This is a genomic window from Agarivorans sp. DSG3-1, from assembly GCF_046774965.1.
Taxonomy (GTDB): Bacteria; Pseudomonadota; Gammaproteobacteria; order Enterobacterales; family Celerinatantimonadaceae; genus Agarivorans.
The window spans coordinates 2,648,182-2,705,367 of record NZ_CP177241.1; the positions used below are offsets into that span (position 1 = coordinate 2,648,182).

Here is a 57,186-nt window from a genome sequence, read left to right on the forward strand (position 1 = left end):
ATTTGAAAACTTGGCTTATGGTCGCAGCCAAACCGCCTTCTCCGAAGGTGGTTTACCGGTGGGCGCTGGCCTAGACGATTTAGGCAAAGGTTTACGCTCGCAAGTGGGCACTGCTTACGGCACAAAAGCCAAAGGCGCGCGTTACCTAGAGCTAGCCGAAGGCTACGTAACCCGCATGGCCCTAGACGAAGACAATGAAATTATCGGTTACGAAATCGTGCAAATGGGCAAAATGATGAGTGCCATTGCCGACGGAACCGATGCAAACAAAGCCTTAGACGACAGTAAAACCCATTACGGTCGGTTTGAAGATGGTGTTCAATTTGTTGATCCAAGAAAAGTATAGGGAGCAAAATAATGGTCGAATTTGAAGGCATTGAGCGCCGTATCGAGCGGATTAATCAAGTATTAGCCCAGTACCAGATCGAATCTTTAGAAGCCGCTCATGCACTGTGTCAGGCTCGAGGTTTTGATCCACACGCCATTGTATTAGAAACCCAACCTATTGCCTTTGAGAACGCGGCCTGGGCCTATGTATTAGGTGCAGCGATTGCGATTAAGAAACAAGATAAAACTGCCGAGCAAGCCGCATTGTCGATTGGCGAAGGCCTGCAGGGTTTTTGTGTACCGGGTTCAGTGGCCGACCAACGAAAAGTGGGCTTAGGGCATGGGCAATTGGCCTCGCGGCTACTGTCCACTCAGTCTGATTGTTTTTGTTTTTTAGCCGGGCATGAATCTTACGCAGCAGCCGAAGGCGCAATTAAAATTTCGGAATACGCCAACCAAGTAAGAAGCAAACCGCTGCGCCTGATTCTAAATGGCTTAGGGAAAGACGCCGCCTACATGATTGCCCGTATGAACGGTTTTACCTATGTGCAAACTCAGTTTGACTACCAAACGGGTGAGCTGAATATCACCCGAGAAAAAGTGTTTGGTAAAGGCCACCGAGCCACTATCCGCTGCTATGGCACTGACGACGTGGTTGAAGGTGTGGCAGTAATGCATCACGAAGGCGTGGATATATCTATTACTGGTAACTCTACCAATGCAGCGCGTTTTCAGCACCCTGTAGCGGGCACTTATAAGAAAGAGCGTTTGTTATTAGGTAAAGAGTATTTCTCGGTAGCGTCGGGCGGCGGCACCGGCCGCACTATGCACCCCGACAACGTAGGCGCTGGCCCAGCCTCTTATGGCTTAACCGACACCATGGGGAGAATGCATTGTGATGCACAATTTGCGGGCTCTTCTTCAGTACCGGCGCATGTAGAGATGATGGGCTTAGTAGGCATGGGCAACAACCCTATGGTGGGTGCCAGTGTTGCGGTGAGTGTAGCGATTGAGCAAGCTCAATAGCGTTCAGTAATAGCTCTTTAACTCAAAAGCCGCTATATAGCGGCTTTTGTTGTTTTAAGAACGCTTGAATTACACGATAAGCTTAATAATGAAAGTGTACTTAGCGCTTGATGCCCCTAGTAGCTGCTAACAAGTTTTTGGACAAAACCTAGCCAGAACAACTGCTAATCAGAATTATAGGCAATAGGGCTCCTTTTCGACTAATTGTTGAAAAACTGTGATGATCTCTTTGTTGTTTTGGTCATCACGATTGTAGTTAGAAGGAAATTTACACCAACTGATTTCTAAGATAATGAAGCAACAAGTTTTTTCTACCGTTGTATAAAAAGATTATTTATGGGCAATAAACTCACAATAGTGTTCTCTGAATTTACAGCCTTCAATTTTTTCGATTTTTTTAAATCCTATATCTATTAGAATATTTTTGAAATCCTGTTCCAATATTAGGTGAGAGTATTTAGTGAAACTATATTTATCACCAGCAATAGTCATTTCCACTTCCCATTTTCTCTTATTGGTTTCCTTGTTGTGAGTTATTTTTTCATCAACACGTACAGGAAGACAATTGACTTGCTTTTCATTATGGTTGAGAACCATAGGAGCTTCAAAATCGAAGAACTTATCAGAAGGTATGTCGACATATAAGCAACCGCCATCTTTAATTGACCTATATATACCTTCTAAGGAGTTTATGATTTCATTAATGTCATCATCAGCTCTTGTGTTATCCCACATGTCAGAGTATATAATTGAATTCCCACGGCATAGAACTAAATCAAACAACTCAGGTAATTTACAGCCTAACTCCTGCCACTTTATTTTAAGAGGTGAAGTAGTTGTGTTCATGCTCTGGGAGTTCTTTGTAAACCTGTTCAGCATATTTTCGCATGCATCAGAACAAATAATGTTATATCCAGACTTTATTAACTCAATAACTCCAAATCCTGTTCCTACTGAGCAGTCTAAGATACTGCCATTCTTATATGGTTCTATTATCGGCTTAAGTGACTCTGTTAGTGAGCTCCTGCAAGATACAGCATCTAAATAGTAATCAATTTGAGCAGGAAAACTTAACGGTTGCATAGTGTATCCTCGCAATTGAACACATTACTCTTGGAACTAACCCACTGCTTCAGTATATTTCTATTAATTTTGCTGTTATGGCGGTTGTCGCTTGGTAACAGTGATGGATAAAAATACACTTGGCTTTTCATATAGCCAACTTCTTTTAATTTTTCTTTAAGTGATAATTCATTTGTGTGTTCACGCTCAGTTTCAGGTATAACGACACAAACTGAGTCAGTATCTTCCATGTATATGACCGCACTGGAAATGAGATCCCCATGTATATTTAAACATTGCTCTAAAGCGTCGGGATAAAATATTTTGTTTGGTGTATTAAAAACATACTTCTTCCTTGTCATAAACCAAGCCATACCATTTTCATCTATGTATCCTAAGTCTCCCATTTTATGCCAAGTGAAATCACTGCCATAAAGCTTGGTTTTTGATTTTAGTGTTATATCGGAACGACGAAAGTACTCAGTAGTTATGCGAGATCCAGAAACAACCAGTTCACCCACAGTGTTAGCTGGTAACGGTTTTGGGAGTGCTGACTCGTCATCTCTTCCTATTACTTGAATGTTTATGCCACTACATGACTTACCTAATGGAACACCAGCGTTAATGCTTGTTCTGTTTCTAGATAACTCTTTAAAATCTGTAAATTGGATTTGAGTTATTGGCAGCAATGCTTCAGTGCTGGCATAGGGAATATAGATTTCGCCGTTAGGTAAAAGGTCATCAAGCTTTTGCAGCATAATTAGGTTAAGGGATGCGCCGGCAGTTGAAATGATTTTGATGAACTCAAGTTTTTCTTGAGTTCTATTCAAGTGACTGATGACTCTGGCCCAAAAAGCAGGTGAAGCAAATATGTAATCACAGCCATGTGTTTTCATTTGAGAGAGAATGCTCTCTATAGGCATAAGATTGGGCTGAGTAGTGCGTGTGTGCGGGATTATGGCTGTCCGATTGTTGTATATACACGCAAGAGCCAAATATGGAAAAATAACAAATTCAGTATTAATTTGTTTATGAAACGCATTCAGTTCAATAGCCTGGGATTCAAGCTGCCCAACAGTCCATGGAACCCCTTTAGGCACCCCCGTGGTTCCAGTGGTGTAAAGCAACATGCAAGTAGTGTCACTTGATATTTCAATCTTGGGGATCTTTACTGATGATTGTTGCAATAAATTTTCAGGTGTAATTGTTGAAAAATCGGGGATATCTTTGGTGCTAATCCATAATGAAGGTTTTAGTTCATCTATACAGGTTACAAGGTTTTCCTTTTTTTGCTTTACGTCTACCAAGCTAGGAATTGCACCTAACGCGAAACAACCGTATAAAACACTGTAATACTCAAGTGAAGGAGGCAGTGATAAGACTATGTAGTCGTTCCTTCTAATACCTAATGAGTATAGCTTCTCAGCCATGTTGTAGGCTGAATCTAGTAGCTCTTCAGCTGATATTTCTTTTCCTGATTTTGAATCGATTAATACAATATCATTTACTGACTTAGCTCTTTTCTCTAACAATCTTAAAAAAATGTTCATATGTCACCTTGGGAAAGTAGTTTCAGATACCCTTATATAGATCTTATGTTGATAATAAAAGGATATTTAATGATTGATTTATTATTAACGGAGTTGCAAACTAGTTTGTTAGTTTGTTTTTAGTGGGTTGTTTATAGTTTAATTTCAAGTTTTCTTAGGATTTAAGTCATTACAACTAATAAATTAATCATTATTGAGGTATCAAACCAAAGTAGTTTTAGAGGGGACACGGTGGAAAGTGAGAAAAGGTAACAAGAACTAGTATGTGTTTCTCGATAGTCAGACTTAAACTTCCTTTATTCAAGGTTCTTAACTTATAGGCGGGTCATAACTCACAAGCGCCTAAATGACAGTTTTATAGATAAAGTTTCCGCAAAATGAACTTTGCTTCAGTCTATATGATAAAGCCTGAAGTATTCGGATACTGTTGATGACAAACATGATTAAAGCATTTATTACTCATCCTTGTATTTTGGCCTTTTGGTAAGCCTTAAAACCCAAGCCGATAACTCACATTGGGGCACAAACGAGTTAGAAGTCTTAGTTGAATACCTAATAAATTCATCCAATAAGCAGTTTCATTGCCGCGAATAAAATTAGCATTCTAATCGCCCAGGTCATTTGTTTGAGGTTTATCTTTTTAAGGATAAGAAAGCCTAAGGCGCAACCAACTAGCAGACTAGGCAGAGCACTTAAACTGGTTTTTGCTGTTTCTATGTTGAGCAAGCCAATGCTGATTAGCATAGGAACTTTGGCTACGTTAACTAAGCCTGCTACCCAGGCGCGGGTGCTTACGTAACTGGTTTTGCCTAGTTGTTGCTGCATCATATACAGGCTAATGATTGGACCGGCTGAATTGGCTGTCATGCTAATAAAACCGGCAAATATGCCTGCACCAGCCGCTACGTTTGGGTGTTTCATGCATTGTGATTTTCCCCTCTCCAAATATACGCTTAAGAAAAGCATTCCCAGTACTATGCCACCAATAGCGGTGGTAAATTTGCTGGGGTCTAGTTGAGATAACAAGGCGGCGCCCGCTGCGCAACCCACCACCATAAACGCTAATAAACGGAGCAGTATTCGCCATTTTATTTGAGTTCGATACACCGCCATGGTGAGCAAGTCGGTAAGTAAAAACATGGGAATAAGTATCGCTAAGGCTTGCCCGTCGGGGTAAGCAATTAACAGCAGGGGCAAAATTAAGGCGCCCATACCGCCGATAGAAAATTTAGATATGCCGGTCAGTAAGGCAACAATATGAAGAATAATTAGTGAGCTATCCACACAACCTCTACTACTTGTGAATGTGGGCGTAGGGTAACAAAATAGATGAACGTAAAATAATGACTTATTTATATTAACTTGATTGTTTTTATCTATCTAGATTAAGCTTGGATAAAGCGGTTTGTTAATAGGCTTACTAGATGAATCATGAACAGTTACGGGCATTTGTGGCAGTAGCCAGGTTAGGTAGTTTTAGGGCGGCGGCGTTGCACTTAAACAAAACCCAGCCCACGGTGAGTGCCTCGGTAAAAACCTTAGAGCAGCAGTTCTCTATTTTGCTGTTTAATCGCGACGCGTATCGGCCTAGCTTAACTGCAGAGGGCGAAGCTTTTCTTAGCAAAGCTAAAAGCTTACTTAAGCAGGCTAATGAGCTTGAGCTATTAGGGCATGAGTTAGCACAAGGTGCGGATCCTGTGCTTACCCTCACGTTAAGCCCTATGTGTTACTTGCCGCCCCTAGTGAGCCAAATTCAAGGCTTTGGGCAAAGCCACCGCAATATGCAGCTTACCTTGGGTACCGGGCATTTATCCGGCATTTTGGAGCCTTTATTAAAGCAACAATCTGATTTGGCGCTGGCGCCTAATATTGGATTAGATGGCCGTTTTGATTTTATTGAGGTGAGCCAAATCACCATGATAACGGTGGCGGCTAAGGGTTACATTGAGCAGGCTGGCGGCAGTATTAAACACAGTGAGTTACGGACTAAGCCACATATTTTGTTGGCCGATTCGGGCTCAGAACAGCCCTTGGATAACGTAAACGTTATTGCTGGTGGCCAGCGCTGGTTTGTGAATGATTATCACCTTAAAAAAGAGCTATTGCTGGCAGGGATGGGCTGGGCGCGTATTCCTGAACATATGATTAAACAAGAGTTGCAGCAAGGCTTGCTGGTGCCGCTTAAGGTTGAGCAGTTTGCCTCAAGCAGCCAAGTGCCTATTTACCTGATTAAGTTACGCGAGCGAGCGGATAAAGAGATTGTACGGGCTTTTTGGCAATCATTTAGCCAATAAAAAAGGGAGCGTTTGCTCCCTTTTGAAATTGTAGTGGTGTCTGCTTAGAGAACCATAGACAGAAACTGTTTTAGCCTTGGGTGGCTTGGGTTATCGAAGAAGTTCTCTGGAGACTCTTCTACCAATAGTTCACCGTCTTCCATAAACAATACGCGGTCGGCCACTTCACGGGCAAAGCCCATTTCGTGTGTTACCACTACCATGGTCATGCCGTCGGCGGCTAACCCTTTCATTACGTCTAGCACCTCGCCAACCATTTCAGGGTCAAGCGCCGATGTAGGCTCGTCAAACAACATAATGTTAGGTTGCATTGCCAATGCACGGGCAATCGCTACACGTTGCTGTTGGCCACCAGACAAGTGAGAAGGGTAGTTGGCCATTCGGTCAGCCAAGCCAACTTTTAGCATTAAGGCTTTGGCTTCATCTTCTACCTGCTGCTTGGGTCGTTTTGCCACTTTTAAAGGGGCAAGCATTACATTGCCCAAAGCTGTTTTGTGCGGGAACAGGTTAAAGTTTTGGAACACCATGCCTACTTCTTCGCGCAAGCTATTAATGTTGGTGTCTTTGGCGTACATATCGGTTCCGTCGATATGTACCGAACCACTGCTTACGGTTTCTAGCTGGTTAAGGGTGCGTAAAAAGGTTGATTTGCCAGAGCCTGATGGCCCAACAATCACCACCACTTCACCGCGGTTTACCGTGGCTGACACATCTTTAAGTGCGTGGCAGCCATTGGGGTAAATTTTGTTAACCTTTTTTGCAACGATCATGTCGTCGCCTTGATAATCTTTAGTCACTGGCAGCTAACCTCTTTTCTAAGCGTTGAATAGCCCAAGACAGGCTGCTGGTAAGTACTAGGTAAAGCAGGGCTACGGTAAACCACACTTCAAAGGGGGCAAAACTACCGCTAACTACCTCTCGACCAGCTTTGGTTAAGTCGGTGATTGAGATAACCGATACCAATGACGAGTCTTTAATCAAGTTAATAAACTGGCCAGCCATAGGCGGCAAGGTGCGCTTAAAGGCCTGCGGTAAAATCACGTTTACCATGGCTTGCGGGTAGTTCATGCCCAATGAGCGGGCGGCTTCCATTTGTCCTTTCGGAATTGACTGAATACCGGCTCGAATAATTTCTGCTACATAAGCGGCAGTGAATACCGACAAGGCAATAACACCTGCGGTAAAGCGCTCTAAATCGAATACCGTTCCAATGAAGAAATAAACAATGAAAATTTGCACCAGCAAGGGGGTGCCGCGAATAATTTCAATGTAGGTAATGGCTAGCTTACGCAGGGCTGGGTTGTCGGCGATGCGCATCAAACCAATCACTAAGCCAAGTAAAATGGCAAAAACCAATGAGAACAGTGAGATTTTTATAGTAACAATAAGACCTTGGGTAAGCGGGCCAATGCGCCATTGTTCTGAAGACGCAAGCTGGTCGCCCTCAAACACCAAGTCACCTTCGTACACTGTGATGTTTTCATAGTCGGTTAGATCGACCAGTAGGTCACCGGCGTCTGATACTAGCTGTAAGTGTCCGGCGGCATTGCTCACTATGCTGCCGTCTTGCGGGGCCGCCACGCTGGCTGCTTCGTTATTTACAATATAAGGAACCACACGTTGCCAGTTCCAGTTGTAGTCGATTTTTTCACCCGACAGGTAAATAAGGCCACACAGGCTAAGTAAAATGGCCACAAAAACGCCATTCCACAATATTTTGCTTGCTTGAGTTTGCATCTAAAGCTCTTTATCTATTATTGGTTTTTACTTTATGGGCGTGGTTAAGCACACCCATAAAGAAAAGTGGCTGTTAAGGCAGCCACTTGAGTCTTACTATTGAACTTGTTTTAACCAAGCATCATCTTTAAACCACTTGTCGTAAATGCGGTCGTAGGTGCCATCACCTTTAATTTGACGCAAGTAACCGTTCAAGAAGTTTAAGAAATCAGGATCGCCTTGGCGTACCGCCCAACCAAGAGGTTCAAAAGTGAACGGTTGGTCTAGGTGAGTAAGCTGACCTTGGTTTTCTGCTGCGTAAATAGCATTAAACGGTAAATCGTAGATGAAGGCATCGGCTTTGCCGTTGGTGACTTCAAGTACTGCTTCAGATTGGGTTTCAAACAAGTTTACTTTGGCTTTAGGAATGTAACGCTTAATTGCGCCTTCACCGGTAGTACCTAGTTTAGTTACCACAGTGTATTGGTCGCTGTTTAAGTCACGGTAGCTAGTGACTTTGCCTTCTAATTTAGGGCTAAGTAGGATTGATTGGCCAATAACTACGTATGGGTCGGCAAAGTTAACTTGCATGTTACGTTGTGGCGTAATGGTCATGCCGCCCATAATAAGGTGACATTTACCGGTTAGCAGAGTAGGGATGATACCGTCCCAAGCGGTGTTTACAGGTACGTATTTAACACCCATAGCACGCGCCATTTGCTTGCCTAGGTCGATATCAAAACCAATAAACTGGCCGTTTTTGGCTTTCATTTCGAACGGCATGTAGCCAGCATCAAAACAGGCACGTAACTCACCTGATTCAGAAATTTCTTGTAGCAATGTTTGCTGAGCAAATGCTGCACTTGATAATAGTGCAACTGCGGCAATTGCAGATTGAATGACACGTTTCATAATGGTCCTTGTTGTGTTTTTAATTAATTATTTTTATTGAGTTCATGTTCTGATCTATCCGTGTAAAACAGCCTGAACTCTCAGTGTTTCAGGGAAGTTATAGCAGAATACGCTAATGATGAATAGCGAGGTTTTAACTCCAAGTTGCTGTAAATACTTTACAGTTTCACTAGTTACTTGGCCGCTTAGCCGTCTAAACGCCCGTATTTTAAGGCTTTGCGAAGATTTTGTTCGGTAAGCAAGTAACGACAAAAGGCGAAAAAGAAACATGTAACTTTTTCTAGAATGTTTTCTGTTTGCTTAAATTAAAGCCAGTTTGGTTAAAAGCTATGCTATTGGCTGAACACGATAAGCTCGTTCGGCTACGTCATTTTTTGACCCGCTAGCACCGAATAACGCCCTTAGTGGCTAAACTTTTTGCTTTGTTATCTTGCGGTTTTTAAAGCCAGCCTCCATGCTGTGAGAAAATATAAACTCTTGTACGGAAACAGGAATGGCCGATAGTTTTTTATTGTTTGAGCCCGACGCCACGGAACTGGTGAGCCAAAAGATACAGCCCTTGTTTGAGTCTGTAGTGCTACCCAAATCTTGGGATTGTAATGAACCGCCGGAGTGGGAAGCGGGCAGCTTTGTATATTGCTATTTAAGCGATAAAGACTTAAGCCAAGTGATTGATTTAGCCAGCCGCCGCCAATGGGTGGTGGCAATTCTGCCTCATCCTAAAGCGAGTCACGCCAAGCGTGCGTTTAGTTTAGCCAATAGCCTAGATAAAGCGGTTCAGCATGCTCAGCAGGCAGAGGTGGTGCAAATAGACCTACTGCGCTGTAATCAAGAGGTGGTGCTTAACCATCTTGTGGTGGGACATAGCTTTAACCTGCGACCTGGCGGCCACAACGCGTCTTGGCGTCAGCGAATGTTGCAAACTTGGCAAAACATTAGAAAAATAGGCCAAATAAAACCGCAGAAACTGACCATTACAACCGCAAGCGAAACGTGTTTAGAAACCTCGTTGGTTGGCTTAGTGCTTATAGAGCACGCCCATGGCTCTATGTTATCCAAGCAAATACTCACCGATACCCACTGCAACGACGGCATGTTAGAAAGCATGTTAATTGCGCCGCGCAGTATTATGGAAATGTTTCGGTTTTTACTGCTGGCCATGTTTGGCCGAGTGATTAGGAAACCACGCTTTCTTAGCTTGATTAAATCCAAGGCCATTACCATTAGCAAAGAGCAAGAAATGGTGTATTGGCATGACGGCATAGAAAAAACTGCCAAAGCGCTAACCGTAGAATGCGAGCATAAAGCCTTAAGCGTTTTGCCAGCTGCAGATATGGTGTGCCAAGAGAATGTAGTCGCGGTAAAAGAAAGCCGCAAGATAAGCCACTTGCCAGAGGGCGAGGCGATTAATGCTTTAGCAGCAAGGCCTTTACCATGGATAGCCCACGCCGCCACCGACGAATTTAGGGAGCTGTATCAATTGTTGCGTGATAACGCCACTACCTCGCCGGCGTTTGTTACCTTAATGGTGTTATCAACCTTACTTGCCACCATTGGTTTGTATGCCAGCTCTGCACCTGTGATTATTGGCGCGATGATACTCGCGCCACTAATGGCGCCAATTATTTCTTTATCAATGGGCCTAACTCGGCAAGACCCCAGTTTAACCACCGCTAGCTTGGGCACTTTAATTACTGGTTTATGTGTCGCCTTGGGTTTTGCTGCTAGTGCCAGTTTTATTATTCCCATGGAAGTGGTGACTCCTGAAATTGCGGCGCGCCTTAGCCCTAATTTGCTGGATTTAGGAGTGGCAATTATCTCCGGTATCGCTGGCGCTTATGCCCATGCGCGTATCGACGCGGCCAAAAGCTTGGCTGGTGTGGCGATTGCCGTAGCGCTGGTACCGCCACTTGCGGTTGCTGGTATTGGTTTGGGTTGGTTAGATGCATCGGTAGCCTCTGGCGCATTATTACTGTTTCTTACCAACTTGGCGGGCATTGTATTTTCGGCGGCTTTAACCTTTTTAGCCTTAGGTTATGCACCGTTTACTCGGGCTAAGAAGGGCCTTACCATTGCGTTGGCTGCAGTGGTGTTGGTGAGTGTGCCATTGGTGTTTAGTTTTAATCGGCTGTCAGAAGAAGCCCAAATCGTGCAACGCTTGCAGGGTAAAACCTTTAATGAGGTACTACTTAGAACGGTACGCGCCCAAAGCACCAAACCACTCACTTTACATGTGCAATTGGTTAGCGCTAAAGCCTTGAGCGACCAGCAATTAGACTTGCTTAAAGACAGTATTCAAACCGAATTGAAGCGGCCTTTTGATTTAGAGGCCTCTATCATTATTCGGCGCTAGCATTTGCAGATACAGTCATTGCTTTTGTTGCCAATGACCTCTAAGGTGGCGCGGTTGGTTAATGCTCCCGTTTCCAATCGGCTATGGCTTGGATATGTTCTGGGTGAATACCGCAACAGCCGCCAATGATGGTGGCGCCTAGTTCATGCCATTGCTTTGCGAAAACCAAGTACTCTTCGGCCGATAATTCTTTAGTTTGATAGAGTGAATTATTGGCTTTGTGGCCTGGTTTGATAGGACCAAAGCTATTGGCGTAAGCACCTATTTCAAGCGGTGTTTCAAGTTTGGTGCTGAGCTCTTTTGCTAGCTTAATCGCTTGCCCCATGACTTCTGGGATGGAGCAATTAAACAAAATACCCTCTCCACCATAAGAGCAAACTTGTTCCACTGCTTCTGATACCGATTCGCCAGACCTTAGCATTGCTTTGCCATTGGGGCTGTCTTGTAGGGTAAACGCATAATACTTTTTCTTGGGGCTAAGGCTAAGTGCCTGCTGAATGGCGCCGAGTTCTTCTAGGCTAGAGATAGTTTCGGCCAACCATAAATCAACGTAGGGTTCTTGAGATTGCACTAGTGTTTCGAGAATGCCTTTGGCTTTGTTTGAGTCAAATAGATCAGGTCGGTAGCTACCCAGTACCGGAGGGATGGCGCCGGCAACGGCGATAGAGCGGTTAGTGGTTGCTAATTCATCTTTGGCCACCGCGTTTGCAATAACGGCGGCTTGCTGCGCGAGTTCGGCTCCTTTGCTTTGATACAACGTTTCACCAAGGTGAAAAGGGACACAGGCGTAACTATTTACCGTAATGATTTCGGCTCCGGTATCAATAAAGTTCTGGTGGGCTTTTCGCACCAACGAAGGCGATTCAATTAGGGCCTGCGCACTCCACAGCGGTTGGGAAAAGGGCGCTCCCATTCTCTTTAGCTCGCGGCCCATTCCACCGTCTAAAACCACAAATTGTTTTTTCATTATGTACACCATTACTCACCGGCAACTACTTTGGATATCATGAATGAGTTGAGCTCAAAGTAAATCTTAAAACAGTGAAATTTATTCATATTTGGAAAAGCACTATCGCTGAGTGATTCTGGTTGGTAGTTGAGAGTTGCTTAGTTGAAAATGTAGTTACTTTTGCTGGGCAACTTAATACTTACTTAAGGTTTGTATGATCTTTTTCTATAAATGCAGCGGTACCATTTGTCGCCAGTAGCGTCCGCGGTGGGCGCGGCCATCCCATTCAATCATTTGGTGAGATAAACCTTTGTGATTAAGAATGTGGCTTAAGGCATGATTGTTTTGTAGAAAGGGATCTTGCTTGCCAATAATAAACAGCAAATCTGTATTGGATAGCGCGTTTAGGCGCTGCTGGCAGTGCATGTTCATTAGGTAGTGAGTAGGGGTATGAAAGTACACTTTGTCGTTGTAGAAACCATCGAATAAATCTGAGAACGATTCAACTTGCCAAGTTAGGTCAAAACGCCCAGAAAAGGCGGCAAGTTTGTTAAATAGGTGAGGGTGGCGGAATACAATGTTGGCCGCATGAAAAGCACCTAATGAACAACCGTGGGAAATGGTGCAGGGATGATCATTCTTTTGCGCCATTAAGGGTAATACTTCGCGCAGTATGTAATCTTCGTATTGCTGGTGGCGCTCTATTCGCCCAGCTGGGTGTGCCCAAAAACAATAAATACTTTCTATGTCGATGCTGTCTACACAATACAGTTGCAGCTGGCCGGCGTTAATTTTGTGAGCAATGGCGTTTACTAAGCCCAAGTTTTCGTATTCGTAAAAGCGCCCGCCACGAGTCGGAAACACCAGTACTTTAGCACCAGTATGCCCAAATACCAGTAACTCCATATCGCGCTGTAAATTAGGGCTCCACCACCGATGATATTCACGATTCATGTTTATGCGAGCTCTGCAAAGTAGGCGGATAATTGTTGATTGAGTTGTTGCTGTTGGGTCTGTTTTTCTGGGTAATCAAAGTGTCCAGCGCTAAGCACAAACAGCTGTTTAGGTTGGGGGGCTTGATTGTAAGCGGTAAACTGCCCTGGAGGGGCAACATGAGGATCAAATAAGGCCAGCGCCCAATGACTAGGGCAACGCAGATAGGTAGCGGCAGTAGCAGAGTCAAAATATCTGAGCGTGCTAAGGGCTAGTTTAGGTTGCTGCTGATAAAAACTAGCCAATGCTGCACCGCTGCCTAATGTGGGCAACTTTAGGCGCAGAGGAACATTGCCAAAAGTAGGAACATGAAAATGTGCCCGTTGGATGCGTGAATCAAAAGCGCTAGCAAAAATACCTAAACCGCCGCCAAAGCTGCTGCCGATTAAACCTAGTTTGCGGTTAACTTGAGGGAACAAATCCAGTAAGGCACTTACGCCACACCATAAATCTTGTACGCAGCCACCAATAACGTAGCGCTGCTTGTCTTGAATGTTGTGTAACACATGCCACATGGGGTTGTCGGATATAGGGGGTTTAGGGCTTAATCCTATTCCGCGAGAGCAGGGCATTAAGACCGCGGTGTTATTGAGGGTAATTGCACAATCAACTTGCTCTATGCCGCCATAGCCATGTGCGCTAATAATGGCTGAATCTACCACTCCGCTGCTGGGTAGCAATAACCACGCTCCACAGCGAAGGTGTTTAGTCGAGTTGTAAAAGCACTTGAAGATACGCCAGTTGTTTACCGTTTTATGGCTATTCTCAATGGAAACATGGCTCTTTATTTGGAGAGCTTGTTGGTATTTACCTTGCCAAAAGCCCTTAAAACCGCGCGGTTTATCGTTTGGGTGCAGTGCTTTAAGCTGAACGAGCTTGTACCCATAATCAGGTTCAAATTCAAAATTATGCTTAAGTTTACAGGGCATAAAGAGGCTACCAATAAGCTAGGTTTATGAAAACTATAGCCCTTTTTTGTTACAGATTTCTAAAGCGAAGCATTTAGCCTGTGAACGATTGATGGTTAAGCAAATGAAAGGCTTAGGTGCATATTCAGGTCAACCCTAAAAATCAAAAGCGACTATTTGCTTAATCTATAGTGACCCTAGGCCCCATAGCGGTTTAGAATTATTGCTATTGATGCTAGTTATCTAGTGATGATTTCCAATAAAGGATGAAAGTTTTGGTTGAAGATTTTTCTTCTATTTGGCAACGAGCTGCCGAGCGCAAAGGCGGCGATACCGCCTTACAACACTTACTTACCACCCCATTAAGTCGCGAACATTTAGCCGGCATTAGCGATGACCGTTGGCTATCGGCTTTTACTAAAACTATTTTTCAATCGGGTTTTGTATGGCGGGTAGTAGAAAACAAATGGCCAGACTTTGAACGTGCATTTTTTGATTTTGAACCCGAGAAAATGCTAATGCTGGATGATAGCCATATTGAACGCTTATGTAATGATGCGTCGATTATTCGTAATCGGCAAAAAATTATTACCGTGCCACAGAATGCCCAAATGATTTTGGATATGGCTAGCGAACACGGCAGCTTTGCTAAATTTATTGCCCAGTGGCCCACAGATGACATTGTAGGTTTGTGGCTGTTTCTCAAAAAACATGGTGCTCGCTTAGGCGGTAACTCTGCGTCTTATGCCTTACGTCGCATGGGTAAAGATACCTTTATTTTGTCTGGTGATGTGGTGGCTTATTTAGTTAACCGTGGCGTGGTGACTAAAGCGCCTACTAGCATTAAAGGTTTGAAAGCGGTGCAGCAAGTGTTTAATAGCTGGCAGCAACAAAGTGGTATGCCATTAGCTGCCATTAGCCAAACGGTTGCTTACTCTATTGGTGAAAATAACCTTTAGTTACCGCTTTATGGGTTTCGCTGACAAAAACGGCACAAACTAAGCCGAACTACTCTCTGGGTTATGAGTCTACTGTTTTTTAAGCTTAGGTAGGCTAAACAGGGATGAGTAAGCGAGGGAGGCCATTTCCAATATGGGCCTTAGTCATTTCGATAAGTGCGCATTGTGGATTGTTTTATTGGCTGCTCAGCGATTTGTACCAGCCACATAAGCCACTAAAGAAAAAGGCTGGTGCTAGCTTGATTCAGGCGAGCTTAGTGCTTGACCCCATTAAACCGGCGCTTTCACCTGACCCCTTCTCAGAAGTGCCAGAACAACAATCACATAAGCGACAATCACCTAGGCAACTAGCGCTTGAGAACCCGGTAATTCAGCCAGCTGAAACCATTGAAACAAGCGCCGCACCAGAAAGTAGTCAATCTTTAGAAAGTCGTAAATTATCAAAAAATGGAATTGCGCTTAGTCACGACCTCACCCGGTTAGACAGTTATAGTAAGCTTACTCAGTCTCAGAGTGTGATTGCTGAAAACACTAATAGTCAGCCGCAGTTAAATGCTAAGGCCAGCAGCAGTGAAACTTTGCAGCAACAGGAACAATCTGTACAACCGGTGGAAGCGCGTTCGGCGGCTTCGTATTTAAAGGTTTATCAACAGCAACAACTACACCAGTTAGCTAAGCAGCAGGCGAGTCGTTATCAGCAACAAAAGCGTACACCGGCAAAACGAAAGTCTCCGCTTGTAAAGCGTGAGCTAACAGAAAATGAGATATTTAAAGCCAACGTGGCGGTAAAAGTTGATTGTAGTCATTCGGCAAAACAGGCTGTAAGCATTGCTGCCGGTTTATTTGGAGGAACGATTCGTTGTGAATCATCGCCTCAACTCGATGCGTATTTAGCTGAGCGGCGTCGGCAGTTGTTTGCAGACGAAGGGCAGATTGAACCACTACGCTCGGTAGTGGTTGAGTAGTCGCTGAGTCATCAATTAGCTGCGCAGCAAAATCTCTTTAAATGCATGGCTTAAGTCTTTATAGCGAAAATTAAAGCCTTCGTTGCCTAAGCGCTTCGGCAATACTTTTTGCCCACCAGTGATAAGTGTGGCCATATCGCCCAAAGCGGTGTTTAGTAACCAAGCGGGAGTACGTAATACACAAGGTCGCTTGAGTTGTTTAGCTAGCGCGACACTAAACTCGTGATTGCTGACGGGATTGGGAGCGGTAAGATTGTATGCGCCTTGGCATTCTTTATTGTTTAGCAGAAAGATTATGGCATCAACCATGTCGCTAATGTGGATCCAAGACATTTGCTGTTGGCCGCCAGCGATTGGTCCGCCTAAACCTAAACGAAATGCAGGTAACATTTTGGCTAATGCGCCGCCTTCTATGCCGATCACAATGCCGGTTCGTAGCAAACATACTCGCGTATTTTCGCTGGCTGCTTTTAAAGCGGTTTGCTCCCAAGTTTTACACACCGTATGCGGAAACGAATCATCTTCAATAATGCTGGCTTCGTCTACAGCTTCTTGGCCTTGCTCACCGTAATAGCCAATAGCACTGCCGCTAATAAAGGTATGTGGCGGGTGACTGCTGTTAGCAAACTTTTCACTAAGCTGCTCGGTCAGCTGCCAACGGCTATCACAAATACGTTTTTTTTGAGGCTCGCTCCAGCGTTTATTGGCAATGGGCTCACCTGCTAGGTTAATCACCGCATCGTACTCATCAAGGTTATCTAAGGCATCAAGTGAAGGAATAGCCAATAGATTGTGGCCAAGCTTTTGATAAGCCTTGATGGGGTTACGTGACAACACTGTGAGTTCGTGACTAAATTGTAAGTGTTTGACTAGGCGACTACCGATAAACCCGGTTCCGCCTGTGAGTAAAATTTTCATTAGGGTACGCAGTCCTTGTTAGGGCAAGTCGTGTTACTCTTTGATTTAGTTAACAATAGCAGAGTTTTTAAGGATGGGAAGCTAGATGGCAACTGTTTTGATCACTGGCGTAGGGCGGCGTTTAGGCTTTTTTCTTGCGCATCAGTTTCTTGGCTTAGGTTATCAGGTTATTGGTCAATATCGTAGTGAGAGGCCAGAGTTAGCTGAATTACGCAATAAAGGTGTGCGGCTTATTCAGGCTGATTTTAGCCAGCGAACGCAATTGCTTGATTTTATTGACGCAGTTAAACAACAGTGTGATTGCTTAGAGGTGTTAATTCACAATGCTTCTTTGTTTATTAGAGACGACCCTTGCCATAGTGCCTTAGAACAGGCTGAGTTTTTTGACGCGATGTATGCGGTTCATATGCTAGCGCCAACCTTGATTAATGAAGCGCTTTATCCAGCGTTAAAACAAGCCAAGGGGAATGTGGTAGCAATGACAGATATATATGCTGAGCAACCCCATAAGGCGTTTCGTTCTTATTGTGCGTCTAAAGCGGGCTTGGCTAATTTGGTAAAATCTTATGCCAGCCATTGGGCTCCAGAGGTGAGAGTGAATGCGATTGAGCCGGGCCCGATGTTATTTTTGGATGAACATGAACAACAGCATCGAGACAAGGTGTTGGCACAAACACCGTTAGCTAAAGAAGGTGGTTTAATGCCAGTGTGGCAATCCATAGAACTGCTCATCAATAATGACTATTTAACGGGTTGTTCAATTAAAGTTGATGGTGGTAGGTCTCTCACCCAGTGGTAAAACAAGCCCGTTAGTGAGTTCGATAGTTAGGCTCAAGCTATCTGGTAGGGTATTGGGCGCGCTAGCAAATAGTTGCTGTTGTAGCGTTGCTAAAAATGCATCTACGGGGGTATTACTTAAGGTTGCAAGGGTATGGCAAGGGCCAAATAAATCGATATCTAAACTACGGTCTTTGCTGCTTGATAAAGGGTCATTGCGATTTCTGCCGTGCCTAGCCTCTAATTGATTAAAAAACTGTTTTAACTGGGCTGATGATTGCTCTGACTGAAACCAAGCCAGTGCATTAACAAACTTATTGGGTGTATCTAGTTCCATGGGCGTGGTTTCAATAAACGCGCTAAAGGTCATTATTTGTAGGCGATCGCCTAATTCTTGCACCGCTTTAGGCAAGTGAATTAATGGCTCGATATTGCTTCCAAGACTACAAAGATAATACATCTGCCACTCGCTCCTCGTTATTGAGTTTTATTTAGCCTTTTCGCCAAGGCATATGCAAGCTAAACTGCTGAGCATAATCAGTTATTTCTAGGAGTGAATGGTGAATCAACCCACCTCGATACGCCATAGCTTGGTCACGGCTGCTGCTTTAGTGGTTTTATTGGCGGGGTTAAAAGCCGCCACCCCAGTGCTTATTCCATTTTTGTTGTCGATGTTTATCGCCATTATCGCTAGCCCCATCGTTAGCTTTCTAACCCGCTTGCGTATTCCTCGGGTTTTATCGGTAATGTTAGTTCTGCTATTTATCGTGTGTTTAATTGTATTGTTAGCAGGCGTTGTAGGAAGTTCAGTTAACGATTTTCGGGCTTCAATTCCCATTTATCGTGAACAATTATTGGTGCAGCTCGCTGGGCTAGGAGAGTTTGCTGCTAAATTCGATATTGATTTGTCGATGAATATTGTCACCGATTACTTCGACCCTGGCATTGTATTGGGGTTGTTTGCTAATACGTTAACCGGTTTAAGTGGTGCCGCAGCCAACATCTTTATTATTTTGCTAGTGACTATTTTTATGTTGCTCGAGGCAGACACCATGCCACAGCGCATGCACGACGCCATTCATAATCCCGGCGTACGCATGTCTCAAGTGAATAAGTTTCTAAAATCGGTTAATAGCTATATTGCGGTGAAAACCATGATTAGTTTGCTTACCGCTGTTCCTATCACCATTGTGTTGAGCTTATTGGATTTAGATTATGCCATTTTATGGGGTATTTTAGCGTTTTTGCTTAACTACATACCTAATGTGGGCTCGTTAATTGCGGCGGTTCCACCGGTATTACTGGCCTTGTTACAACTTGGTGCGAGCCAATCACTAGCGGTGGCTGGTTTGTACGTTAGCGTTAATTTGGTGATGGGGAATATTGTAGAACCGCGCATCATGGGCAAAGGTTTAGGTCTGTCGTCATTAGTAGTGGTGTTATCATTGATTTTTTGGGGCTGGCTATTTGGCAGCGTTGGTATGTTGTTGTCGGTACCTCTTACTATGATCATTAAAATTGGTTTGGAGTCGAGCAATAGCGGCCATTGGTTCTCACGTATTCTTAGCCATCCCGATGACTTAAAACCGAAAGAGAGTGAACAAATAGATGAAGCTTGATCTTCCCCGGCTTGAGCAGCAAGCCCTAAGAGTTATTCATGGGCGCGGGCACTGTATTGAAGGCGCCGAGTCTTTTAACATTGAGTGGTTGCCACCCATTATGTTGATAGTGGCTTATGCCCCCTTAAGTGCAGATTTAACTCAGCAATTGCTTGAGCAGCTAAAAGCAGAGCCCTTGGTGGAAGGGGTTTTCTTGCAACAGCGAGACCAGCCGATGGCGCCGGTTAAGCATTTGTGGGGCAGTGAACAAACCCCGGCAACGGTTAATGAGCATGGTTTAGCCTATAAAGTTGAAGTTGGTACACATCAAAACTTTGGCTTGTTTCTAGATATGGCCAAAGGGCGCGAGTGGGTAAAGCAGCATAGCGAAGCTAAAAATGTGCTTAATCTGTTCTCTTACACTTGCGGTTTTGCGGTTGCTGCTATTGCTGGTGGAGCAAATGCGGTGGTTAATATTGATATGAGTAAAGCCGCGCTGAGCGTGGGGCGCGACAATCTACGGCTTAATCAGCTAGATGATAAGAAAGCCCGTTTTTTTGGCCACGACTTATTTAAATCTTGGGGAAAACTTCGCAAGCATGGGCCTTATGACTTAGTGATTGCCGATCCTCCATCTATGCAAAAAGGCAGCTTTCTAGTGGAGAAAGATTACCCTAGAATTATTCGTCAGCTGCCTAGTTTACTCAGCGGAAACGGGATCGCCATGCTGTGCTTAAATGCACCTTGGTTAAGTTGTCAGTTTTTATTAGATGCGGTTGCTAGTGAAGCGCCACAATTACGTTTAATAGAGACTTTAGACCGCCCGGAAACTGTGTTGGAACATAGTCCAGATGATGGCTTAAAAGTACTCATTTTTGAGAATAGCCCCGTTTAAACAACTGTAAAGCTCACACTTTTCATTTTCTATCGGCCTTAAACATAAGCCTTAACAAGGCTCTGCTAAGCTTGTATTAACCCTTAAGGTAAAGGGTTAATACAAGGAGCTAGTATGGGCTTTCGTTTCTCTCACCTCTTTTCCTCTCTCATTAAAAGTCTTCGCGATATATCACCGATAGTGGTGGTGATTTTGTTTTTCCAGCTCTTTGTTTTAGATAGTCCACTACCCAATGTATTAGAGATTCTGTCGGGTACTGCGATGGTGGTGCTGGGCTTAAGCTTTTTTGTGATGGGTTTGGAATTGGGCCTCTTTCCAATAGGTGAAAATTTGGCGCATGCCTTTGCTAATAAAGGCAGCTTAAGCGCGCTGCTGGCGTTTGCATTTTGCTTGGGGTTTGGCACCACGATTGCCGAACCCGCCTTGGTGGCTGTTGCCAAAGAAGCAGCAGACGTTGCGGCGCAGGCTAGGCATATTGAAAACAACGCCGACAGCATGGCGGAATACGCGGCAGGGCTGCGTTTAAGTGTGGCTTTTGCTGTAGGGCTGGCGATTGTGATTGGGGTGATCCGCATTATTAAAGGCTGGCCACTGTACCTAATCATTATTGGCGGCTATGTACTGATTGTTATTCTTACACTGTTTGCGCCGCAAGAAATCATAGGTATAGCCTATGACTCTGGTGGAGTGACTACCTCCACAATCACGGTTCCTCTGGTTACTGCTTTAGGTGTGGGTTTAGCCTCATCAATAAAGGGGCGTAACCCCTTGCTTGATGGCTTTGGCTTAATTGCTTTGGCATCCCTAACGCCAATGATGTTTGTGATGTTATATGGGATCTTCTATTGATGACGAGTTGGTTGGTTTTTTTTGAAACATTATTTGGCACGCTTGGCGATATCTTTCCCATCGTGGTGACCATTCTAGTGTTTCAATACTTGGTGATTAAGCGCCCCTTACATCAACCCAAGCAGCTGTTGTTGGGAACCGTTTTTGTCATTTTAGGCATGGTGTTGTTTTTGCTGGGCTTGGAGCAAGCGCTGTTTCCATTGGGTGAGTCTATGGCCAAGCAACTCACCAGTGCTGAATTTTTGGGTATTGAACAGCCAGAAAACTACCAAGTCTCTGAACATTGGATGGCTTATGCTTGGATTTACTTATTTTCGGCGGCCATTGGTTTTAGTACTACTATTGCCGAGCCTTCTTTACTGGCGGTGGCGATTAAGGCCAATGCGGTGTCTGGCGGGGCCGTTTCGGTTGGCGGCTTACGTATCTCGGTAGCGTTTGGGGTGGCCTTTGGTTTGGCTTTAGGCTCTTATCGAATTGTGGTGGGGGATCCGCTGCATTACCACATTATTGCCGGCTACGTGCTGGTGGTGATTCAAACACTGTTCTCGCCCAAAGCCATTGTGCCTTTGGCCTACGACAGCGGCGGGGTGACTACCTCCACTGTTACTGTTCCCTTAGTCACCGCGTTAGGCTTAGGGTTGGCTGAAGCCGTACCTGGTCGAAGTCCACTGTTAGACGGTTTCGGTTTAATCGCTTTCGCTAGCTTATTTCCAATTATTTCTGTTTTGGCTTATGCCCAAATCACTCACTATTTAGCTCGTTCTACTTTGTCAGGAGATGAAGATGAAATTTAAACTCATTTTGGCCTTTGTTGACGACCAAAAAACAGCCTTGGTATTAGATTCGGCACGTGCGGCCGGTGCTACCGGAGCAACCGTAATAAACAACGCGCGAGGCGAAGGGGTTCATCGTAAAAAAACTTTCTTTGGTTTGAATCTAGAAGCGCAGCGCGATGTATTGTTGTTTGTGGTTGAAAGCCACTTGGCCAAGCCCATTTTGAATACGATCAGTGCTGTGGCTGAGTTTGATCAAGAAGAAGGACAAGGTATCGCTGTTTTGCTTGATGTAGAAGAAGCTGTTGGAGTTGCCCATCAAATACAAGCTTTAACCCACAAAGTCCCTATAGATGAAGAATAAACGACATAAGTGTGAATAAATAACAGCCTACAGCTCACTATTTGTTACCGTCTGTGTATAACTTTGGTCTTTCAACTTTCTTATCCACACATTCTGTGGATTAAAGTGTGCATGAAACGGGTGTTTTTACCTAAGATGCTGTTTTAAATAGTATTTTAATGCTGTTCAAAAAAGAAGCGACCTTTTTAAGGGCTTAAAAAACTTGTTGCAATTCAAGTTTTACTTGGCGTTGTTTATGACAAAAATAGCTCAGCTGGAGCACAATATTTTAAACTTACCTTTATTGTTGATCATCAGTAGTTGGCTTTAAAAAAGGAAGTTCGCCCATTTATCTACGCTTTGATCTGTTAGTTCCTTCTAGTGATAAATCTGAAAATAATTCTTAAGCTATGCAATCAAATGCTCGTTTGATTCGTTACTGCTATGCAATATCAATTAAATTACGTTAAAAAGGGAATGATGATGGAGCAAAAGCAGTTTGATACAGCGGCACTTTGGTTACGCTTAGGTCTTGGTTTAGTGTTTATAATTGGCGGAACCTCTAAGTTGAGTTTGTTGCTCGACCCCTCTAGCCAAGCAGCGATGGTAGCCAACTACATGGGGACTACGGGTTACATTAATGAGTTGTTTCAGGATTATTTGTTTTCTGCTGGCTGGTTAACACCATGGTCTTTCTTAACCGCTTTATCCGCGTTTGAGCTGTTCTCGGGGTTAGCGTTGTGCGCCGGGTTTTTAGTTCGTCCATTAGCCTTGTTTTATGCTTTCCTGTTGTGGACTTTCGTGGTGTCACTGCCCGTAGACACGGTGCCTGGCGCGTCTGTTGGGGTGAGTACTTATACTTCTCCCGCTATTTTTGTGCAGATTAGGGATATCACCTTATCGGGAATGATGTTTGTATTGTTCAATCTTGGCTCTGGGCTGTATAGCGTAGACAAACGCTTATCAAGCCAGGAGCATCACGTAGATTGGCAAACTTTAGGTTTACTGCTTCGTTTTTCTTTAGGAATGACCTTTATTGTGGCAGGCTTTTTTGCTGGTTATGCAAAGATCCCCAGTTTTGCTACTCATCAGGTTATTTTACTTACCCTAGGCTTAGTATTGATTTTCGCTCAAGGAAAAACACTCAAAGTGGGAGCTTTGCTTTGTGCGCTGGTGATGCTGTGGTTTATGTTACAGAAGTTTTCTATAGATAAATCCTTTATTAAAAACCTTAACGGATTTAAGCGCGAGTTTGCTTTGTTAGCTGCTGGAGCGGTAATCGCTCTGTTAGGTGGTGGTGAGCGGTTTAGTTTAGCCGATTTAGCTCAACGAGCTAAAAGCTACTATTTGTTTAGTCGAGCCACCAGTAAATGAGTTGGTACTCGGCGTTAAAGCGCCGAGTTTGTTTCTGTTACAAAGGAATGTCTGCTTAATAAGCAGCACGATGTGATGTTTAAAATTTTTAGACGCCCGACAAAACCAGTTTTTTCAGACGAGCTACTTAATCAGCTATATCGCTATGCGTTGTCGTTATGCAATAACGACCAACAAGCTTATGATTTACTGCAAAGCTGTTGTGAAAAGGTACTGCAGCAGGCTAGGTTACCAGAGCCATTAAAGCCCTATATGATACGGGTGATTCGCAATCAATTTATCGATCAATATCGTCGGCGAAAGTTAGAATTGGTTGCCGATGATGCCCTGCAGGCGGAATGGGTTAAGCCTGAAGACCATTGGCAGGATATGGAGTCTTTGGTGATTGACCAGCAGCACGTTGCGCTGTTAATGCAAAAACTTTCGGCAGACGATGCTGAGTTGCTGTACTTGTGGGCGGTAGAGGGTTTTAGTATGCAAGAAATCTCAGATGCTAGTGGTGTAGCACGAGGAACGTTGTTATCTCGGGTTTCTCGTTTAAAGAAGCGTTTGAACGATGAGTTTAGTCATTTGGTTGAGGAGGTATCTTAAATGAGAGTGGAACCTAAAACCGGAAACTTTAAAGCTCAAATTAGTGCTTACTTTAAACAGCAAACACTCTCAGCTGCTCAGCTTAAACATTTACAAGCCTTAGAGGGAAAGCCTAAGTCTACAACTTGGTTGTTGGCTAGCGCCGCCTCATGCTTATTGGCCGCTACCGTTTATATATATATGTTTACTGGAATTAATTACTCAGCCATTTCTAAAGAGATTGCTTATAACCATAACAGCCAAATGCAAATGGAAGTGGTGTCTTCGTCTATTGATGACATTCAGCAGCACCTTAATCGTTTGGATTTCAATTTGATTGATTCCAGCCAGTTGGACCAACAACAATGGGAATTATTAGGTGGTCGCTATTGCAGTATTGGTGGGCGTATTGCGGCTCAGTTGAAAGTGAGAAACCGCCAAAGCCAACAGGTACACACCTTTTACCAAGCTAAATTACCTGACGATTGGCTAAATATTGCTCAGCAAAAAGAGCTCAATGTTGATGGCGTTACGGTAAAGGTATGGCAGGAAAAAGGCTTACTAATTGGTTTAGCTAAATAACGCTGAGCTTGTTAACTGCTGTATCGCAGGTATAAAAAAAGCCGATCTAAGATCGGCTTTTCAGAACGGTGCATTTACACCTTTCTTTGACCTGCTTGAATTGCAGTGAGGGCGATGGTGTAAACAATGTCGTCTACCAAGGCACCACGTGACAAATCGTTCACTGGTTTCGCCATACCTTGCAGCATAGGACCAATACTGATTAAGTCAGCACTACGCTGTACCGCTTTGTAGGTGGTGTTACCGGTGTTTAGATCTGGGAAGATAAACACCGTAGCTTTACCAGCTACAGGGCTGTTTGGCGCTTTACTCTTGGCTACGTTTTCCATAATGGCTGCATCGTATTGCAATGGACCATCAATGATGAGCTCTGGGCGACGCTCTTTAGCAATTTTGGTGGCTTCGCGCACTTTTTCAACGTCTGAACCAGAGCCTGAGCTACCAGTAGAGTAGCTGATCATTGCTACGCGTGGCTCGATACCAAAGGCTTCAGCAGACTCAGCAGATTGAATCGCAATATCTGCTAGCTGCTCAGCAGTTGGGTCTGGGTTAATTGCACAGTCACCGTAAACCAATACTTGATCAGGCAATAGCATGAAGAAGATTGAGCTTACTAGGTTGTAACCTGGTGCTGTTTTAATTAACTGAAGCGGCGGACGAATTGTATTTGCTGTGGTGTTAACCGCACCTGATACTAGGCCATCAACTTCGTCGTTGGCTAACATCATTGTACCGAGTACAACGTTGTCTTCTAGTTGCTCTTTAGCAACCACTTCGGTTAGGCCTTTGCCTTTACGAAGCTCAACCATTGGTGCAACGTATTTGCCTTGGATTTCTGCTGGGTTGAAAATTTCAACATTTTCACCCAATACCACACCTTGCTGGCTCGCGGTGCGTTGAATGACTTCAGGGTTACCTAGCAATACTGGGCGAGCAATACCGCGCTCAGCACAAATAGCTGCAGCAGCAATAGTACGTGGCTCTTCACCTTCTGGTAGAACAATGCGTTTGTTAGCATTGCGCGCCATTTCTGTTAACTGGTAACGGAAAGCCGGCGGTGATAAACGGCGAGCTCGTGCAGAAATAGCCGTGAGTGACTCAATCCAATGTTTGTCGATGTGACCAGCAACGTAATCTTGAACCAGCTCAATACGCTGAGAGTCGTCAACAGGGATTTCTGCATTAAAGCTTTGCAGAGCTAGTGACGTTTGCCAAGTGTTTGAGTTTATTAACATTACTGGTAAGCCAGTAGCAAAAGCACCTTCACACAACTTGAGTACTTGAGGCTCTGGTTGGTAACCGCCAGTTAGCAGTAGTGCACCTACTTTAACGCCATTCATGGCTGCCAAACAGGCAGAAACAATCACGTCTGAACGGTCGCCTGATGTGACTAATAAGCTGCCCGCATTAAAGTGCTCAACCATATTTGGAATACTGCGGGCACAGAATGTAACGCGGCCTAGGCGAGTATCCATGTCACCTTCATTGATGACGGTGGCATTTAAGTGGTTGGCTAAATCTTTAGCACGAGGCGCAACCAGCGGGGCGTTCCAAGGAATACACCCTAGAATGCGTAGCGGGCTTTTGCCAAACATTTGCAGAACTTCAAGGTTGGTTGAATGGTCTGATTTGTTATCAAACATTTCAGTAAGATCGGGGCGAGTAATTTCGTGCTCGTCGATCGGGGCGCCAACCTTGTTGATGATACAGCCAATGATGCGTTTGTTTTTCAAGCCACCAAAGTTGTTACATGCGATTTCCATGCGTTCTTTAAGCTGCTGAGAAGTATCGCTGCCAGGGTTTGTTACAAACACCATGTCAGCATCGAGTGCTTTAGCAATACCGTAGTTTACGTTGGTGGCGTAAGGAGATTCTGAGGTTGGAACTAAACCTTCTACTACCACTATTTCGGCGTTAGACGTGGCAGAGTTGAAGCGTGCAACAATACCTTCTAGCAAATCGTCGATATGGTTTCCGCTGATTAGGTTTTCAGCATAAGCCTGAGTGAAGGGCTCAGGAGGAATAATATTTGACGCTTGGCGAATGATTGCAGTAGAACGTTCAGCGCCTTTTTCGCGGCTTTTTGGCTGCGCAATGGGCTTAAAGAAATTGACGTTTACACCATTGCGCTCCATGGCGCGAACCATACCAAGACTGACTGATGTAACACCAACACCCACGCCAACTGGGATTAACATAATTGTACGAGCCACGGCTGTACCTCTTAAGTTAAGTAATAGAACAAGGCTAAGCGACGCTTAGCCTTGATAATGAATGTGTATTAAGCCTGGGTTAACGCAACAGCATCTTGCGCAATAACCATTTCTTCATTGGTTGGAATAACCAAGATTGGTCGGCTTGAGCTCGTACCAATATTACCTGAATTACCAAAACGTGCATCTAAGTTGCCTTGCTCGTCTAGGGTAAAGCCTAAAAGGCCGAGTTTTTCGATGGTGAGTTTACGTACTAAGGCCGAGTTTTCACCAATACCACCAGTAAAGACAAGTGCGTCTAACTTGCCATCCATTGCTGCCGCGTAAGACATAATGCTTTTTGCTAAGCGGTAGGTAAATACGTTCATTGCACGTATTGCTGGCTCTTTGCCTTCGCCATAACCTTCTTCAGCAAAACGGCAGTCGCTGCTTGCTTCAGTAAGACCCATAAGGCCAGACTGTTTATGCAGCATGTTGTTAACTTCTTTTAGGGTGTAACCTTCGCGATCTACAAGGTGGAAGATAATCGCCGGGTCGATGTCGCCACTACGTGTACCCATCACCAAACCTTCTAACGGTGTTAAGCCCATGCTGGTATCAAAGCTAAGACCATTTTTAACTGCACAAATTGATGCGCCATTACCTAGGTGAGCGGTAATAACGTTGGTTTGTTCGATAGGCTGATCTAACATTGCAGCGGCTTCACGCGATACGAACAAGTGGCTGGTACCGTGCATGCCGTAACGACGGATGCCTTTTTCGCGGTATAGCTTGTAAGGCAGTGCGTACAAGTATGAGCTTTCTGGCATGGTTTGGTGGAAGGCGGTGTCAAATACAGCAACGTGAGGCTGTTGTGGGAAACAAGCTTGAGCTGCTCGAATACCAATAAGTGCTGCAGGGTTATGTAAAGGTGCTAGACCTGAACACGCTTCGATGCCTTCAACCACTGCTTCATCGATAATAGCTGACTTAGTGAATTTTTCGCCGCCGTGTACAACTCGGTGACCAACAGCAACAATATCGTTTAAGATTTCTGGGCTTGTTTCTAGAATATTTTTTACAATATATTCGATCGCTTCGCGGTGAGCTGAATAAGCACCAAGGCTTGCTTCGTTTTTCTCACCTAGCGCTTTCCATTTAAGGCGCGCATCTTCCAGATTAAAACATTCTGCTAAACCAGAAATAATCTCTTCGCCACTTACTGCGTTAAGCACAGCAAATTTTAGAGAAGAACTACCACAGTTAAGAACGAGTACCAGCTTGTTGCTCATTTATAGACACCTGTTGTTGAATTTGTTCAATTATAGACAGTGGAAGAAAAAACGTTGGGCATAGCGAGACACGTTCCTTCTTCAAAAATTCTACCTCTCACCAAGCCAAATTAGATTTGACCTAGTGCCATGGTCTCAATCAAGCTACACTTAACAAATAAGCTGATCTATATGAAACCGTTTGCCAAGGTTATGATAACCGAAAGCATGTTTTAATCATATATGTCATACTAATAACTAGACGAAAATGTAAAAAAATTACTAGTTTATTGGTTTAAGTCAATTTTAGGTCGCGAGGTGCCCATGGGCAAATTCTCTGAAATGTTAAATGATGGGCGCGAGTACATGAAACGCTGGCCTAACCAGCGAGTACTGGCTCCGGTATTTCCCGAGAATAGAGTTATATTTGCTACTTCTTTAGCAATGAAAACCATGCCAGCGATTGCGGTGGTGACTGTAATGATGCCATATATGGCTAATTTGACTGAAATATTACCACAATCTGTGTTGATGGCGACGGTGATATTTTTGATGCCTTTGCATGGTTTATATTGGTTGGGGCGTAGAGCTAATTCTCATTTACCCCCTAGCTTAGCTAACTGGTATCGTGACTTGCATCACAAGTTAGCAGAGGCTGGTGAGAGTATTACCCCGGCGGTTACTCAGCCCCGTTATGCTGAATTAGCTGATTTATTAAGAAAAGCGTTTAAGCGTTTTGATAAGAGTTTTGTATTAGCTGATGAGCTAGATAATCAGTCACGCTGATATATTTGTAATACAAACTCGAAGTTCATTTCAAACTCACTTTGTGCAGCTAACTGCTGCTCTAGTTGTTGATTCTTCTTCCAAGCGAAGGGGGTCATCATGCACAAAGCCTCCATATCTTGGCGATTTAACACTGCCTCTTCAGCTATTTTTTTCTGCTCCACCAAGCGCCAACTTTGCATGGTTTCTGCCTGCTCTGAATGGGCTTGTAGCTCTTTGTATAATAGCTGGCGTAGTTTGGATAAATGCTGAGCCCCAGGCACAACTTTAAGTAAGTAAGCTCCCGGCTTGCTTACCCGTAATAGTTCTTGTTCGTCGCTAGGTGCAAATACGCGCATAACACAGTCAACACTATTATCTGCAATAGGAAGGCGATGATTGCTGGCGACAAAAAACTGTGCCTGTTGGCAGCGTTTGGCCGCCATTCTTATGCCATCTTTGGCGATGTCTATGCCCGTGACAGACTCCGCTTGTTTTTGACCTTGGCAAAGAGCGTCAGTGTAATAACCTTCGCCGCAGCCAATATCCAAGATATGTTGCACTGAGAATGGCGTAAGCGCTTGGTTGATGGCCTTAGCCAAAAATGCAAAATGCCCTTGGTTTAGAAAATGCTGACGTGCCTGCAGCATTGCTTTGCTATCACCTGGCTGCTTTGAGTGTTTGTGCTGTACCGCCAATAGGTTGGTATAACCTTCTTTGGCTTGATCAAAACAATGGCCATTTTCACAGGACCATTGTTTGTGTTGTTTGCTCAAAATAGCTTGGCAAATCGGGCAGATTATCATTTACGCAGTAACCTTTGTGTCGAGAAAGCGCTAGTAAATCACTTTTGAGTGGTACTGCAATAAAATGTCTTTGATGGTTTCCATGGTTTCTTTACTCGGCGGTTTAACACCCGCAAGTGGGTAGTCTTCTCCCATGGCGGTCCATTTATGTTTGCCTAGTTCGTGGTAGGGCAGCAGTTCAATTTTTTCTACGTTATCGAAAGGTGCTAAAAATTCACCGAGATCATGGGCCGATTGCTCATCATCGGTAAAGCCTGGCACAACCACATAACGTAGCCACGTTGTCTGGCCAATTTTGTGTAGGTAGCGAGCAAAGTCTAAAGTACGTTTGTTACTTACACCAACGAGATCTTGGTGAACATCATCGTGGATCTGTTTGATGTCTAGCATGACTAAATCAGAGACTTCCAACAGCTCATCAATAACTTCGGTATGCTTGCGCACATAACCGTTGGTATCTAAACAGGTATGAATACCTTGTTCTTTACACGCTCGGAATAAATCACGCACAAACTCAGCTTGTAAAATGGCTTCGCCTCCGCTGGCGGTTACACCACCACCACTGGCGTTCATAAAACGTCGATAAGGGGTAAGGTCATTCATTAAGTCACTGACGCTGACTTCTTTACCGTCGTGTAAGTCCCAAGTGTCTCGGTTATGACAATACTGGCAGCGCATTAAGCAACCCTGCATAAATACAATAAACCGGATCCCTGGTCCATCAACGGTTCCGCAAGACTCAGTAGAATGAATTCGCCCAATCTTTGACATTTGTTTCTCCAAAAAAAAACCTTGCCCAAAAACTTGGGCAAGGTTAATTATAACCGTAGTCTCTGCTAAGCAGAACTACTTAACGTTCAATTAGATACTTTGTGTGAAAGTACGTGTAATTACGTCTTGTTGTTGCTCTGGCGTTAGTGAGTTAAAACGCACTGCGTAACCAGAAACGCGAATGGTAAGCTGAGGGTATTTCTCAGGGTTTTCCATTGCATCAACTAACATTTCACGGTTCATCACGTTAACGTTTAAGTGTTGGCCACCTTCAACGTCAGCATTGTGATAGAAGTAACCATCCATCAAGCCCGCTAAGTTAGATTTTTGAGTATCGTCGTCTTTACCTAGTGCATTTGGCACGATAGAGAAAGTGTATGAGATACCATCTTGTGCGTTAGCAAACGGCAGTTTAGCAACCGAAGTTAATGATGCTACTGCACCTTTTTCGTCACGACCGTGCATTGGGTTAGCACCAGGAGCAAAAGGAGCACCTGCTTTACGACCATCAGGAGTAGTACCTGTTTTCTTACCGTATACAACGTTAGACGTAATAGTAAGAACTGACTGAGTAGGAATCGCGTCACGGTAAGTTTTAAGCTTACGGATCTTAGTCATGAAGCGGTTTACTAAGTCTACAGCAATATCATCTACGCTATCGTCGTTGTTACCAAATTTAGGGTAGTCACCCTCAATATCGAAATCAACAGCGATACCGTCTTCATCACGAATAGGCTTAACTTTAGCAAACTTAATCGCAGACAGTGAATCAGCAGCAACCGATAGACCAGCAATACCACAAGCCATTGTGCGGCGAACGTCACGATCGTGAAGAGCCATCAATGATGCTTCGTAGCTGTATTTGTCGTGCATGTAGTGAATACAGTTAAGTGCGGTCACGTATTGCTCAGCTAACCAATCCATGAATGTGTCTAAGCGACCCATTACATCGTCGTAGCTTAATACTTCGTCAGTGATCTTGTCAGACTTAGGACCAATTTGAATCTTAAGCTTCTCGTCTACACCGCCGTTTATTGCGTAAAGAAGAGTTTTAGCTAAGTTGGCACGAGCACCGAAGAACTGCATGTGTTTACCAACAACCATTGGTGATACACAACAAGCAATTGCGTAATCATCGTTGTCGAAGTCACTACGCATTAAGTCATCGTTTTCGTACTGGATTGACGAAGTGTCGATAGATACTTTGGCACAGTATTTCTTAAAGTTAATCGGTAATTGCTCAGACCATAGAACAGTAATGTTCGGCTCTGGAGAAGGACCCATTGTGTAAAGTGTGTTCAAGAAACGGAAAGCTGTACGGCTTACAAGTGTACGACCATCGGTACCCATACCACCCATTGATTCTGTTGCCCAGATTGGGTCACCAGAGAACAAGTCATCGTATTCAGGAGTACGTAGGAAACGAACCATACGTAGCTTCATTACCAAGTGATCGACTAGCTCTTGAGCTTCAGACTCAGTTAGCGTACCAGCAGCGATGTCGCGCTCAATGAATACGTCTAAGAAAGTGGTAGTACGACCAAACGACATTGCAGCGCCGTTTTGAGATTTAACTGCGGCTAGGTAGCCGAAGTAAGTCCACTGTACTGCTTCTTTAGCTGTAGTTGCTGGACCAGAGATATCACAACCGTATTTAGCTGCCATTTCTTTGATTTGAGCTAAAGCGCGGTGTTGCTCGCTGATCTCTTCACGAAGCTTCATTGTTGCTTCAAGATCTGAACCGTTTACAAAGTCAGCTTCTAGAGAGCGGTGCTGTTTAACTTTGTCAGCCATTAGGAAGTCAATACCGTAAAGTGCTACGCGACGGTAATCACCAATAATACGACCACGACCATATGCATCTGGCAAACCAGTTAAAACGCCAGACTTACGGCATTTCATGATAGAGCCTGTGTATACGTCGAATACACCTTGGTTATGTGTCTTACGGTAGTCTGTGTAAATCTTGCTTACCATTGGATCTAATTCGCGATCGTAAGCTTTACAAGAACCTTCAATCATACGAATACCGCCGTTAGGGATAATCGCACGTTTTAGTGGCGCTTCAGTTTGAAGACCAACAATTGTCTCAAGATCTTGGTTGATGTAACCCGCATCGTGAGAAGTGATGGTTGAGATAACTGAAGTATCGAAGTCTACCGGCGAGTGAGTGCGGTTTTCTTCTTTAATGCCTTCCATAACTTTGTCCCAAAGCTGATCCGTAGCTTCGGTTGCGCCAGCTAGAAAGCTTTCATCGCCTTCATATGGAGTGTAGTTAGCTTGAATAAAGCTACGAACGTTAACTTCATTTTGCCATTCGCCGGCTGTAAAGCCTGCCCAAGCACTAGCAAAAACATCGTTCTTCTCTGCCATTTTTTGTCCCACCTATAAGTTGGTATACAAATGAATATTCTATGGTTTAACCAATAGCCGTTATGCGGCTATTGCTGTTCTTGGAACAAGTATAGTGCTTGTTCCAAGAGGTAAAAAACTTTAACTCTATAGTAGTGCTGGAATACCGTATTTGCCTTCCAACATACCTACCGCCATCATGGCGACAAAACAAATCAACAATACTGATGCTGGGATAATGATACGGTCCGCAAACGATAGTTTCTTCGGACGTTCTTTATCACCAATCAAACCGTTGTTATCAAGTAACATGGTTAGTGCCCAAGCCAATACTGGGTTAGTTACCGCAGCTGCAAAGATACATATACCAGCAGATTGTGAATCTTTAGTATCTTTAATCATTTGCATACCGGCTTCTAGTAGCGGCAAGAATACACCTACTAATAATGCAATCTTCATTACTGGAGGCCATACAGCCACATCCATTGGGAAACCTAAGATTGCAATAATGATACACAATGAACCTAGCAAAATTGCGCCGCCAGGAATTGGGCGTTTAGCAATGGCTGCAGGAATCATGTAAGTCCCCCAGCTAGAAGTGATGTTACCGCCACCTACTGCTGTACCTACGATTTGACGTACAGAACAGGTCGTCATGGTGTCATCTACATCCATTAGTACTTTGTCTGTACCGCGTGGATAATTTAACTCTTGGAAAATACGGTGGCCTAAGAAATCAGGAGACCACATTGCTACCGCTAAAATAGCGAACGGTAATGAAGCAATAAAGTGTTCTGCATTAGGTAAACCTAACTGCCAACCTTGCTCAGTAGAGCCCCACCAGTAAACAGGGTTTAGGTTTGGTAGGCCCATTTCTGTTTTAAAGGTAAGGTCGAAACCAGCACCGAAGGCTAAGGCAATCACTAGACCCATTACCGCACAAGCTGGAATAGCTAACCAACGCTTACCTACTTTAGCTAAGAATGCGTACAGCACGATGGTAGCGGCTAATACCACTAAGCCCACATAACCCATTTCGCCCGTTGCAATACCTGCATCAACAGATTCTAGCCCTTTCGCCCATGATTGAATGTCGCCAATCATTGACATGGTGCCGCCAAAACCTAAGAACACCAATAAGCCGCCGGCTACCCCTTCACTGGTTAAGTTCACCAGTTTAGAACCACCTTTAAAGAAACTTAATAGTAAGCCGAATACGCCCAACAGAATCGCTAAGGCTAGTGGGTGAGCACCCGCTAAAGCAATCGCACCAATTAATGGAATCATTGGCCCGTGGTTACCGGCTAAGTTCGCCCGTGGATTAAATATCCCAGAGGCCAATACACAGAATAGTAATGCTGGAATAAGCATTTCTACTCGCGCCACTTCAATGGCGAACTCAGTACCTAGGTTGATGTGATCCCAGCGCTCGGTTAATCCGTCTGCCCAAGCCATCATTACTGCAGAGTACATGGCGATAATACCGATAGTACCGGCAATGGCTGGAACCAAATCTTCCCATTCAAAGCGGAAGTCACGACCTGGTAAATTTAAACCCCAACGACGAGGTTTCATGATTTGTAGTTCGTGGTCTAAGTAATCAGAGCGAGTTTCAAATTCAGAAGCAGGGCGGTGTGCTTCGGAATAACTCAGCTCTTCGTCTTGAGACTGGTGGTTGTTACTAGACATAGTTTCCTCAAAAACAAAAAATAAAAACTGATTAATCGCAGATGCTTAAGTTAAGTAGCTTTAAGCCTGAGATCCTTCTCACTGGCGATAATCGTCTCAACAGGACGAACAACATATAAAGATAGTGAGTATAAAAAGTGAAATAACTGCATGCAGTTTAGCGTAAAAAGTGTAGTGGGTAACTGTAGTAAAGAAACATTAAAGAAATACAAAATACGGCGACGATTAAGCGGCGAAGCGCTGTTTGCTATGTCCGTTATTTTGCTGTTTGCTACCACAACATCTGCCTTCTACTTTAGTTAGCGAAATTGTATCAAAGTAAGCAAGTTCTGGAATTTGATCTACATCAAAAAAGCTCATAACTTGTGTAATTTTACTACTTTTTTGAGGGTTTTGCGGGATGAAATTCTGCTTAATTCTGATTATTCTGTAATTTACTTACTAAAGTTGTGGTTGTTAGACTGAGAGCCAAGTCACTTAAATAAACTTCTAATACAGGCTGTTTTTTACAAAAAAATAACAATTCTTTGGGGCGTGTTAGCTTACACCCGCAAAAACCGTAATAAGCTAAAATTTTGAGCTAAAATTCTAAAACTGAAAATAAATGCGCTAGCTTGGCTTGTGAGCATATAACTATGCAATCTGCTTGAATATAAAGATGCTAACAATTTGGCTTATTAGGGTGTTTTGTAATCATAAGAGCGCTAGATGCCCCATAAAATGTTGAGTTTTGTCTTTTGCGGTGATACTTTTTGTTGGGTTGAACGTGTAACAAATGATTTAACAATCGTACGCGCCTCAGGAATTAGGCATGGTTGCTGCTAGCAGTCATTAACAAGGTAAAAAAATAACTATGAGTGAAGTGGCTGCGCTAGAAGCTTCAAATATCCACAAGGTATTTGGTGATAATGAAGTACTAAAGGGCATTGACCTTACAGCAAACAAAGGCGACGTAATTTCTATTATTGGCTCTTCGGGCTCTGGTAAAAGTACTTTTCTACGTTGTATGAACTTACTTGAGATCCCCACTCAAGGCGAAATTTTGGTTCATGGTGAGCAAATTGGCTTTAAGCATTTGCGTAACGGTGAACGCTTACCTTCCGACAATAAGCAAGTTGAACGGATTCGTTCTCGGCTCTCAATGGTGTTCCAAGGGTTTAACCTGTGGTCACACATGACGGTATTAGAAAACATTGTTGAAGCCCCCATTAACGTATTAGGTATCCCCAAAAAAGAAGCCACAGAGCACGCTGAAAGTTTGTTAGAGCGGGTCGGTTTGTACGATCGCAAAGATTACTACCCCGCGCACATGTCTGGTGGTCAGCAGCAACGGGCGGCGATTGCTCGTGCCTTAGCCATGAATCCCGAAGTGATGCTATTTGATGAACCCACATCCGCATTAGACCCTGAATTAGTGGGCGAAGTGCTTAAAGTGATGCGCAGCCTGGCAGAAGAAGGCCGCACCATGTTAGTGGTTACTCATGAAATGGCCTTTGCACGTGATGTCTCTAACCAAGTACTGTTTCTTCATCAAGGTATTGTTGAAGAACGAGGCTCACCGAAAAAAGTTTTTGAGAACCCAGATTCTGAGCGTATGAAGCAATTTCTAGCGCCAAAATACTAAAATTATAAATATGGAAGACAAGCGTTTATTCGCTTAAAGCAAACAACACGGAGTAACACATGAAAAAAACACTAGTCGCGATGATCGGTGCTATTGCACTAAGCACCACAGCAGTTGAAGCAAAAGATTGGGAAGTTGTACGTTTAGCAGTAGACGTGCCTTACGAACCATTTGAGTATAAAGCGCCAGACGGCTCTCTAACGGGTTTCGAAATCGATCTAGGTAATGCGGTTTGTGAAGAAATGAAAGTGAAGTGTGAGTGGGTTATTCAGGCATGGGACGGCATTATTCCAGGTTTGTTAGCACGTAAATATGATGCGATTTTCTCATCAATGTCGATTAACGAAGAACGCGCTAAAAAAGTACTATTTTCAGAAGCTTACTACAACACGCCTACGGGCTTCTTTGGTCCACAAGCTAGCGCGGTTGATCCAGCCAAGCCAGACACACTTAAAGGCCTACGTGTAGGTGTTCAGCGCGGTACTATTCAAGATACTTACGCTACCGACAACTACTCAAAAGTTGCTGACATTAAGCGTTACACCACTGGTGATGACCTAGTGGTAGATTTACACGGCGGCCGTTTGGACGTTGTTGTTATCGATTTCCCTGTAGGTGTAAGTACTATTCTTGAAGTAGAGAAGGGTGCTGAATTTAAAGTACTTGGCGACAACGTACAATTGGGTGAAGGCGTTGGTGTAGCTGCACGTAAGCGTGACGGCCAATTGATTGAAATGTTCAATAAAGCCTTAGCTACTGTTAAAGCTAACGGTACTTACGACAAAATTAACGACAAATACTTCGAATACAGTATTAAAAAGTAAGCCTTGCACTACCATTAACCCGAGCAATGCTCGGGTTAACTTTCTAAGAGACTCATTATGTTAGATCTTCATGGTTACGGCCCTTCCATATTTATGGGGGCAATTATCACTATCGAAGTGGCCTTCTTATCATTGGCGGTAGCATTGGCTTTAGGAATGCTAGCCGCGGTAGCGCGTTTATCTAAAAATCGAATTGCGAATTTTATCGCTGTGGCTTACACCACCATTATTCGCGGTGTACCTGATTTGGTCTTAATGCTACTCATCTTCTTTGGTGCTCAAATCGGCGTTAATGCTGTTTCTGATTGGGTATACGACAATTTTGATATTGAATACTACATAAATATTAATGAGTTTGTCGCCGGTGTAACAACCATTGGGTTTATCTTTGGCGCTTATATGGCGGAAACTTTTCGCGGAGCATTTTTAGCGGTAGATAACGGCCAGATAGAAGCAGGCAAGGCTTATGGGATGAGTGCCATACAAGTGTTTCGGAGAATTACTGTGCCGCAAATGATGCGCCATGCCATTCCGGGGATTGGCAATAATTGGCTGGTGCTGGTTAAAACCACTGCCTTAGTGTCGGTGATTGGTTTGGCTGACATGGTACGCTTAGCTAAAGAGGCTGCCGGTGCAGTGCATGAACCTTTCTTATTCTTTATTCCGGTAGCATTTGTTTATCTTGCGCTGACCAGCGTGTCTGAAATTTTCCTCAAGCGTTTAGAGATTCGATTTAGCGCTGGAACGGTAAGGTAGGCGATTATTATGTATGAAACTATCGAAAACTTACTCGCCAACAACGACATTTTCACCCTCACTACGGTTCTAGGTTATTGGGACGGTTTAGTTATGACCGTGCAGTTAGTCTTTTTATCATTGATTTTGGGTTTGATTCTAGCAGTACCGCTAGCCATTCTTCGCGCCTCAGATAATGTGTTAGTTAGTCGCAGTGTGTGGCTATTTACTTATGTATTTCGCGGTACGCCGTTGTTGATTCAGCTCTATATTATTTATTACGGCGTAACCTACATTGAAGGCATTCAAGAGTCGATGTTCTGGCCAATTGTGCGAGAAGCCTTCTATCCATGTTTATTAGCCTTTGTTCTGAATACGGCTGCATACACCACCGAAATCTTCCGTGGCGCGATTGTGGCTACACCACGCGGCGAGATTGAAGCGGCTAAAGCTTACGGTATGTCTGATGCTAAAGCGATGACGCGTATTATTTTGCCTAGTGCTTTGCGTAGAGCATTACCCGCCTACAGCAACGAAGTTATCTTTATGCTGCACGCTAGCTCGATTGCCAGCATTGTTACTATTATTGATTTAACCGGTGCCGCTCGCGATGTTTATGCCAAGTATTACGCTCCGTTTGAAGCATTCACTTTTGCTGCATTGATTTATCTCTGTGTCACTTTTTTACTGGTGTTTGGATTTAAGCAGTGGGAAAAACGTTGGCACCGCCATTTACGGCCATTAAGTTAATTATAGAAAGGGGCGAAAGCCCCTTTTTTTATCAGCTCAACAAGAATCATATTATGCTTACTCTGCTTAAAAATGCTCAGCTCTATTCGCCAAGTCCAAAAGGTAAAATGGACTTACTGATCGCTAATGGAAAAATTGCTGAAATTGCTCCTCACATAGAGCTTAAAAGTAACTCGGCACTGTTCTCCACCTTGGATTTGGCTGGCGCAATTTTAGCGCCGGGGTTTGTTGACGCGCTAGTGCATTTTACTGGCGGTGGCGGCGAGGGTGGTTTTGCTTATCGTACCGCTGAGTTAAGTTTTGATGAAGCCGCACCTACGGGGGTGACCACTTTGGTCGGAGCCTTAGGTACCGATAGTGTCACCCGCAGTCCCGCACAAGTGTTGGGAAAGGCACGTGAGTTAACGGCGCAGGGTTTAAGCTGTTATTGCTACACTGGCTCTTATCATTTGCCAGTGAAAACCATCATCGGCTCGATTGAGCAAGATATTGTACTCATTCCCGAAATGATTGGGGTGGGTGAAATTGCTATTGCCGACCATCGAGCCAGCCAAGCCTCGGTTCAAGCCTTTATTGAAGTGGCCGCCGAAGCGCGCGTTGCAGGCTTATTAGCAGGTAAAAAAGGCATCAGTTTTTTCCATGTTGGTGACGGCAAAGGCAAACTGAGCATGTTAAGAGAGATTATTAAGCAATCCGACTTATCAGTCACTCAGCTTTACCCTACACATTGCAATCGCAATCAAGCCTTGTTTAACGACGCCTTAGCTTTTTTGAATGAAGGTGGCGCCATCGATTTCACTACCAGTACTATTCCGCAGTTTATCGAAGAAGGCGAGGTAAGTTGTCCTCAAGCGCTTAAAACCATTGTTGATAAAGGCTTAGATTGGCAACGGGTGAGCTTTAGCTCCGACGCCAATGCGAGTTTGCCTCTATTCAATTCAGAAGGTGAATTAGTGGGCATGCAAGCCGGTAAACTCGAGAGTTTGTATGGAGCGGCGAGACAAGCTGTTCAGGATTATGATGTTCCTCTAGAGGTTGCTTTGTCGGTGATCAGTGCCAACCCTGCTAAGATTCTGGGGCTTACTAATAAAGGCCAGCTTGCCAAAGGATTTGACGCCGACATGGTGGTATTGAACCCCGATACACTAGAGATCAAGCAAGTGATTGCTAAAGGCCAGAGTATTTGGGCTAAATAAGCCAAGTGCCTCGGGTCGTTTTTGGCTAAGGGCTAGGGCATAATAGCTTCAATTGGATTTTTAGCAGAAGTAGCCCTATGACGTTTAAAGGATTTACTACCCAGTTGGTACATTGCGACCGCTTAGCTGGTGTAGAAGACGGCGCAGTACATGCACCTATTCATAACTCAGTGCCTTATGGATATGCCGCCACTCAAGATTTAGTTGATGTATTTCAAGGCAAACAAGTAGGGCATGCTTATGCTCGTCAATCTACTCCTACCTTAGATTACCTGCAGCGCAAAATTGCCATGTTAGATGACAGTATAGGCTGTTTAGTATTTGGTACTGGTATGGCGGCAATTGGCACAGTATTTCTTACTCTGTTAAAAGCGGGGGATCACATTGTTGCTAGCCGCTTCTTGTTTGGCAATACCAGCAGCATTTTTGGCACCTTAAAAGGTTACGGAATCGAAGTAACTTTGGTTGATGCCACCAATGCAGATGCGGTAGAACAGGCTTGCCAAGCTAACACCAAAATGGTGTTTGTAGAAACCATTGCTAACCCTGCAACTCAAATTGTTGATTTAGCGGGTATCGGCGAGCTTTGCCAGCAACGTGGTTTGCTTTACGTGGTAGACAATACCCTAACGTCTTCTTATTTGTTCCAGCCAAAAACAGTAGGCGCTAGCTTAATCGTTACTTCGTTATCCAAGTATGTGGGTGGCCATGGCAATGCGTTAGGCGGTTCGGTAAGTGATACTGGCTTATTTGATTGGACGAATTACCCCAACATATTTGAAGGTTATCGTAGCGGTGACCCTAAAATGTGGGGCATTAATCAGATTAAGAAAAAAGGCCTGCGTGACTTTGGTGGCGCCCTTTGTTCGCAAACGGCTCATCTGTTGTCGGTTGGGGCGGAGACAATGGCGTTACGTATGGAGCGCCAATGCGCCAATGCGCTAGCCTTAGCTAAGATGCTGGATGCTCACCCTAAAGTGGCCAAGGTGTATTACCCTGGTCTGGAACAACATCCGCAACATCAGCGTGCAAATGACTTGTTCAAGCATTTTGGCGCGTTAGTGAGTTTTGATTTAGTTGACGGAATTGATTGTGCAGAATTTTTAGATAAAACTGAAATTGTGATTAATGCCACCCACCTTGGTGACAATCGCACACTCGCTTTGCCGGTAGCTCAAACTATCTATTTTGAAATGGGTTTAGCTGCTCGCCAAGAGTCTGGTATTAGTGAAACAATGATCCGTTGCTCTATTGGTATCGAAGACACCGAAGACTTACTGGCTGATTTTTCTCAAGCGCTTGCGCAGTTTTAGTCTGGTAGAGGTTGTTTGAATAAAAGGCCTTGGCAATGCCAAGGCTTTTTTATGGAGTTTATTTGGTGTCGATGGAGATGAGCTCTACATCGAAAACCAGGGTTGAACCCGGTGGGATAGAAGCCACGCTGCGGTCGCCATAGGCCAGCTGACTAGGAATGAAAAAGCGGAATTTTTCGCCAGCACTCATGTATTGCAAACCCTCTGTCCAGCCGGCAATTACTTGACCTAAAGGAAATTGAGCTGGGCGGCCGCGATCAACTGAGCTATCAAAGACCAGCCCGCTTAATAAGGTGCCGTGATAATGTACCGTTACGGTACTGTTGGCCGATGGCTTTTCATCACTATTAACCACATCTTCCAATACTTTATATTGCAGGCCGGAGTCAGTGGTAACAATGCCGTCTTCTTGGCCGTTTTTACTTAAGAAATCTTGGCCTAATTGGCGGTTTTGTTTAGTGGCTTTTGCGCTGTTATTGGCGCGTAAAATAAACAAGATTACAAATATCGCCAGCACCGCCAGCACAACAAATTTCAATGTATTGATCCTTCTCTGTTTTTATTGCTAACCAATGATTAGCGGAAAGCTTAGCCTAAGACTAAGCCAAAACGCTTCATTTTTGTAGATTGATTTGTGGTGGTTTTTTCTAGGGTGGTTAGCGGGTCATTTTTTTTACAAATACCACTACAAAAAGCGCAATAATAAAACTTCCGCTAAAGGCCTCAATTGCGGCAAAAATACGTGAAAAACCTACTGGGGTAAAGTCGCCGTAACCAAGGGTGGTAAAGGTGACCACGCTGTAATACAGACACTCAAAAAACGCGACAATATTGTGTCCAACGCTTTGGCTTAAGTCTAAAGATACGACATTGCCGTTAAAATGAATCCCGGTAAAAAAGTAGACTACTGCACAACTTAAAATAATTAGTAGGGAGGTAAGTACAACCCTCATTGGTTGTTCGCCATAACCACACACTAAATCCACCAGTTTTGAGATGGCGCGCTTATAAGAGTATTTGGGCATTTGATAGCGGCGCATGGTGAGTTCTTTTTTTAGAAATATCCCTGCGGTGGTAAACAAGCCTTCAGATTCAGCGGTTTTGCGTAAACAGCGGTAAACTTCTTCGGCCTGCTGGTAGTAGTCTGCCATTGCATCTTTGTCTTGCTGCTTCTCTGCTGCGCTGCCAAGCTGTTCTTGCAGCACTTTTTCTCCCACACAAAGGCTATCGCATTTACACAAGTCCATTTTTGCACCCAGCAAGTTGGTTTTGGTTAGGTTGGCATGATTGAGGTTAGCATCACGTAGGTCGGCTTTCATTAAGCTGCCATGTTGCAGGTTAATGTTGAATAGGTGGGCACCTCTTAGGTTGCTACGATAAAGGTCTACGCCGGTCATGTCGTAGCCTTGTTTATTGTTGTAATTGACTAAATCGATGCCTGCTAGGTTGGCTTTTTTTAAACTGATACCACGCAGCATTCCGCCGCGTTTCGCGTAGCTTTCGAGCTTTTCTTTTATCTCGTCACCGCTTTTATCTTCGTCTGGATCATGCCAGAAACACAAACCACTGCTTAGGGCTGGCTCTGTACAGTTTGCACCAGAGCTGTCTTGATATAAACATTCAGAGCATTTTGCCATTGCTTGTAAATTCCTGTCGCTTACCAACAAACTGATTATTAGCTAGTTTTTAAGCTTGCTTAATCATAAGTGTATTGCAAAAGCGGGATTTTGCGAGCGTGGCAGCACTAGCATGTTTAAGGACTTTGGCGGTGCTTATTGTCGCGCAATGGTTATTTGTTTTTGCTACCTAGTTGCTGAAACTCACTTTTCAGGGTTGAGTAACGTTCGGCGTGGTTATCGTTGAGTTTCAAGCCGTCGAGAAGCTTAATTGTGGTTTTACAGTCGGTGAGCAGTTGGCCACTAATGCCTTTTTGTGATTGGTTTAATTGTTTAAGTATCGCTTGGATCTTATTGAGAATGGCACCAGTGTTGCCTGGGGCCACTTGGAGCGCTTTGTCAAAGAAGTTAGTGGCTTCAATGTAGCGACTCTCTTCATAAGCCTCGATACCCATTTTATTGTATTCGCGGAACTGGCCTAGTTTCAATTCAAAATCTTCAGCTCTCAGTACTTTTTGGGCCGAAGAGAGTGAAATCGGGTCTATATCAGCTCGTTTTTCTAACTCTTCAGCAAAGGGCATCGCATATTCAAACTCACCCACTGAGTTCAACGTTAGAAAGGTATCGGGTAACAGTTCGCCACTTACTTTACTGGGCTCTTCTAACAAGCCTTCGTGACTATCAAATAGTAAGCGCTTGGCTTTGTTCATTTCGCCTTTAGTGGCATGTACACGAGCTTGGCTAATGCCTTCAAAGGCGTCAAAGTTAAAGTCTTCGTCTTTACCTTCTTCACGGCGGGCGTGAAATAGCACCGAGTTTACTTCTTGTAGCAGGCGGTTTTTACGGTATAAGTCATCTTCATTCTGGGCTTCATCAATCAGGCTACGAACGTAATTACATAGATGATGTGGACCACGGTGAATGGAGCGTCGCGCTAACTGTAAAATGGTAGAGAAGGTTTCTTTAGCTAAGGTAAGGTCACCTGCTTCCATGGCGAGTTCGGCCAACAACTGTTGGCGTTCGATACTGTTTACTGCCAGCTTTGAGGCTTTAAGCACCGTTTCCAATGCTTTGTCGGTTTCGCCTTCGGCGCGATAGGCGCGGGCTAACCAGTCGTAACCAGTAAGTAATAGCGGGCTTTCGGTTACCGAACGGCTAAGTGTACTAATTGCGCTTTTATTGTCTTTAAGTAACAAGTGCACTCGGCCAAGTGTTGCCTTAGCCCAAGTTTGTTTGCGTTCTTCAAGTATGGTTTCAAGAGCCACTTTGGCGGCTTCAAATTCACCTAAGGCAATTTGAGCTTCTACTCGCATGTTGCGGCAATAATTAGTGTAGCGACTTTCTGCTTCAATCTGTTGATCACATAGCTCAATGACTTTGTTGTAGTCTTTCTTCGCTAATGCTTGGAAAACTTCACGCAGGCTTTGGCGTTTAACATGGGCTCTGGCTAAGCGATTATGTAATTGAAACTGCGAGAAGGGTTTAGTGATAAATTCATCGGGTTCCATCTCTAATGCACTTAGCACCATGCTTTTGTTGTTATCACCGCTAATGATAAAAAATAGAGCGTCTACTTCTAATAGTTGGCTAACTCTTAGCTCTTCAAGTAATTGGCCACCGTTTTTGCCGGTGCCTAAATTGTAATCAACCAACAAAATGTCAAATTTTCGTTTACGACAGGCTCTTACTGCTGCTTCACCAGTATTGGCAAAAAAAACATCGTTTGCGCCAAAATTTTGCAACATAGCCTTAAGCATGACCTGAAACGCTCGTTGGTCATCAACAATAAGTATTTGCTTCCCGCTGTAATTGTATTGCGCTGCCATTTATGAGTTTTCTGATCACTTTTCGCTATCCTAGCATAAGTTTATCTCGGTTAAAGCAGAGAAGGGCGCAGAGAGTTAGTTGAGTAATACTATCGTTTATTTGATCTTGCCAAACTGGCCGGAATTGATTTAATATTAATCTGTTGGTGAGACTTTTGGTCTCACCAACGCTGAGTCAAAGCCAAACTTGGAGTGATCCAAGGTCGGAAAGTTACAGATCTTAAGGCTTATCCTTAAGATGGCTGGACCGCCTTAGTTGAGTGGTTAGATTTGCACAATGTATGTCTTTCTACTTAGTAAGTTAGTCTATTTACCGTTTATTACTTTCCGTATTTGGTTGGAACGCCAAGCTAAAATTAGCTTGGCGTATTTGTTTCTCTTCTCCTTTCGCCCATTCATTTCAGTTTATTCTCGCCTGCAATAGCTCTTATCTAACTTGAGCTGTGTTTTTCTGTGTCTGTTGGTTTTGATCAAGCGAAGATGTGACGATTGGCATTTATTGCGGGCATAAAAAAAGACACCCTAAGGTGTCTTTCTTTAACAAATATGGTGGAGGGAGGTGGATTCGAACCACCGAAGCTTTCGCGACAGATTTACAATCTGTTCCCTTTGGCCACTCGGGAACCCCTCCTGCTTGTGGAGCGGCATATTACCAGAACAAAGTGGGCTGTAAAGTAAAAATAAGCAGATTTTTACTGACTGACTACTGTTTGCTTATTATCTGCGCGTTTGATGCGAATAGGCTAAAGTTTTGGCTTGCTTTTCCGATAGCTAGAGATAGAACCGGAGGGGCAATATGTTAGTTGAACAAATTAGAAATAGCAGCTTATGTGACGAACTGCAGTTGGGCGATACGCTTAACCAAAGTACCGCTCATGGTGAGCAAGCGCGTTTTCATTTGTTACTAAGCATGTTGAGCCAAAACGTTTGTGACCAAGCTCAGTTTTCGATGCAAAAGCAAAATCGAGAGCAAATTCAACAAAGCCTTCGAGATAAGTTTCAATTAGCGAGTCGACGCCCCTTGTTGGCACAAGACGATGAGTTTGCTGTGCAAGCCAATTGGAGCAAGAGAGCGCAAGCGGGGGATATCAGCAGTATTCGCTTAGAGCAAGCTTTAGGTGGTTATGCAGCCAGTGCTGATGACAGCGTTGAAGGCGTGCCCGTTGAAGTCATCAATAACGTGGACTTACTCACACGTATAAAGCACTCAGTAGCCAAGCAACCTAACCAGCAAGAAGTAGATACTGAAGTGAAAGGCGTGGATATGTATAAGGTACTAAGTGACTTTGATTACTCAAAGCCACTTAAGGTGCAGTATTTTAACTAAAAAATGCTTAATTAACGAAATACCACGGTACGATTTCCGTAGACAAAAACTTTCTCGTCTAATACTTGCTGCAGGGCTTTACTTAATACCGCTTTCTCAACATCACGTCCCGCTCTAGCCATTTCTTCAGCGCTGTATGAGTGATCCACATGAATAACATGCTGTTCAACGATCGGCCCTTCATCTAAGTCGTTATTTACGAAGTGAGCAGTAGCGCCAATAATTTTCACACCACGGTCGTAAGCCTGTTTATAGGGCTTAGCACCAATAAACGCTGGCAAGAATGAGTGGTGGATATTCAAAATTTTGTTATTGAACGCTTCTACAAAGGCTGGCGTAAGAATACGCATGTATTTAGCTAATACTACGTAGTCTGGCTGGTATTGCTGAACCACTTCAATCACTTGTTGCTCATGTTCTTCGCGGCTTAAATCTACATGGCTAATGTGATGGAAGGGAATATCGAACTTTTCAGTCAGGGTTTGCAGGCTATCGTAGTTACCAACTACGGCGGCAATCTCTACGTCCATATCTCCGTATACAGCTTTCATTAGCAAGTCACCCAAGCAATGGGCTTCTTTAGTCACCATGATCACAATGCGTTTACGGCCTGCGCTTTCTAATCGGCGAATACTACCAGCAGGTAAAGCGCCGTCTAAATCGGCTAACAGGGTTTTGTCGTTAAAGTAGCCCTCTAGCTCGGTGCGCATAAAGAAACGGCCGGCAGCATTATCAACAAACTCGTTGTTTTTAATGATATTAAGTTGGTGCTTAGCACAGATGTTGGTAATGCTCGAAATTAAGCCTTTGGCATCTGGGCATTCGGTTAAAAGGATTTTTCTTTCCATTGTCTTTTCGATTTATTCAGTTTTAAAGTTAAGATTTCTTACAGCACTGCTTTAGCTTTTTGCCGCTATTACAGGGGCATTTAGCATTGCGAGCCAAAGACTTAGGCGCAAATTCGCCATCGGTATAAAACCAGCGGTCTTGGCTTTTTACAAAGTTAGAACGCTCGTGCAAAATGTTTAATTGATCATGCTCTTGGTAATAGGCTTTAAATTCCACTATGCCAGCTAGGCCATTAATAAGGTGGCAGCTAAAGAGAATTTGTAGCTTCTTCCATTGATTTTTTTCGTCTTCGCTAAAGGCGCTAGGCGCATCACCTTGACGAAAATCAGGATGGTGGGTTTGCCATAGATAGTTAGCATCTCCAAGTGTGAAGGCGGTGTAGCGCGAACGCATTAATTGCTCGCAACTAACAGGCTTGGAAGTACCGTTTATAAAAGGCTGGCAGCACTGATGAAAATCACTACCGCTGCCGCAAGGGCAAAGTAACACCGGAAGACCCCAAATTTGACCAAGGCCGAAGTGTAGCAAGAAGCTGCCCATAAGGCAGCTTAATATTGGTTAGAGTTTACACATTGATGAGCTATATTTGCGCTTAGATAAGGTTATTAGTCGCATATGTTGCTAATTGCGGGTCAAAGCGTTGGCCTGCGCGTTGCTCAAGCTGCTGCTGTAGTTGCTCACTGTTGCTGTACTCAGCCAAAAATACCGCCAGTGCAATGATTCGAGCGAAGGGGTGGATAGCTTCGGCTGCTAGGCCCAAAGGTTGGCCGCTACCATCCCAATATTCTTGATATTGGTTCGCCACTATTAAGGCGGCGTCTATTATCATTTGTACGCTGGGATCTTGAAGATACTCAGGTAAGCCGCAGTGCTCAGAAATTCTATTCCAGCTATCTTTATTTAGCATATTACAGCTGAGCAGCACGTCGGGCAGGCCCACATTGGCTAAATCATAAAAGCCTGCAATTTGGCGCAGGCAAAGGCACTCTTGAGGGTTTAGCTTTAACGCGGGCGCTAACTGCTCACAGTTGCTTTCAATAGTGCGCTGTAAATCTGTTTTAGGGCGTTCGCTTTGAATACTTTGGTAGATCATTTCTACTAGCTGTAGTTGACCGTGAGCCAATTGCTTTTGCAATTGACGGTTCTCTAATCGTACCGAGGTACTTTGAATATAAAAGCTTAAGGGTTCGAATTGCGGCTGGTCTTGCTCTGTCCAACCTTCTAAATAAAACATCATTGGTTCGCTATCACTATTCGCTAAGTAAAACAGCGCGTTACCTTCTGCGTATTGATGTTGTTGAGTTTGTTGAACTTGATTTATCAGGTTTTGGATCCGATTGGGGAGCTCATGTAGATTGTGAATTTCTTTTAAATAGTCCAACTTACCTTGGCTATGTAAAACACATAGTTTTGAGCGATAAACGCTAATCGCCATTCCACTAATAGAGACATTATTAAGTTGTTTGCTAAGTAAACTTGATAGCTCTTCAAAGGCACTGGTGGCCAGCTTTTGTTCATTTTCACAATTGGCTAAGTGACTAGAAGAGTTTATCACCGCACGCAGGTTGTTGCGTTGCAAATGCAGTTCAGTGATTTCTTGATAAGCCCTCAAAGACGCACACATTAAAGTGTCTAAGTTTACATCACTAAGCTCGGTTTTATTCTTGTAATCACTGACATCATATCGACGAATAACATCTCTAATAGGCGCTAAACCGGGTTGGCCAGTCCGTAAAATAAGACGGATTTCGTGATTATTTAAACGCTGACGAATATCATCAATCAACAGTAAACCAGCGTCATCACTTTCCATCACTACGTCTACTAAGGCGATTGCTACGTCGGCATGGTTGCTGAGTAGTTCGTAAGCTTCGGCGGCGTTGTAGGCATCAATAAAGGTCAGTTTGCGCTCTTGGTAAGAAAAATTATTAAGCACCAGCTTGGTTACCGTGTGCATCTCGCTGTCATCATCAACAATGAGCACCTTCCAAGGCGTAAGCTCTATTGAGTCATTGGCGGCTTCGTCTTCTTCATCAAACAAAAATAGCTCTGCACTATCATCCATCGCGACGCTCCCCACAAATAGATTAAGACTTTTATCATCAGTATAGAAAATTCCTAGAGTCTTCATGGATATTTTTCTTAAAACCCGATATTAAACACGCTAAGCTAAAAGGATTGCGCATACCTGCTAGGAAATTGATTTTGCATAATAAATTTGTCATTGAAGCCTTGGACTCTGGATTGGCTGAAGCCCTGAAAAACAAGATTGATCTTAAAACCAAGCCGCAAGGTTCCCTAGGGCAACTTGAAGACTTGGCCTGTCAGATTGGCCAGATTCAATCTACCCTAGAGCCTGAGATTCGTAAGCCTAAAATGATTGTGTTTGCTGCTGATCATGGGATAGCGAGTGAAGGGGTGAGCGCCTACCCACAGGCTGTTACGGCGCAAATGGTGCAAAATTTTGTAAACGGTGGCGCTGCAGTTAATGTGTTTTGCCGCCAACACAGCCTCGATTTCGAAATTGTAGATGTTGGCGTGGCTGAATTATTGTCAGAAGAAGGGATTGAGTGTTGCAAGGTAGCGCCAAGTACCCAAAGTTTTTTAGCGAGTGATGCAATGAGCCAAGCACAATGCATACAAGCCATTGAAGTGGGCGCGGAGCGGGTAGCGCAAGCCGCACGAGAAGGCTCTAACTTACTAGCTTTTGGTGAAATGGGCATTGCCAACACGGCTAGTGCGGCAGCGTTAATGGCGGGGTGTTTACAGCTTGATGTTGCAGAGTGCGTAGGCCGTGGGACTGGATTAGATGACCAAGGCTTACAGCATAAAGTAACAGTGTTAGAGCAAGCTCTAAAGCACCACCAAGGTGACTATAGTGCTCAGCAGTGGCTGGCTAAAGTAGGTGGTTTAGAAATTGCGGCTATGGTGGGCGCAATGTTAGAAGCTGCTCATCGCCGAATGGTTATTTTAGTGGATGGATTTATTTGTTCATCAGCGGCTTTAGTAGCCAGCCAAATCAATCCTTTAGTAAAACAATACATGGTGTTTTGCCATCAAAGTGCCGAGCAAGCACATCAGCGTTTATTAAAAGCATTAGGCGTCAAGGCTTTGTTAGATTTGTCTTTACGTTTGGGCGAGGGCAGTGGGGCGGCGTTGGCCTATCCGTTAGTGTGTTCGGCAGTTAATTTTTTAAAGGAAATGGCTTCATTTGATTCCGCCGGAGTTAGCCGTGAGCATAGCTAAGCTGCTTAAGCATGAGCTCAACCTGCTGTTGAACGCCTTAAGTTTTTTTAGCCGAGTACCGGTGCCTAACAGTGTCACTTACAATGCGACCAGTTTAAGCCAGTGTGTGGCTTATTTTCCTTTTGTAGGCTGGTTAGTCGCCTGGCTTAGCGCAGCGGTAATGATTGGCTTGATCCCGGTACTGGGTGCGCCATTAGCGGTGTTGTTGTCGATGGTCGCCAGTTGCTGGGCGACTGGCGCATTTCATGAAGATGGTTTTGCAGATTGCTGCGATGGCTTTGGTGGGGGGTACCAAACCGAACAAATACTCACCATTATGAAAGACTCCCGCTTAGGCACTTATGGTGTGCTGGGTTTGTGTTGCATGTTGGCGTTAAAGTTTTCCGCCTTATTAAGCCTTAGCCAGCAAATGTCGATGATGAATCTGTTATTGGTTATCTGGCTTGCTCATAGTTTAAGCCGCTTTAGCGCGGTGTTACTGATATGGCGCTTAGATTATGTGCGCGAACCATCTGAGCCAAGCAAAGCTAAAGCAGTCGCGCAGTCTATTGGGCGTAAAGAACTTGTGCTTGCATTATGTTGGGTAGCTGTTCCGGCAATCTTAATCAGTACCCATGTTTTGGCACTTGCTCTGATAAGTAGTTTGGTCGTTACAGTGCTTTGGGCCAGATACCTTAAGTTAAAGCTTGGTGGTTATACTGGCGACGGTTTAGGGGCTCAGCAGCAGCTCGCAGAAGTGATGATTTATATTGCCTTGGTGGCTGGGTTAAATACCGGTGTATTGGTGTGACCCGAGTATTATTGATACGCCACAGCGCTCCACTGATTGCGCCAAATCATTGTTACGGCCAGTTAGATGTCTTAGCCGAATCGACAGGCTTAACACTGGCGGTAACTAAACTCAGCGCTCAGCTTGCTGCATTATCTATCGACAAGGTTATTTGCAGCCCACTACAGCGTTGCTCACAGTTAGCTGACGCTTTGGGGTTAGCGAAAGTAGTAGAATACCAAACTTGGCTCAAAGAGATAAACTTTGGCCTTTGGGAAGGGCAAAGCTGGGATACTATTCCAGCCGCAGAATTACAAGCTTGGGCCGATAATTTAAGCTCTTTTCGCTTAGGAAAAACGGGCGAAACGGTGACCGAGTTTCGAACGCGAGTATTGAATGAATGGCTGCAACTGTGCGCGCTTCCAGAGCAAGAAAAGACCATAGTTTGCATCTGCCATGCGGGTGTTATCCGCACCATTGTGGGAGAGGTACAAAACTTAGCTATCGAGCAGTCTATGACGCTTCCCCTTAACATGGGCTCACTCACTAGCCTTAAGATCCATTCTCAAGGAGTTACGCTTGAATACACCAATCGTTAGTTTTTTTACAGCGGTAGCGCTGAGCTTTTCTATGCCGAGTGCGTTTGCTCAAGAACAAACTCTGGGCGGCGCTGAGGCGGGTTCACCCAAAGTGAATATTATTGGCAAGTGCTGGCAGCGAGACACCAAGCCAAAAGTAAACAAATGCTTGGAAAACAGCTTGGCTCGGCTGGATCACCAAGTCAGACAGCGTTTAGTGGTTTTGAATCAACAAGCGGTGGATTTGGAGTCTATTAGTGAAGGTGCTAAAGGCTTGGTGCTTGCGTTAGAAAGTGCCAAGTCAGAGTTTGGCGAATTTCGTCAAGCATTGTGTCACTGGGAGGGCTTAATGATGGCGGGAGGAAGTGGCTCAGCCAGCCAGTATTTGAGTTGTGAGATAGAGCTAACTCAGCACTGGTTAAGCCGTTTACATCAGTGGTAATTCTGATTGATGGCTAAAAAATACAGCTAAGACCGATGACCTAGCTGTATTCAGTATTATTATTTACTCTCTATTTAGCGTCTGCTTCTGCTTTTCGAGCTTCTTGGCAACCTTTAATCGCGGGAGCGAGGATCTCTAAGGCAGTTTTGTCGCAAGGGCTTAAGCTGGCGTCTGATTGATTTATTGGCGTAACCCGCTTACCCCAGCGAATAGCCGCCGCTCCCCAGGTTAAACCCGCACCAAAGGCTGCAAGCAATACGTTATCACCGGGTTTGATTCGACCTTCTTCTAAGGCTTCACAAAGCGCAACTGGTACGGTAGCAGCAGAGGTATTACCGTATTTTTCAATGTTCACCATAATGTTGTCGTACGGAGCATCAATACGTTTAGCCAGCGCATCAATAATACGTAAGTTAGCTTGGTGAGGCACAATAAAGTTAACTTCGTTATTGGCTATATTGGCTTGCGCCAGCACATTAGTCGCCGCTTCGCCCATACCTTTTACTGCGCGCTTGAAGATTTCTGGTCCCTCAAACTGAAAGTTGTATAAGGTGTCTACACCAGAAAAACGCTTACGGTTTGTTCCGAAATCAGAGATAAACAAAATCTCACGCTTTTCGCTGTCACAACCTAATTTGGCCGCTAAGAACCCCACTTTTTCTGCGTCGTCATTAGCTTCTAAAATAACCGCTCCTGCGCCATCGCCAAATAATACGGCGGTATCGCGTTTGGTCCAATCGAGAAGTTGAGTCAGGCGCTCAGCACCAATTAACAAAATGCGCTTCATTGCTCCGGTTTGAATAAGTGCAGACGCCGTTTGCATACCATAAACAAAGCCACTACAGGCAGCGTTCATATCAAATACTGCAGCCTGGTCAGCTTTTAAAATTTGTTGAACACGGCTGGCGCTGCTCGGTACCGAGGTGCCAGGGGTGCAGGTACACAAAATAATCGCGTCTAGCTGATCTGCTGTTAGGCCGGCGGCTGCCAAAGCTTGTAAGCCTGCTGTTGCTGCCAATTCAGCAATATCAACATGCGAAACACAGCGCTCTTTAATCCCTGTGCGGCTACTAATCCACTCATCCGATGTGTCGAGAAATGTACTTAAGTCGTGGTTAGTGAGTCGTGCTGGAGGCATACATTTGCCCCAACCGGTTATTTCAGCATTGTGCATAGCGAGCTTAAAATCCTAGCTAATTTATAGTGCAAAGGATTATGCCTGATGCTCGGCAAATAACCAAACGAGAGCAAAATTTAGTCTCGAACTGCTAGTTTTGAGGCTTAGTTTGAAATTCTAGTCAAAACTGTCGTTTTGTAGGGCTTTTTGTGCGATAATTGTCCGAAATTGATGGACTAGACCTACAGAAGTGTAGGCATATTTGTGTGACAGGGATGCTTTATTTTTCTCTGACTAACGTAAATGAGGTCTATTATGACTATTCACAATATACATTCCACCCTGTCTCCGCCTGGTGCGCAAGATGATAAAACTACTTGTTTTAATGATAATACGCGTTTTTTTGTGCTAACCGTTGATTTCTACGCAGACTCTTTAAGCTTATTGGCCTTTGGTGGTGATGTGATTGGCAATTTGCCTCCTACTAAACAGGTGGCGGTAAATGGCGAAGTGGACGATCTTGATAGTTTTTTCCGAACCATGTTTATTTGGTCGTTTTCCAGTATCTCCGAAGTGGACGCTCCTTCCCCATTGAATCCTCAAGATTGGTTGTTACTAGACGCGAACGAAGCGTAGATTAACCCAAGGACTAGGGCGCTAGTTGTATAGCGTCCAATTGTTTTATCAGAGAGTCAAAGTAACGTGCCCCCGAAGCTTTTAATTCAATATTCTGGAGTTGTGCAAGTCTTAGCGACAGTAACCTAGCTTCACTCTTAGCTAAAGCTGGTGCCAAAGTGAGTAATTTAGTTTATGGATTACTGAGAAGATCTGATGGTTGCTTGAATCAATCGTTTAATGAGCCATTTAATCATCAACAGTGGGATTCGCAACAAGCTTAGGGTGGGAATGGCAACTGCTACTAGGGTAGCAATTGCCTATTAGCCTCTTCTATAAGTACCTTGTACGAAGATGTTGTTCAAAATACTGGCTATTCAATGTTTCGCCAGTGGCGCGGCGTACCAACTCATCGGTTTCATAAATACTGGCTTGCGACCAAATATGTTGTTGAAGCCAAGCAAAGGCTCCACTGTAATCTCCAGCGGCAATCGCTTGTGGAGTATCTGGTTTTGCTTTTACCAGAGCAGCATGAAACTGCGCCGCATACATTGCCCCAAGTGAGTAGGAGGGGAAGTAGCCGATTAAGCCAGCAGGCCAATGTACATCTTGCATGCAACCATCTTTAAAGTTCCCCTTGGTGGATAAGCCTAAATATTGCTGCATCTTTTGGTCCCACAGCTGTGGGATATCCGCCACACTAATTTTCTGATTAATTAAGTCTCGCTCTAATTCGTAACGCAACATAACATGAGCAGGGTAGGTGAGCTCATCAGCGTCGACGCGAATGTAACCGGGCTTAACGCTTAAGTAGTGGCGTTTAAGTTCTTCTAATTGCATGGGTTGTTGTTGGCATAAATGCTGATTAACCAAGGGAAGCAACTGCTCTACAAATGGTTGGCTGCGCCCTAGCTGCATTTCAAAAAATAGGCTCTGGCTTTCATGAATACCCATAGAGCGGGCTTGGCCAAGGGGCAAGTCTAGGTAATCTAGCGGTAGGTTTTGCTCGTAACGGGCATGTCCTGTTTCATGTACTACACCCATTAATGAACGGGTAAAGTCTTCTTCTTCGTAACGGGTGGTGATACGAACATCGCTAGGTACGCCGCCACAGAAGGGGTGAGCGCTTACATCTAATCGGCCGCGCTTAAAATCGAATTGCAGTTTTTCCATTACGGCCAAACCAAGTTGCTTTTGTTGCTCGCTAGGAAAAGGCCAATTTAGCTGTAGTGCTGGCCAAGTAGATTGCTTATCAACCACTTGTTGAATTAGTTGCGGTAACCAAGTTTGGATCTCGCCAAATACCGTGTCTAAACGTTGCATTTGCATGCCTGGTTCGTATAAATCCAGCATAGCATCATAAGGATTCAAACCTGTTTGTTCGGCACGTATCTGTGCTTCTTCTATCGCCAGTTGCATAACGGCTTGCAGGTTTACCTGAAAAGATTTCCAGTCGTTGGCGCCACGTTGGTCTCGCCAAGCGTGCTCACAATGGGCAGTGGCTAAAGACTTTGCTTTTACTAAGTCTGCAGGCAGTGCAGTATTGTTGCACCAACTGCGTTCCATTTCTCGTAATGAAGCTTGTTGAATAGGGTTAAGGTTTTCTTGTGCAGCCTGGCCTAGCCAATCTTGCATTTCAGGGCGAGTGGCTTTTTCATGAATTAGCACAGCTAGTTCGGCGAGGGCTTCTGCACGCGCTTGATTGCCGCCATCTGGCATCATGGTAGCTTGATCCCAGCCGCATATAGCACTTAAATGTGACAGCTTAGAAAGGTGCTGAAAATGTTGGCTGAGTGCTTGGTAAGCGCTTTGCTTAGACATAGTAATTCCTTGAGTAACCTAGTTTACGCTAGGCGGCGAGCGTGACGCTCACGGTTATCGAGTTTTTGTGACTCGCTTTTTTTCAATAAAACGTAAATAGCGCCTGTGCCACCGTGCATGGTTTGGGCACTATGAATGGCTAATACCGCATCAATTTGTGGTAACCATTGGCTTACGTAACTTTTAAGTAAAGCGGGTGGTTCACTGTTGTGGCCTTTACCAGGAATGATAAGGGCGCTACGAATATTGAGCTCTTGGCACTGCTTAATAAAGCTCACCACCTCGTTGCGAGCTTGTTCTAGCCTAAACTTATGTAAATCGAGTTTGGCTTGAATCTCATATTTGCCCAAGCGTAGCTTTTTAAACACACCTTGTTGTAGGCCTGACTTTTTGAATGACACTAAGTCGTCAGGATGAAGCAGGGTGACATGCTCGAGGGATAAATAATCTTGAGAAGTGGCGTGATGATGCTCGGCGGCTTGTTGACGCGCTTGCTTGGCTGCATCATTGAGGCTATCAGAACCACAGAGTACCGCATCTTGTTTTAACGGTTTTACGCCAGCAACTTCTTGCTGGAAAAGATCAAATTCATTAGACATAAAAGAACCCCTGAACAACGAAGTCCCTTCTTTATAAAACAGAGCGGGCAGCGGTGCAACCGCTGCGTTTGCTTAATTTTGTGGAGGTTCGCTTTGACGAATTTTTTTCAAGAAGTAATAAGTATAAAAACCCATCAATGCAATTGTAGTGGCAATTACAGTGACAGACATTAATCCAATGCTGTTACCGAACAGTAAATCTAGCCAAAGTTCCATTGCTAACTCTCCTTTCAAGTAAGTAAAGTTAGCTTAATTTAGTCAATGAAATGTCAAATTGATGTGGGTCAATTTGTTAAAGGATCGACTTCACGGATTGCGTAACCCAGCTTTTTTAGGTTCTCTAATAGCCCTTGCTCACCGTATAAATGCATGGCACCCACTACCACGAAACTGGTATTTTCAAGCTGAGTAAGTTGTTTCATCCAGTTGCGATTTCGCTGATAAAGAAGTTTTTCAAGTACCTGTTCAGCCCCTTGTTGAAACATTGGGTCGTCGTTGAGTAAGTTCAGTAGCTTGTTATTCTCGCCGTTATTCCAATGGCTGACTAATTGCTTGAATAAATCAGGCACTTGGTCAAAGTCATCAAGGGTTTGCTCCAGTAGCGGAACTTGAATGCTACTTAGGCTACTTAATGCTTCTATTTGATCGGCAAAAGTTTCAAGCTCATATACAGGAGTATTACTATGTGCTGCTTGCTTAATAAAGTGCAAATCTAGACCAAGCTCTGGCTGATAACCTAAAGTTTGCATTTGCAGCTGGCTAAGTACCACCGCTACATACCAGGGCTGCATATTATCGAAAATGTGCGAAGAAAAACCCAATTCTTGGCTGCGCTCGGCTAAAAGCGTCATGTATTGAGGGCTGATATAGTCTCTGAGACTTTTGCCGGCAGGCAGTTGGCTAGCAGCACTAAGCACTTGTTGGTCTTGGCTGCTAATGTTGCTCACGTTAGTTTCAATTGCTAAGCGCTGGCTTTGTTGGTAAGCCTCAGTAAATGGCGCAGGTAGTGGATAAAAATCTTCGGTACCAAGATGAATCGATCCAAATAGATACAGCTGTTGATGGCCTTTAGTTGCTAACCAAAGCGAAGGCTCTGCAGCAATTTGGCTGCTAGAAAATATAAGTAATAAAGAGCCTAAACGGCTGATCCAAGGTTTCATGGTTAATCCACTCATACAAAGAGAAAACTACTTTAACATGAGTGGTTTAAGGTGCCAGTAGCTTTAGCTTTTTTTAAGAATTGCGTCCAGTATGGCAACCGGCAGAATGCGCCGTAACCAAGCAAACAAATGAGTAGGGAAGGTGACGTAATAACGCGCTTTAGGCTTGTTGGCTTCTAATGCGTGCAATAGCGCTTTGTAAACGGCGCTAGCGGGCAAGGTGAATTGGCTACTTGGCCC

General features: G+C 44.2%; 57 protein-coding genes, 1 tRNA gene and 1 riboswitch (2 of these 59 cut by a window edge). Of the genes, 28 read left to right on the plus strand and 30 right to left on the minus strand.

The features are described 5' to 3' along the window. Positions 1-346, plus strand: partial view of an iron-sulfur cluster assembly scaffold protein gene (locus ACLD71_RS12380; protein WP_137674982.1) — the 3' portion only. It extends 347 nt beyond the left edge of the window; 346 of the gene's 693 nt are visible here — the last part of the coding sequence; its start codon lies beyond the left edge, outside the window; the stop codon is at positions 344-346. A gap of 11 nt (positions 347-357) precedes the next feature. Beyond that, the gene (locus ACLD71_RS12385) at positions 358-1,353 is read left to right on the plus strand and encodes a GGGtGRT protein (RefSeq protein ID WP_137674983.1); all 996 of its coding nucleotides are present in this window, start codon (positions 358-360) and stop codon (positions 1,351-1,353) included. Between the two features lie 330 nt (positions 1,354-1,683). Here ACLD71_RS12385 and ACLD71_RS12390 read toward each other — a convergent pair whose 3' ends face one another. The 3 genes from ACLD71_RS12390 to ACLD71_RS12400 all read right to left on the minus strand — a co-directional run bounded on the left by ACLD71_RS12390 (position 1,684) and on the right by ACLD71_RS12400 (position 5,249). Beyond that, the gene (locus ACLD71_RS12390; protein WP_411990889.1) at positions 1,684-2,436 is read right to left on the minus strand and encodes a hypothetical protein; all 753 of its coding nucleotides are present in this window, start codon (positions 2,434-2,436) and stop codon (positions 1,684-1,686) included. After that, positions 2,424-3,965, minus strand: coding sequence for an AMP-binding protein (locus ACLD71_RS12395; RefSeq protein WP_411990890.1), 1,542 nt, complete (start codon positions 3,963-3,965; stop codon positions 2,424-2,426). Before ACLD71_RS12395 ends, ACLD71_RS12390 begins: the two co-directional genes overlap by 13 nt. A gap of 561 nt (positions 3,966-4,526) precedes the next feature. Beyond that, positions 4,527-5,249, minus strand: a complete 723-nt coding sequence (locus ACLD71_RS12400) for a TSUP family transporter (protein WP_411990891.1) — start codon at positions 5,247-5,249, stop codon at positions 4,527-4,529. A gap of 140 nt (positions 5,250-5,389) precedes the next feature. Between ACLD71_RS12400 and ACLD71_RS12405 the strand changes: the two genes are divergently transcribed. Continuing rightward, positions 5,390-6,259 (plus strand): LysR family transcriptional regulator, encoded by an 870-nt coding sequence (locus ACLD71_RS12405; RefSeq protein ID WP_411990892.1) that lies wholly within the window; start codon positions 5,390-5,392, stop codon positions 6,257-6,259. 44 nt (positions 6,260-6,303) lie between these two features. Here the strand turns inward: ACLD71_RS12405 and ACLD71_RS12410 are convergent, their stop codons facing one another. The 3 genes from ACLD71_RS12410 to ACLD71_RS12420 form a co-directional block, all read right to left on the minus strand. After that, complete coding sequence (locus tag ACLD71_RS12410; protein ID WP_154675882.1) at positions 6,304-7,029, minus strand: amino acid ABC transporter ATP-binding protein; 726 nt, start codon at positions 7,027-7,029, stop codon at positions 6,304-6,306. 19 nt (positions 7,030-7,048) lie between these two features. After that, positions 7,049-7,996 carry an amino acid ABC transporter permease gene (locus ACLD71_RS12415; RefSeq protein ID WP_411990893.1) on the minus strand — a complete coding sequence of 316 codons (948 nt, stop codon included), beginning with the start codon at positions 7,994-7,996 and terminating at the stop codon, positions 7,049-7,051. 96 nt (positions 7,997-8,092) lie between these two features. Beyond that, positions 8,093-8,887 carry a transporter substrate-binding domain-containing protein gene (locus ACLD71_RS12420; protein ID WP_137674990.1) on the minus strand — a complete coding sequence of 265 codons (795 nt, stop codon included), beginning with the start codon at positions 8,885-8,887 and terminating at the stop codon, positions 8,093-8,095. Positions 8,888-9,380: 493 nt separating this feature from the next. On the opposite strand from ACLD71_RS12420, the gene ACLD71_RS12425 reads away from it, so the two are divergent. Continuing rightward, on the plus strand, positions 9,381-11,240 hold the full coding sequence (locus tag ACLD71_RS12425; RefSeq protein ID WP_411990894.1) for a TIGR00341 family protein: 1,860 nt from the start codon (positions 9,381-9,383) through the stop codon (positions 11,238-11,240). Between the two features lie 58 nt (positions 11,241-11,298). On the opposite strand, the gene ACLD71_RS12430 is transcribed toward ACLD71_RS12425, so the two are convergent. From ACLD71_RS12430 to ACLD71_RS12440, 3 genes are all read right to left on the minus strand, one after another. Further along, the gene (locus ACLD71_RS12430) at positions 11,299-12,207 is read right to left on the minus strand and encodes a homocysteine S-methyltransferase family protein (RefSeq protein WP_411990895.1); all 909 of its coding nucleotides are present in this window, start codon (positions 12,205-12,207) and stop codon (positions 11,299-11,301) included. Between the two features lie 207 nt (positions 12,208-12,414). After that, positions 12,415-13,143 carry an esterase family protein gene (locus ACLD71_RS12435; protein ID WP_411990896.1) on the minus strand — a complete coding sequence of 243 codons (729 nt, stop codon included), beginning with the start codon at positions 13,141-13,143 and terminating at the stop codon, positions 12,415-12,417. Between the two features lie 2 nt (positions 13,144-13,145). Then, positions 13,146-14,111: an acetylxylan esterase gene (locus ACLD71_RS12440; protein ID WP_411990897.1), complete on the minus strand. Its 966-nt coding sequence runs from the start codon at positions 14,109-14,111 to the stop codon at positions 13,146-13,148. Between the two features lie 245 nt (positions 14,112-14,356). On the opposite strand from ACLD71_RS12440, the gene ACLD71_RS12445 reads away from it, so the two are divergent. Both ACLD71_RS12445 and ACLD71_RS12450 read left to right on the plus strand, forming a co-directional pair. Next, positions 14,357-15,049, plus strand: a complete 693-nt coding sequence (locus tag ACLD71_RS12445; RefSeq protein WP_411990898.1) for a DNA-3-methyladenine glycosylase I — start codon at positions 14,357-14,359, stop codon at positions 15,047-15,049. Positions 15,050-15,153: 104 nt separating this feature from the next. Continuing rightward, positions 15,154-16,014, plus strand: a complete 861-nt coding sequence (locus tag ACLD71_RS12450; protein WP_411990899.1) for a hypothetical protein — start codon at positions 15,154-15,156, stop codon at positions 16,012-16,014. Positions 16,015-16,029: 15 nt separating this feature from the next. On the opposite strand, the gene ACLD71_RS12455 is transcribed toward ACLD71_RS12450, so the two are convergent. Then, a complete protein-coding gene (locus ACLD71_RS12455) occupies positions 16,030-16,932 on the minus strand; it encodes a TIGR01777 family oxidoreductase (protein ID WP_411990900.1) in 903 nt (300 codons plus the stop codon). 85 nt (positions 16,933-17,017) lie between these two features. On the opposite strand from ACLD71_RS12455, the gene ACLD71_RS12460 reads away from it, so the two are divergent. Next, positions 17,018-17,731: an SDR family NAD(P)-dependent oxidoreductase gene (locus ACLD71_RS12460; RefSeq protein WP_411990901.1), complete on the plus strand. Its 714-nt coding sequence runs from the start codon at positions 17,018-17,020 to the stop codon at positions 17,729-17,731. On the opposite strand, the gene ACLD71_RS12465 is transcribed toward ACLD71_RS12460, so the two are convergent. Further along, positions 17,690-18,169 (minus strand): 2-amino-4-hydroxy-6-hydroxymethyldihydropteridine diphosphokinase, encoded by a 480-nt coding sequence (locus ACLD71_RS12465; protein ID WP_411990902.1) that lies wholly within the window; start codon positions 18,167-18,169, stop codon positions 17,690-17,692. The genes ACLD71_RS12460 and ACLD71_RS12465 overlap by 42 nt on opposite strands. Before the next feature lie 97 nt (positions 18,170-18,266). Here ACLD71_RS12465 and ACLD71_RS12470 point away from each other — a divergent pair, with 97 nt between their 5' ends. From ACLD71_RS12470 to ACLD71_RS12505, 8 genes are all read left to right on the plus strand, one after another. Beyond that, complete coding sequence (locus ACLD71_RS12470; protein ID WP_303516011.1) at positions 18,267-19,328, plus strand: AI-2E family transporter; 1,062 nt, start codon at positions 18,267-18,269, stop codon at positions 19,326-19,328. After that, complete coding sequence (locus ACLD71_RS12475) at positions 19,318-20,202, plus strand: class I SAM-dependent methyltransferase (RefSeq protein WP_137675000.1); 885 nt, start codon at positions 19,318-19,320, stop codon at positions 20,200-20,202. Before ACLD71_RS12470 ends, ACLD71_RS12475 begins: the two co-directional genes overlap by 11 nt. A 114-nt stretch (positions 20,203-20,316) precedes the next feature. Next, a complete protein-coding gene (locus ACLD71_RS12480; RefSeq protein WP_411990903.1) occupies positions 20,317-21,051 on the plus strand; it encodes a DUF1538 family protein in 735 nt (244 codons plus the stop codon). Further along, positions 21,051-21,845: a DUF1538 domain-containing protein gene (locus ACLD71_RS12485; RefSeq protein ID WP_411990904.1), complete on the plus strand. Its 795-nt coding sequence runs from the start codon at positions 21,051-21,053 to the stop codon at positions 21,843-21,845. The genes ACLD71_RS12480 and ACLD71_RS12485 overlap by 1 nt, the downstream gene beginning before the upstream one ends. Next, a complete protein-coding gene (locus ACLD71_RS12490; protein ID WP_137675003.1) occupies positions 21,835-22,188 on the plus strand; it encodes a P-II family nitrogen regulator in 354 nt (117 codons plus the stop codon). Before ACLD71_RS12485 ends, ACLD71_RS12490 begins: the two co-directional genes overlap by 11 nt. 423 nt (positions 22,189-22,611) lie before the next feature. Next, entirely contained in the window at positions 22,612-23,541 is a 930-nt protein-coding gene (locus tag ACLD71_RS12495; RefSeq protein WP_411990905.1) for a DoxX family protein, read from the plus strand. Positions 23,542-23,616: 75 nt separating this feature from the next. Next, positions 23,617-24,132, plus strand: coding sequence for an RNA polymerase sigma factor (locus tag ACLD71_RS12500; protein ID WP_411994860.1), 516 nt, complete (start codon positions 23,617-23,619; stop codon positions 24,130-24,132). Then, positions 24,133-24,693 carry a hypothetical protein gene (locus ACLD71_RS12505; RefSeq protein WP_411990906.1) on the plus strand — a complete coding sequence of 187 codons (561 nt, stop codon included), beginning with the start codon at positions 24,133-24,135 and terminating at the stop codon, positions 24,691-24,693. Positions 24,694-24,767: 74 nt separating this feature from the next. Here ACLD71_RS12505 and pta read toward each other — a convergent pair whose 3' ends face one another. Together pta and ACLD71_RS12515 are read right to left on the minus strand one after the other, a co-directional pair. Then, positions 24,768-26,906 (minus strand): phosphate acetyltransferase, encoded by a 2,139-nt coding sequence (gene pta / locus ACLD71_RS12510; protein ID WP_137672625.1) that lies wholly within the window; start codon positions 26,904-26,906, stop codon positions 24,768-24,770. 68 nt (positions 26,907-26,974) lie between these two features. Continuing rightward, entirely contained in the window at positions 26,975-28,177 is a 1,203-nt protein-coding gene (locus ACLD71_RS12515) for an acetate kinase (RefSeq protein ID WP_137672626.1), read from the minus strand. A 303-nt stretch (positions 28,178-28,480) separates the two neighbouring features. Here ACLD71_RS12515 and yfbV point away from each other — a divergent pair, with 303 nt between their 5' ends. Then, the gene (gene yfbV, locus ACLD71_RS12520) at positions 28,481-28,942 is read left to right on the plus strand and encodes a terminus macrodomain insulation protein YfbV (protein ID WP_411990907.1); all 462 of its coding nucleotides are present in this window, start codon (positions 28,481-28,483) and stop codon (positions 28,940-28,942) included. Here the strand turns inward: yfbV and rlmA are convergent. The 4 genes from rlmA to ACLD71_RS12540 form a co-directional block, all read right to left on the minus strand. After that, complete coding sequence (gene rlmA, locus ACLD71_RS12525; RefSeq protein WP_411990908.1) at positions 28,930-29,727, minus strand: 23S rRNA (guanine(745)-N(1))-methyltransferase; 798 nt, start codon at positions 29,725-29,727, stop codon at positions 28,930-28,932. The genes yfbV and rlmA overlap by 13 nt on opposite strands. A 30-nt stretch (positions 29,728-29,757) precedes the next feature. Further along, positions 29,758-30,498, minus strand: a complete 741-nt coding sequence (gene pflA, locus ACLD71_RS12530; protein ID WP_137672629.1) for a pyruvate formate lyase 1-activating protein — start codon at positions 30,496-30,498, stop codon at positions 29,758-29,760. 90 nt (positions 30,499-30,588) lie between these two features. Beyond that, complete coding sequence (pflB, locus tag ACLD71_RS12535) at positions 30,589-32,871, minus strand: formate C-acetyltransferase (protein WP_137672630.1); 2,283 nt, start codon at positions 32,869-32,871, stop codon at positions 30,589-30,591. Between the two features lie 126 nt (positions 32,872-32,997). Continuing rightward, on the minus strand, positions 32,998-34,539 hold the full coding sequence (locus tag ACLD71_RS12540; protein WP_411990909.1) for a DUF3360 family protein: 1,542 nt from the start codon (positions 34,537-34,539) through the stop codon (positions 32,998-33,000). A gap of 853 nt (positions 34,540-35,392) precedes the next feature. Here ACLD71_RS12540 and ACLD71_RS12545 point away from each other — a divergent pair. The 6 genes from ACLD71_RS12545 (at position 35,393) to ACLD71_RS12570 (ending at position 40,981) form a co-directional block, all read left to right on the plus strand. Further along, on the plus strand, positions 35,393-36,163 hold the full coding sequence (locus ACLD71_RS12545; RefSeq protein WP_137672632.1) for an ABC transporter ATP-binding protein: 771 nt from the start codon (positions 35,393-35,395) through the stop codon (positions 36,161-36,163). Positions 36,164-36,222: 59 nt separating this feature from the next. Beyond that, entirely contained in the window at positions 36,223-36,987 is a 765-nt protein-coding gene (locus ACLD71_RS12550) for a transporter substrate-binding domain-containing protein (protein WP_137672633.1), read from the plus strand. 57 nt (positions 36,988-37,044) lie between these two features. Next, complete coding sequence (locus ACLD71_RS12555) at positions 37,045-37,743, plus strand: ABC transporter permease (RefSeq protein WP_137672634.1); 699 nt, start codon at positions 37,045-37,047, stop codon at positions 37,741-37,743. Between the two features lie 9 nt (positions 37,744-37,752). Then, the gene (locus ACLD71_RS12560) at positions 37,753-38,472 is read left to right on the plus strand and encodes an ABC transporter permease (protein ID WP_137672635.1); all 720 of its coding nucleotides are present in this window, start codon (positions 37,753-37,755) and stop codon (positions 38,470-38,472) included. Positions 38,473-38,525: 53 nt separating this feature from the next. Further along, the gene (iadA, locus tag ACLD71_RS12565) at positions 38,526-39,668 is read left to right on the plus strand and encodes a beta-aspartyl-peptidase (protein WP_411990910.1); all 1,143 of its coding nucleotides are present in this window, start codon (positions 38,526-38,528) and stop codon (positions 39,666-39,668) included. A gap of 77 nt (positions 39,669-39,745) precedes the next feature. Next, on the plus strand, positions 39,746-40,981 hold the full coding sequence (locus ACLD71_RS12570) for a cystathionine gamma-synthase family protein (RefSeq protein ID WP_411990911.1): 1,236 nt from the start codon (positions 39,746-39,748) through the stop codon (positions 40,979-40,981). A gap of 58 nt (positions 40,982-41,039) precedes the next feature. On the opposite strand, the gene ACLD71_RS12575 is transcribed toward ACLD71_RS12570, so the two are convergent. From ACLD71_RS12575 to ACLD71_RS12590, 4 genes are all read right to left on the minus strand, one after another. Beyond that, entirely contained in the window at positions 41,040-41,519 is a 480-nt protein-coding gene (locus ACLD71_RS12575; RefSeq protein ID WP_137672638.1) for an FKBP-type peptidyl-prolyl cis-trans isomerase, read from the minus strand. Positions 41,520-41,637: 118 nt separating this feature from the next. Next, positions 41,638-42,618 carry an ion channel gene (locus ACLD71_RS12580; RefSeq protein WP_137672639.1) on the minus strand — a complete coding sequence of 327 codons (981 nt, stop codon included), beginning with the start codon at positions 42,616-42,618 and terminating at the stop codon, positions 41,638-41,640. A 152-nt stretch (positions 42,619-42,770) separates the two neighbouring features. After that, positions 42,771-44,423: a response regulator gene (locus tag ACLD71_RS12585; RefSeq protein ID WP_411990912.1), complete on the minus strand. Its 1,653-nt coding sequence runs from the start codon at positions 44,421-44,423 to the stop codon at positions 42,771-42,773. Between the two features lie 170 nt (positions 44,424-44,593). Next, positions 44,594-44,678, plus strand: a riboswitch (cyclic di-GMP riboswitch). A 292-nt stretch (positions 44,679-44,970) separates the two neighbouring features. Continuing rightward, positions 44,971-45,054 (minus strand) — tRNA-Tyr (locus ACLD71_RS12590). A 165-nt stretch (positions 45,055-45,219) separates the two neighbouring features. On the opposite strand from ACLD71_RS12590, the gene ACLD71_RS12595 reads away from it, so the two are divergent. Next, complete coding sequence (locus tag ACLD71_RS12595; protein WP_411990913.1) at positions 45,220-45,750, plus strand: VC2046/SO_2500 family protein; 531 nt, start codon at positions 45,220-45,222, stop codon at positions 45,748-45,750. 11 nt (positions 45,751-45,761) lie between these two features. Here ACLD71_RS12595 and purU read toward each other — a convergent pair whose 3' ends face one another. From purU to ACLD71_RS12610, 3 genes are read right to left on the minus strand one after another with little or no spacing between them, the layout of a single operon-like run. Next, the gene (purU, locus tag ACLD71_RS12600; RefSeq protein ID WP_411990914.1) at positions 45,762-46,598 is read right to left on the minus strand and encodes a formyltetrahydrofolate deformylase; all 837 of its coding nucleotides are present in this window, start codon (positions 46,596-46,598) and stop codon (positions 45,762-45,764) included. A gap of 28 nt (positions 46,599-46,626) precedes the next feature. Continuing rightward, positions 46,627-47,139 carry a YchJ family protein gene (locus ACLD71_RS12605; RefSeq protein ID WP_411990915.1) on the minus strand — a complete coding sequence of 171 codons (513 nt, stop codon included), beginning with the start codon at positions 47,137-47,139 and terminating at the stop codon, positions 46,627-46,629. 52 nt (positions 47,140-47,191) lie between these two features. Further along, entirely contained in the window at positions 47,192-48,664 is a 1,473-nt protein-coding gene (locus ACLD71_RS12610) for a DUF3369 domain-containing protein (protein WP_411990916.1), read from the minus strand. Positions 48,665-48,804: 140 nt separating this feature from the next. Here ACLD71_RS12610 and cobT point away from each other — a divergent pair, with 140 nt between their 5' ends. The 4 genes from cobT to ACLD71_RS12630 are packed head-to-tail and all read left to right on the plus strand — an operon-like array spanning position 48,805 to position 51,634. Further along, the gene (gene cobT, locus ACLD71_RS12615; protein ID WP_411990917.1) at positions 48,805-49,845 is read left to right on the plus strand and encodes a nicotinate-nucleotide--dimethylbenzimidazole phosphoribosyltransferase; all 1,041 of its coding nucleotides are present in this window, start codon (positions 48,805-48,807) and stop codon (positions 49,843-49,845) included. Further along, positions 49,832-50,635, plus strand: coding sequence for an adenosylcobinamide-GDP ribazoletransferase (locus ACLD71_RS12620; RefSeq protein WP_411990918.1), 804 nt, complete (start codon positions 49,832-49,834; stop codon positions 50,633-50,635). Before cobT ends, ACLD71_RS12620 begins: the two co-directional genes overlap by 14 nt. Then, on the plus strand, positions 50,632-51,213 hold the full coding sequence (locus ACLD71_RS12625) for a histidine phosphatase family protein (RefSeq protein ID WP_411990919.1): 582 nt from the start codon (positions 50,632-50,634) through the stop codon (positions 51,211-51,213). Before ACLD71_RS12620 ends, ACLD71_RS12625 begins: the two co-directional genes overlap by 4 nt. Beyond that, on the plus strand, positions 51,194-51,634 hold the full coding sequence (locus ACLD71_RS12630) for a lysozyme inhibitor LprI family protein (protein WP_411990920.1): 441 nt from the start codon (positions 51,194-51,196) through the stop codon (positions 51,632-51,634). The genes ACLD71_RS12625 and ACLD71_RS12630 overlap by 20 nt, the downstream gene beginning before the upstream one ends. A 70-nt stretch (positions 51,635-51,704) precedes the next feature. Here the strand turns inward: ACLD71_RS12630 and ACLD71_RS12635 are convergent, their stop codons facing one another. Further along, positions 51,705-52,808: a ketoacyl-ACP synthase III gene (locus ACLD71_RS12635; RefSeq protein WP_411990921.1), complete on the minus strand. Its 1,104-nt coding sequence runs from the start codon at positions 52,806-52,808 to the stop codon at positions 51,705-51,707. 258 nt (positions 52,809-53,066) lie between these two features. Between ACLD71_RS12635 and ACLD71_RS12640 the strand changes: the two genes are divergently transcribed. Further along, a complete protein-coding gene (locus tag ACLD71_RS12640; protein WP_137672650.1) occupies positions 53,067-53,387 on the plus strand; it encodes a hypothetical protein in 321 nt (106 codons plus the stop codon). Between the two features lie 312 nt (positions 53,388-53,699). Here ACLD71_RS12640 and ACLD71_RS12645 read toward each other — a convergent pair whose 3' ends face one another. The 5 genes from ACLD71_RS12645 to ACLD71_RS12665 form a co-directional block, all read right to left on the minus strand. Continuing rightward, positions 53,700-55,187 carry a carboxypeptidase M32 gene (locus ACLD71_RS12645; RefSeq protein WP_411990922.1) on the minus strand — a complete coding sequence of 496 codons (1,488 nt, stop codon included), beginning with the start codon at positions 55,185-55,187 and terminating at the stop codon, positions 53,700-53,702. Between the two features lie 23 nt (positions 55,188-55,210). Beyond that, positions 55,211-55,786 (minus strand): DNA endonuclease SmrA, encoded by a 576-nt coding sequence (smrA, locus tag ACLD71_RS12650; RefSeq protein WP_411990923.1) that lies wholly within the window; start codon positions 55,784-55,786, stop codon positions 55,211-55,213. A gap of 72 nt (positions 55,787-55,858) precedes the next feature. After that, complete coding sequence (locus ACLD71_RS12655) at positions 55,859-56,002, minus strand: DUF3149 domain-containing protein (RefSeq protein ID WP_137672653.1); 144 nt, start codon at positions 56,000-56,002, stop codon at positions 55,859-55,861. Between the two features lie 68 nt (positions 56,003-56,070). Further along, a complete protein-coding gene (locus ACLD71_RS12660) occupies positions 56,071-56,946 on the minus strand; it encodes a TraB/GumN family protein (RefSeq protein ID WP_411990924.1) in 876 nt (291 codons plus the stop codon). A 63-nt stretch (positions 56,947-57,009) separates the two neighbouring features. After that, positions 57,010-57,186 carry the 3' end of an SDR family oxidoreductase gene (locus ACLD71_RS12665; protein ID WP_411990925.1) on the minus strand. It continues 657 nt past the right edge of the window, so only the last 177 of its 834 coding nucleotides appear in the window; the start codon falls outside the window, past its right edge; the stop codon is at positions 57,010-57,012.

Coding starts and splice junctions, on each gene's coding strand:
- ACLD71_RS12610 (WP_411990916.1), bottom strand. CDS start 48,664: ATGGATGATAGTGCAGAGCTATTTTTGTTTGATGAAGAAGACGAAGCC.
- ACLD71_RS12410 (WP_154675882.1), bottom strand. CDS start 7,029: ATGATCGTTGCAAAAAAGGTTAACAAAATTTACCCCAATGGCTGCCAC.
- ACLD71_RS12405 (WP_411990892.1), top strand. CDS start 5,390: ATGAATCATGAACAGTTACGGGCATTTGTGGCAGTAGCCAGGTTAGGT.
- ACLD71_RS12515 (WP_137672626.1), bottom strand. CDS start 28,177: ATGAGCAACAAGCTGGTACTCGTTCTTAACTGTGGTAGTTCTTCTCTA.
- ACLD71_RS12495 (WP_411990905.1), top strand. CDS start 22,612: ATGCAATATCAATTAAATTACGTTAAAAAGGGAATGATGATGGAGCAA.
- ACLD71_RS12430 (WP_411990895.1), bottom strand. CDS start 12,207: ATGAAAAAACAATTTGTGGTTTTAGACGGTGGAATGGGCCGCGAGCTA.
- smrA (WP_411990923.1), bottom strand. CDS start 55,786: ATGTCTAATGAATTTGATCTTTTCCAGCAAGAAGTTGCTGGCGTAAAA.
- pflB (WP_137672630.1), bottom strand. CDS start 32,871: ATGGCAGAGAAGAACGATGTTTTTGCTAGTGCTTGGGCAGGCTTTACA.
- ACLD71_RS12390 (WP_411990889.1), bottom strand. CDS start 2,436: ATGCAACCGTTAAGTTTTCCTGCTCAAATTGATTACTATTTAGATGCT.
- ACLD71_RS12465 (WP_411990902.1), bottom strand. CDS start 18,169: ATGTATTATCTTTGTAGTCTTGGAAGCAATATCGAGCCATTAATTCAC.
- ACLD71_RS12385 (WP_137674983.1), top strand. CDS start 358: ATGGTCGAATTTGAAGGCATTGAGCGCCGTATCGAGCGGATTAATCAA.
- ACLD71_RS12450 (WP_411990899.1), top strand. CDS start 15,154: ATGAGTAAGCGAGGGAGGCCATTTCCAATATGGGCCTTAGTCATTTCG.
- ACLD71_RS12605 (WP_411990915.1), bottom strand. CDS start 47,139: ATGGGCAGCTTCTTGCTACACTTCGGCCTTGGTCAAATTTGGGGTCTT.
- ACLD71_RS12485 (WP_411990904.1), top strand. CDS start 21,051: ATGACGAGTTGGTTGGTTTTTTTTGAAACATTATTTGGCACGCTTGGC.
- ACLD71_RS12500 (WP_411994860.1), top strand. CDS start 23,617: ATGTTTAAAATTTTTAGACGCCCGACAAAACCAGTTTTTTCAGACGAG.
- ACLD71_RS12445 (WP_411990898.1), top strand. CDS start 14,357: ATGAAAGTTTTGGTTGAAGATTTTTCTTCTATTTGGCAACGAGCTGCC.
- ACLD71_RS12490 (WP_137675003.1), top strand. CDS start 21,835: ATGAAATTTAAACTCATTTTGGCCTTTGTTGACGACCAAAAAACAGCC.
- yfbV (WP_411990907.1), top strand. CDS start 28,481: ATGGGCAAATTCTCTGAAATGTTAAATGATGGGCGCGAGTACATGAAA.
- ACLD71_RS12425 (WP_411990894.1), top strand. CDS start 9,381: ATGGCCGATAGTTTTTTATTGTTTGAGCCCGACGCCACGGAACTGGTG.
- ACLD71_RS12540 (WP_411990909.1), bottom strand. CDS start 34,539: ATGTCTAGTAACAACCACCAGTCTCAAGACGAAGAGCTGAGTTATTCC.
- ACLD71_RS12545 (WP_137672632.1), top strand. CDS start 35,393: ATGAGTGAAGTGGCTGCGCTAGAAGCTTCAAATATCCACAAGGTATTT.
- ACLD71_RS12475 (WP_137675000.1), top strand. CDS start 19,318: ATGAAGCTTGATCTTCCCCGGCTTGAGCAGCAAGCCCTAAGAGTTATT.
- pflA (WP_137672629.1), bottom strand. CDS start 30,498: ATGTCAAAGATTGGGCGAATTCATTCTACTGAGTCTTGCGGAACCGTT.
- ACLD71_RS12655 (WP_137672653.1), bottom strand. CDS start 56,002: ATGGAACTTTGGCTAGATTTACTGTTCGGTAACAGCATTGGATTAATG.
- ACLD71_RS12435 (WP_411990896.1), bottom strand. CDS start 13,143: ATGAATCGTGAATATCATCGGTGGTGGAGCCCTAATTTACAGCGCGAT.
- ACLD71_RS12585 (WP_411990912.1), bottom strand. CDS start 44,423: ATGGCAGCGCAATACAATTACAGCGGGAAGCAAATACTTATTGTTGAT.
- ACLD71_RS12460 (WP_411990901.1), top strand. CDS start 17,018: ATGGCAACTGTTTTGATCACTGGCGTAGGGCGGCGTTTAGGCTTTTTT.
- ACLD71_RS12505 (WP_411990906.1), top strand. CDS start 24,133: ATGAGAGTGGAACCTAAAACCGGAAACTTTAAAGCTCAAATTAGTGCT.
- ACLD71_RS12470 (WP_303516011.1), top strand. CDS start 18,267: ATGGTGAATCAACCCACCTCGATACGCCATAGCTTGGTCACGGCTGCT.
- ACLD71_RS12455 (WP_411990900.1), bottom strand. CDS start 16,932: ATGAAAATTTTACTCACAGGCGGAACCGGGTTTATCGGTAGTCGCCTA.
- ACLD71_RS12595 (WP_411990913.1), top strand. CDS start 45,220: ATGTTAGTTGAACAAATTAGAAATAGCAGCTTATGTGACGAACTGCAG.
- ACLD71_RS12570 (WP_411990911.1), top strand. CDS start 39,746: ATGACGTTTAAAGGATTTACTACCCAGTTGGTACATTGCGACCGCTTA.
- ACLD71_RS12560 (WP_137672635.1), top strand. CDS start 37,753: ATGTATGAAACTATCGAAAACTTACTCGCCAACAACGACATTTTCACC.
- ACLD71_RS12550 (WP_137672633.1), top strand. CDS start 36,223: ATGAAAAAAACACTAGTCGCGATGATCGGTGCTATTGCACTAAGCACC.
- ACLD71_RS12660 (WP_411990924.1), bottom strand. CDS start 56,946: ATGAAACCTTGGATCAGCCGTTTAGGCTCTTTATTACTTATATTTTCT.
- ACLD71_RS12440 (WP_411990897.1), bottom strand. CDS start 14,111: ATGCCCTGTAAACTTAAGCATAATTTTGAATTTGAACCTGATTATGGG.
- ACLD71_RS12635 (WP_411990921.1), bottom strand. CDS start 52,808: ATGCACAATGCTGAAATAACCGGTTGGGGCAAATGTATGCCTCCAGCA.
- ACLD71_RS12395 (WP_411990890.1), bottom strand. CDS start 3,965: ATGAACATTTTTTTAAGATTGTTAGAGAAAAGAGCTAAGTCAGTAAAT.
- ACLD71_RS12580 (WP_137672639.1), bottom strand. CDS start 42,618: ATGGCAAAATGCTCTGAATGTTTATATCAAGACAGCTCTGGTGCAAAC.
- ACLD71_RS12420 (WP_137674990.1), bottom strand. CDS start 8,887: ATGAAACGTGTCATTCAATCTGCAATTGCCGCAGTTGCACTATTATCA.
- purU (WP_411990914.1), bottom strand. CDS start 46,598: ATGGAAAGAAAAATCCTTTTAACCGAATGCCCAGATGCCAAAGGCTTA.
- rlmA (WP_411990908.1), bottom strand. CDS start 29,727: ATGATAATCTGCCCGATTTGCCAAGCTATTTTGAGCAAACAACACAAA.
- iadA (WP_411990910.1), top strand. CDS start 38,526: ATGCTTACTCTGCTTAAAAATGCTCAGCTCTATTCGCCAAGTCCAAAA.
- ACLD71_RS12480 (WP_411990903.1), top strand. CDS start 20,317: ATGGGCTTTCGTTTCTCTCACCTCTTTTCCTCTCTCATTAAAAGTCTT.
- ACLD71_RS12415 (WP_411990893.1), bottom strand. CDS start 7,996: ATGCAAACTCAAGCAAGCAAAATATTGTGGAATGGCGTTTTTGTGGCC.
- ACLD71_RS12555 (WP_137672634.1), top strand. CDS start 37,045: ATGTTAGATCTTCATGGTTACGGCCCTTCCATATTTATGGGGGCAATT.
- ACLD71_RS12645 (WP_411990922.1), bottom strand. CDS start 55,187: ATGTCTAAGCAAAGCGCTTACCAAGCACTCAGCCAACATTTTCAGCAC.
- ACLD71_RS12640 (WP_137672650.1), top strand. CDS start 53,067: ATGACTATTCACAATATACATTCCACCCTGTCTCCGCCTGGTGCGCAA.